The following is a 57671-nucleotide window of genomic DNA, read 5'->3' as shown; positions in this document are numbered from 1 at the left end:
TAGTGAAAGCTGAACATTATTATTGTCAATTCGTGATGCCAACTTATCCATATCGTCGATAAGCTGTCCGAGCTCGATGTTAGTGCCTAGTTCGCTCAAACCACCCACACCAACCTCGGATGAAAAATCAAAATCTTCATCCAACTTATTCTGCTGGGCGACCTGTTGACCTAAAGCTTCGAGACGGGTGATCTTGGCTTGCATACGTGCAACATGAGTCACAAGCATAGCCAGTTGAGACTCAGTAGCACTTTTAAGCTCTAAGACTTGTTTCTTTTGTTGTTCGCGCACGAGACGATCGTTATCGACACTGGCTTGCTGATCTTGAAATCGAGCGGAGTTGTGTTGATAAATACCGGACCCAGTGGCCAACAATAGTATTGGAAGTAGCAACCAGCGTTTACTGGGCTGCCAGCGTGTGACGCCATTCCGACCTTGAATAAATACTGTTACACTCATAGCCTAATTCAGCCATCTTATTATCATATGAAAAAGCCCCCTCAAGATCTCAGCCAATTACTGCATCAATCGGGAAAATTACCCGACCTTGCTGAGAAAGCGGAACTACTTATGTATCTGGATCAGCATGTGAAGCAGATTATTGCAGGTCCTGTTGCGGAGCAACTAAAAGTCGCTAATTTCCGCCAGGGTGTTCTTGTGGTTGAAACCACTTCGGCAGCCTGGGCTGCGCGAATTAATTTCCAAAAGCCGAAGCTATTAATCCAGCTTCAAGCAGAAACGCTCCCAATCCTTACCGCAATTGAAGTTAAAGTCAACCCGAGATTAGCAATGTATGACGCAAAGCCTAAACAGGGACATAAAGAATTAAGCCCAGCAGCAGCGGAGCACATTGCAGCATTAGCGGAAAATATTGGCGGTTCACTGGGTGAAAAACTAAAACGGCTGGCCTCATTGGCCAGCCGTAATAAATAATCTTACCGCTTTTTAAGCAAATACAGCGCCACCTGGTACGGTAAAGCTGACGGGGACATCGGCTTCTTTTTCGAAGCTGACCAACTCCCACGCATCTTGTTGCGCCAGTAAAGCACGCACCAATTGGTTGTTCAACGCATGACCGGTTTTATACGCAGTGAACTCACCTAAAATAGCGTGCCCAGCCACATATAAATCACCAAACGCATCTAGAATTTTGTGCTTAACAAATTCGTCCTCATAACGCAGGCCGTCGGGATTAAGGACGCGATATTCATCAAGTACAACAGCGTTTTCCATGCTGCCGCCCAACGCTAGGTTGTTGGCTCGCAAATATTCGATATCACGCATAAACCCAAAAGTACGGGCGCGGCTGATATCTTTCACGAAAGCAGAAGTTGAAAAGTCCATCACCACATGCTGTTGGCTACGAGCGATTTCTGGATGCGCAAAATCAATTTTAAAATTGACTCTAAAACCTTTAAACGGTTTTAACTCGGCCCATTTATCGCCATCTTCAACGCGCACAGGGCGCTTAATCTTTAAGTACTTCTTAGGCGCGGCCTGCTCTTTAATACCAGCAGACTGCAACAAGAAGACGAATGGGCTTGCACTGCCATCCATAATAGGAATTTCAGGCGCGTCCACTTCGATTACAGCGTTATCTATGCCTAAACCCGCAAGTGCTGCAAATAAATGCTCAATGGTCGAGATACGAATACCTTCGTCATTGACAAGTGCCGTACACATAGTGGTTTCACGAACTTGCTCCGCCTTCGCTGGGATGGCGACGGCAGGACTCAAATCGGTGCGCACGAGTACGATCCCTGAATTAACGGGCGCGGGCATAATGCTCAAAGTGACCTTGTTGCCAGAATGCAATCCGACACCAGTTGTTTTCACCATTTTCTGAACAGTTCGTTGAAATATCATTCAGTTACCCGTTTATATGCCAATTATAAAGCCTAATATTTGTACACTCAGCGTCGGCAAATCGAGCCGCACTGGTTCAACATAATAACATAACTTTATTATGTCACACAAATGCAGCTATGTTGTGGTATTGCCCAAAACGAACAACACCTCACATATTACGCTGGACTCAAACGCTCTCGCTAGTCGGCTTGCTTACGCAAAAATGCTGGAATATCAAGATAATCCAATTCATGCTTTGTCGATGGTGCAGGCGTAGGAGCTGGCTGCGGTGCCGCTGGCAACACGTTGCCTTTTGGCGCTGCATAGTTCACATGTGCAGCTTCTTCGACATAGGCTTCGACTTTTGGTTCAACAACTACAGGCTCTGGACGAGGTGCAGGTTTAGAAACCAATTGGATATCAGGACGCTTTTCAGCACCAATACCGGTCGCAACAACCGTTACACGCAGCTCATCACTCATTTCAGGGTCGATGACAGCACCAACAACCACAGTCGCGTTGTCAGAGGCGTAAGCCTTAACGTGGTTACCAACAGTTTCGAACTCTTCGATACTCATGTCCATACCCGCAGTAATGTTAACTAACACACCACGCGCACCGGCTAAGTCGATGTCTTCTAATAATGGGCTGGCAACAGCAGCTTCGGCCGCTTCTTCAGCGCGGTCTTCACCGCGAGCGACGCCTGTACCCATCATGGCATTACCCATTTCAGACATCACAGTCTTCACGTCGGCGAAGTCGACGTTAATCAGACCAGGACGAGTGATAAGCTCGGCAATACCTTGTACCGCGCCAAGTAACACATTATTCGCTGCGGCGAACGCATCGAGTAAAGAAGTACCACGGCCCAATACTTTTAATAATTTTTCGTTCGGGATCGTGATTAACGAATCCACGTGCTTAGCCAGCTCAGCAATACCTTGCTCAGCGTAAGCCATACGTTTTTTCCCTTCGAATGGGAAAGGCTTAGTCACAACCGCAACGGTCAGAATACCTTCTTCACGTGCGATTTGAGCCACAACAGGTGCAGCACCTGTACCTGTACCACCGCCCATACCGGCAGCGATAAAGATCATGTCAGAACCTTTGATTGCCGCGCGAATGTTTTCGCGGTCTTCTTCAGCTGCAGCACGACCCACATCTGGGTTTGCCCCTGCTCCAAGACCTTTAGTGACATCGCGTCCTAATTGAATTGTTGAGCCAGCGCCTGATTTTCTCAGGGCCTGAGCGTCTGTATTGGTAACGATAAACTCAACACCTTCAATGTTGTGTTTGACCATATGTTCGACAGCGTTACCGCCGCCGCCGCCAACGCCGATGACTTTAATCACCGCGTCGTCTGAGTGAGTATCCATGATCTCAAACATTGTCTGATCTCCGTGTTGCCTGCGTTATGAAAATTAAAATTCGCCCTTAAACCAGCTTTGGACCCGATTCCAAGCGCTAGTTACCCCTTGGCGCTCAGGACGTTCGAACTGACGTTCGATCACCCGTCGTGCGCCGTAATGAAGCAGTCCGACTCCTGTGGAGTAAATAGACTGGTCCACGTATTCATATAAACCTTTGATCGGTAGCGGTGACGCTACGCGAACTGGCATGCCAAAAGTCGCTTCCGCAATATCAACCACACCTTGAATCGACGCTGTGCCACCTGTGAGCACAATACCTGCGGCGATTTGATCTTCTAATCCACTGTCTTTCAACTCTTTAAGCACAAGCTCAAACAGCTCTTGGTATCTTGGTTCTACCACTTCGGCGAGCGTATGACGTGACATGCTCCTCGATGGACGACCACCTACCGATGGCACTTCAATACTGTCTTCGCGGCTCACCATAGAACTGCGAGCACAGGCGAACTGCACTTTAATTTGTTCAGCATGTGACGACGGCGTGCGGAAAATCTTTGCAATGTCGTTCGTCACTTGGTTACCTGCAACCGGTACAACCGCACAATGACGCAAGGCGCCATTGGTATATACCGCGATATCCGTGGTGCCACCGCCGATATCGACGATACACACACCTAAATCTTTCTCATCGAAGGTCAACACAGCATCGGCTGAAGCAATCCCAGAGAACACTAAGTCGTCGACCTTAAGGCCACAACGCTCAACGCTCTTAGTAATATTCTTCGCCATATCATTGGCGCAGGTCACTATGTGTACCTTGGCCTCCATACGCATACCGGACATACCAATTGGGCTGCGAATACCGTCTTGAACGTCGATTGCATATTCCTGCGGCAGCACGTGTAAAATGCGACGTTCGGTCGGGATCTTCACCGAGCGAGCCGTATGGATCACGTTATCAACATCTTCCTGTGTCACTTCTTCATCGTTGATCGATACCATGCCGTTTTCATTTTGGCAGGCGATGTGTTTACCCGAAATACTCAAGTAAACCGATGACACTTGGCAATCCGCCATTAATTCCGCTTGATCGAGCGCACGTTGCACACTGCGAACTATCGAATCTAAATCGTTCACGCCACCTTTATCCATGCCCCTTGAGGGATGGTTACCAAGGCCGACTATGCTAATTTCGCCATCGGGCAGAACTTCGCCTATGATCACTGCGACCTTAGAGGTTCCTATGTCCAATCCGACGATAAGGTTTCTATCTTGGTTTTTGATCATTAATTATCGGCTCTCTTGTTTGTGCATCGCCCCAGCCTACGGCCAACCCTGTGTCGTAGCGCAAATCTACTCTGGCAACGGATTTCTCTTGTTTCGCCAAAACCGGATAAACAGTAATAAATCGTTGTATCCGTGCAATTTTATCTTCTCGACCCAAATCTAAAACGATACCGTTTCCAAGGGTCGCGTGCCACGCATGTCGTGGCGTTAAATTCAAACTGGCTAAGGTAAAGCCGTTAATCTTTAGTAGGGAGTTGATCTGTGCATAGACAGTCAACACCTCAAGGCCCATATCATTTGGTCCAGATAACTGCGGTAAATGCTCAAGCTCTGGGTGCGATGGCGCTTCAAATACTTCTCCATGCACGTTCAACCACAAGTCACCATTCCAATGGGCTGCGGGTTGTTGCTCTTGCAAATACACCCTGAGTTTCGCTGGCCACTCACGCCTTACCGATGCGCGATACACCCAAGGTAAAGCTTCTAATGCCTGCTGCACTAAGGTAATGTCAGCACTAAAAAAACTGCGCTGCATTAAATGCTGTAGTGCTACTTGTATATCTTTATCTGTGGTGTAAACCCGCTCACCTTTGATGGCAACGGCCTCAATCGGCAAGTTGCTGGCATCATTCAAAAATTTATGTAACTGATAGCCACCAAATACAAAACTGGCTACGATGAAGAATAAAAAGCCAGCCCCGCTCCATTGATACCAATTAAACCGTGACATTCTTGCCCGCCAGTGCCGCCTCTTATCACTCCAAGACACGCTTCATCCCACCTTTAACGACACCCATTAAAAACCACAGAAAACCGGCCATTATATAGACCAAAATCCTTTGGTCAAAATTTCCTTTTTCTCGCAGATCAAGCGCTAAAGATCAGCTTGCTTGCGCAGGTAACTCCACCACAGCAAACCCTAATCCAGACGACGCTAACTGTCGCGACAGGGCGCCAATATTACCCGCACCTTGGGTGAGTAATAAATCCCCGTCCTGCAATACATCGGGCAACACTTCTGCAAGCAGATCTGGGCTTGCGATAAAGATCGGATCTAGCTGACCACGCAAGCGAATTGAACGACATAATGCGCGACCATCCGCACCTGTGATCGGCGCTTCACCCGCACTATAAATATCGAGTAACAATAAGCAATCCACTTGTGATAACACTTCCACAAAATCCTCATACAAATCACGGGTACGAGTGTATCTGTGCGGCTGATACGCCATGACCAAACGTCTATCAGGCCATCCTGCGCGCGCAGCTTTAATGGTCGCCGCAACTTCGCTGGGATGATGACCATAATCATCCACTAACATGACTTCGCCCTTCGGCGTGGCAAATTTGCCTAAATGCTGGAAACGACGCCCTATACCTTGGAACTCCACTAAAGCCTGAGTAATAGCGTTATCGTCGATTTCATCTTCAGTCGCCACCGCAATGGCAGCTAACGCATTGAGCACATTATGTTGGCCCGGTAAATTCAACACCAGATCGAGATCTTCTTTAGCTTTACGTCTAACAGTAAAACGGCACTGATGACCTTGCTGGCTAAAATTAAGTGCTTGCACGTCCGCATCGTCACTGAAACCATAGGTCACGTGTTTACGGCCAATACGCGGCAGAATCTCACGCACGACGGCATCATCAATGCACACCACAGCCACACCGTAGAACGGCAAGTTGTGCAGAAAATCCACAAAAGTCGATTTCAGTTTTTCAAAATCACCGCCATAAGTATCCATATGATCAGCTTCGATGTTGGTCACCACACTGACCATAGGCTGCAAATGCAAGAAGCTCGCATCACTCTCATCGGCTTCGGCAATCAAATAACGGCTGGTGCCTAATCTGGCATTGGTACCGGCACTGTTGAGCAAGCCACCAATCACAAAGGTTGGGTCCCGCCCAGCTTGACCATAAACGCTGGCGATAAGGCTCGTTGTCGTGGTTTTACCATGGGTGCCCGCAATCGCCACACCATGTCGATAACGCATCAACTCGGCTAACATCTCAGCACGACGCACAATAGGAATACGTAATTCTTTAGCGGCAAGGATTTCTGGATTTTCCAGATTAATCGCGGTTGATATGACGACCACATCCACTTGCTGCACGTTTTCAGCGGCATGACCAATTTGGATCTTGGCTCCGAGTAAACACAATCTGTCAGTCACGGCATTTTGCGCAATATCCGAACCACTCACCTGATAGCCTTCGTTCACTAACACTTCGGCGATCCCGCCCATGCCCGCGCCGCCAATGCCGACGAAGTGAATACGCTTAATACGGCGCATTTCTGGGATCATGCTTCTCAGTTGTGCGTATCTTTCTGTCTTAGTCATGCTTATCCTTTCTCAGCAAGGCTGATGCACACTGCGGCAACTTGTTCAGTCGCATCCAGTACCGCAACGTCTCTCGCTCTTTGGCCCATACGGGCTAATTCTGTTCTGTCATTGGCGAGCAACTGTAATTTGTTCGCCAGTTTATTCACATCCAAGATGGCCTGTGGCAATAGGAAAGCTGCGCCAGCCTCAACCAATACTTGAGCGTTACGGGTTTGATGATCATCCACTGCATGGGGATAAGGTACCAGAATACTCGGTAGCCCCACCGCCGCTAACTCAGACACAGTCAAGGCGCCAGCTCGGCACAATACCACATCAGCCCAGCGATAGGCGGCTTCCATATCGTCGATAAACTCAGCGATATTCACGCCACCATCTTGTCCTTGTTGCTGATATGCCGCCTTCACGCCCGTAAGATTATCTTTACCCACTTGATGCCAAACCGTCACTGACTGCTGCTGACTCAGTATCGCGACAGCTTCTGGCATAAGATCGTTAAATACTTTGGCGCCAAGGCTGCCACCGACCACGAGCACTTTTAAGGCTTCATCAGCCTCATGCTTAGGTTCTGCACCTAAGGCAATCAGTTCTTGGCGAATCGGATTACCAACGACCTTGGCCTTCACTGTGGTAAAGGTATTTTTAAAGGCGCATAACACTTGCGTCGCAATCCGCGACAACAACTTGTTTGTCATCCCTGGGATGGCATTTTGTTCATGCAGCACCAGTGGAATACCGGCTAATCTTGCCGCAACACCACCTGGGCCACTGGCGAATCCGCCCATGCCAAGGACCACATCGGGTTTAAACTCCGCAATCACGGCCTTAGCCTGCAATATTGAACGCACCACTTTAAAGGGCGCCGCAAGTTTTCGGATCAAACCATTACCGCGCACACCTTTGATATCGATGAAATCAATATCAAATCCATACTGGGGCACTAAACGCGCCTCCATACGATCGGCCGTGCCTAACCAACGCACTTGCCAACCCTGTTGAGCTAAATACTTAGCCACCGCCAGTGCCGGGAACACATGTCCTCCCGTACCACCCGCCATGACTAAAATACGTTTTCCTGTTGGAGTCATCACTTCAATCTCCCTTGCACGGCCTGAACTAATGTCATGCGCCGCTCGTAATCAATGCGCAGCAACATCATCGCTGCCGCAGTCATGACCCATAAACTACTACCACCGTAACTGATAAAAGGTAATGTCAGCCCTTTGGTTGGCAACATGCCGATACTCGCGCCGACATTCACCACAGTCTGGAAACAAATCCAAATACCGATGGCATAACCTAAATAACCTTCAAATGGCTTATCCATGGCTAAACACAAATTACCTAAACGAATCGATCTCAGCGCCACAAATAGCAGTACAGATAACACGGCAATAATGCCGATAAAGCCCAATTCTTCCCCGATCACGGCAAAGATAAAGTCTGTGTGCGCTTCGGGTAAATATTCTAATTTTTGAATACTATTTCCGAGCCCTTGGCCAAACCAATCACCTCGACCATAGGCCATCAAAGATTGAGTCAACTGGTAACCGCTACCGAAGGGATCTTGCCAAGGATCCATAAAGGAGGTCACTCGGCGGATACGATACGGTTCCAATAGCACTAGGGCCACAAACGCCAATACGCCCGCAAAAATCAAGGCAAAGAAATCGAGTAAACGCGCACCGGCTAAAAACAATAGACCAACCGTTCCAACAAATAGCACCACCACAGTACCTAAGTCGGGCTGCATCAAAATCAGCACAGCATAAATCGCAAATACTGCAATCGGCTTATAGAAGCCTTTAGCATTCTCGCGCACTTCCTGATGACGCCTCACTAAGTAACCCGCCATATAGATGGCGAAGGCAAATTTAGCGACTTCCGCCACCTGGATGCGAATAGGGCCTATGGATAACCAACGCGTCGCACCGTTTACCGTAGTGCCAACCACCAATACAGCCAACAACATCAAACCCACAATCAACAACAACATGGGGCTCCAGCGCTGCCAAGTCTGCATCTCTACTCTTAGCACAAATGCCGCAATGAATAAGCAACCCACTAAATAACCCACATGGCGAGTCATAAAATAAAATGGGTTCCCCGTGAGCGTTTGCGCTTCAGGCATAGAGGCTGACATCACCATTACAAAGCCGAAGCTAATCAAAGACAACACAGCCGCGAGCAAAGCACGGTCGTACAATTGCACGCCCGGGACTTCGGTATCACGTTGCCAATTGGGTATTGCTAAACGCAAACGCCCAAATAGGCTAAGTTGTCTTGCATCACTCGCCATTAAGTTGTCCCACGAGGTTTCTAAAATCATCACCTCGAGCCATGAAGTTACTGTACATATCTAAACTGGCGCAGGCTGGTGATAATAAAACGATATCACCAGAGGTTGCCAATTCAGCGGCTTTCGCTACCGCAGCAGCCATAGTGTCGACTCTTATCGAGCCGTCTTTCAATGCAGCAATCTTTTTACCATCGCGGCCTAAGGTGATGAGGTGTGTGACTTTAGCTAAAGCCACAGCTAAAGGCTTAAAATCAGCCCCTTTACCGTCACCGCCAGCAATCAAAATAATATCGCCTAAGTGGTCACTCAAGCCATCGAGCGCGGCGACTGTAGCACCGACGTTTGTCGCTTTAGAGTCATTGACATAGGTCACGCCATTCTTAACACCAACCACTTCACAGCGATGGGATAAGCCAGTAAAAGTACGCGCCACTTTTGCCATAACGTGCTTATCGACACCCACGACATCCACAAGCGCCATCGCCGCAAGTAGGTTGGCATGGTTATGACTGCCAATCAGCGACACTTCAGTGATCGGCATTATTTCGCTGCTGCCGTGATAAATCTTGCTGTCGCTGATGCCCCATTCGTCCGCTTCTGGCGCCGCTAAACCAAAACTGTTTTGGTTCATTGGTTCTGGCGGTACGGTCAGTTTATCGTCACGATTAAAAAGTACGGCACGGGTTTGTTTGTATAAGCGTAATTTAGCCTCGCGGTAGGCATCAATGTCACTGTATCTGTCCATGTGGTCTTCGCTGATATTCAAACAGGTCGCCACCACACACTTAAGACTGTGGGTGGTTTCCAATTGAAAGCTCGACAACTCAAGCACAAATAAGTCGGCATTTTCATGCAGTAGATCCAGCGCAGGCACACCAATATTCCCACCAACGGCAACGGCGATACCCGCTTCCCTTGCCATTTCGCCCACAAGCGTAGTGACAGTCGATTTTCCGTTAGAGCCAGTAATACCAATCACACAAGGTTTACGGTCAGCAATCTCACGGGCAAATAGCTCCACATCGCCAATCACCTCAATGCCCATATCCACAGCGGCACGCACCTCTGGGGTATAAGTAGCAATGCCGGGACTAATAATGATCTGCGTCGCTTGCACAAGATAACGGCAATCGAATCCGCCAGAAATCAGCTTCACATCAGGAAAAGACGTTGCTAACGTTTCAGCACCCGGAGGCTGCCGACGACTGTCCATCACCAATGGCGTAATGCCCTTTCCACACAAATAGCGCACCACGGACAAGCCCGTTGCCCCTAAACCTAACACTATGTGTGAATACTGATTTTGCATAACCAATTACCTTAACTTCAACGTGGCTAAGCCAAGTAAGACGAGGAATATCGAGATAATCCAAAAACGCACTATCACTCGAGGTTCAGGCCAACCTTTTAACTCATAGTGATGGTGGATCGGCGCCATGCGGAAAATACGCTGGCCGCGTAACTTGTACGAACCCACCTGCAGAATCACTGACAGGGTTTCCATCACGAACACGCCGCCCATAATCACTAACAAAATCTCTTGGCGAACGAGCACTGCAATCGTGCCAAGTGCAGCACCTAATGACAGTGAACCCACATCGCCCATGAAGACTTGCGCGGGATAAGTGTTAAACCATAAAAAGCCCAGACCCGCACCGACAATGGCGGTACAGACAATCACAAGCTCACCCGAACCGGGTAAATGCGGAATATGTAAGTAGTTTGCAAACTGCGCGTGACCCGACAAATAAGCAATCAACGCAAACGCCGCCGCGACCATTACCGTCGGCATAATCGCCAAACCATCGAGACCATCGGTTAAGTTCACCGCATTACTCGAACCCACTATCGTGAAGTATGCCAATACGATAAATACGGCGCCGAGTTGCGGCATCACGTCTTTAAAGAAAGGCACCACTAATTGGGTTTCGCCTGGATTGGCCGCCGTGGCATACAGGAAAAAAGCAATAAGCAGCGCAGCCAAAGATTGCAGAATGTACTTCCAGCGCGCGATCAAGCCTTTAGTGTCTTTACGCACCACTTTGCGGTAATCGTCGATAAAGCCGATCAAACCGAAACTGCCGAGCACAAACAGCATGACCCACACATAGCGGCTACCGAGATCGCCCCACAGCAACACGCTGATGAAAATAGCAGCCAATATCAGCAAGCCACCCATAGTCGGCGTGCCACGCTTACTAAAATGTGATTCTGGACCATCGTTACGCACAACCTGACCAATTTGCAGTAATTGCAAACGTTCAATCAGTTTAGGGCCAAACCATAAGCTAAAAACCAATGCGGTCAATAAGCCTAAAATGGCTCGAAATGTCACATAGGAAAACACGTTAAACCCGGTATGAAAACGGGTTAAATACTCGGCCAGATATACCAGCATTTACACTAACTCCCCACGCCCGAAGGCTACTGTTAGGCCATCCACGACCCGCTCCATGGCGGCGCTACGTGAACCTTTAACGAGAACCGTTACCTGTCCCGGCAACTGGTTTATATGCTTTATAAGTTTTTCTACTAACGTCGCCACACTGTCATAGTGCTCCGCACCGAAAGCTTGGCTCGTGTGCTGACTTAAAGTTCCGGTACAAAACAAGGCATCAATCCCCTGTTGCTTGGCCAGTTGCCCTAGTTCAGCGTGTAAAAGGGGCGCATTGTCGCCTAATTCTCCTAAATCTCCCAGTACCAGACAGCGATTTTCAGAAATTTCCTTTAACCAAGCGATCGCCGCGCCAACGGAGACAGGATTTGCGTTATAGCTATCGTCGATTAGACGCACGCGTCCCAATTGACTCGGCTGCATACGTCCTTTCACTGGCGTTAATTGGCTCAAGCCTTCAGATATTTCAGTCAAACTCAATCCCAAAGCAATACAAACACTTGCAGCGGCGAGAGCATTACTCACCTGATGACGACCCGCCAACGGCAATACCACTTGGCAAGATTCACCTAAATAATTGAGCATAAAACGATAGCAACCATCCGCATTAGTCTTATGGCCTGTCGCTATCACGTCGATATGACGTTTAGCGGCGCCATCTTGCTGGGAGAAGCTCAGTTGCTTATAAGGTCTTGCCTTAACGCTCATAAAATCAGCGAAGGCATCATCGGCGTTAATGATGGCAGTGCCATCGGCCTGCAGATGATTAAAAATCTCTGACTTCGCCTGTGCGACACCTGCTTGTGATCCAAATCCTTCTAAATGGGCGCTGCCGACGTTATTCACCAGCGCGACGTTTGGACGCACAAGTCCCGAGGTGTAATCGATTTCACCTTTATGGTTAGCGCCGAGCTCGAATATCCCAAACTCATCCTCTGGCGTTAAACGCAGCAAAGTGAGCGGCACACCAATCTCATTATTAAAATTGCCAGCGGTATAGAGGATTTGATGCTTTGCCGACAGAATGGTCGCGATCATTTCCTTCACGCTGGTTTTGCCGTTTGAGCCAGTCAAAGCAACACAAATCGGATTGATCTGGTCACGAACATAAGCACCAATCGCACCCATGGCCTTTTGACAATCAGCCACAATGAGCTGCGGGACATCAAAAGCTAATTCACGCTCAACCATTAACGCCGCGGCGCCGTTCGCAATAGCTGTTGCGGCAAAATCATGGCCGTCAAAGCGCTCACCCTTTAAGGCAACAAACAGGGTTGCAGCGCCGATTTTACGGCTATCACTGCTTAAATCTTGGATGGTGACGTCGTCACCGACTCGAAACGTACCTAAGTGTTGACTTAGGGTCTCGAGAGAAAGAGGGATCATCTTAATTGCTCCGATAACTGGCGTGCCAGAGCGCGTTCATCATAGTCATGACGCACACCTGCCGCCTCTTGGTAAGTTTCGTGGCCCTTGCCCGCCAGCAAGATCACATCGCCAGGTTTAGCCAATGCCACAACCTCTTTAATCGCTGCGATACGGTCAACCTGAGTCAATGCCTGCTCTGGTGTTGCAAGCCCTTGGATAATATCGGTAATAATTTGCGCGGGGTCTTCACTGCGCGCATTGTCGCTGGTCACCATAATGCGGTCGGCAAACTGTTCAGCAGCTTGGCCCATCAAAGGACGCTTGCCCTTATCACGGTCGCCGCCACAACCAAACACGCACCATAAATCACCAGCACAATGGCGACGTAGCGCGTTTAACGCTTGTTCTATCGCATCGGGTGTATGGGCATAATCGACCACTAAGGTGATGTTATCCGCTGTAGTGAAACGCTCCATACGACCTGCAACGGGCGTTAAATATTGCACCTGCTCGGCTAACGCTTTCATATCAAAACCTTGCAGATACAAGGCCGATAACGCCGCGAGTAAATTAGAGAGATTAAAGGCACCAAGAAGTGGCGAGTGGATTTGAGTCTCGCCCTCGGGCCACACTAAGGTTGCACTGACACCTTGATCGTCAAACTTGGCATTTTTAGTATAAAAAGCCGCACCTTGATGACCTTCAATGCTAAAACCCCAAATCTGCGCAGGCACAGGCTTAAGCTCAGTCAACCAAGAGGCGCCAACTGCATCGTCGAGATTCAATAAACCGTGACCTAAAGTGCTGAAACGAAATAGGCTTTGTTTAGCGGCGGCATAGCTTTCCATATCGCCGTGGTAATCGAGGTGATCGCGCGTCAGATTAGTGAACACGGCAACATCAAATGGTACTGCGTCGACGCGGCCTTGCACTAAGCCGTGGCTCGACACTTCCATGGCGCAGACGTTCGCGCCTTGGGCTTCAAACTCATGCAACTGACGCATTAAGGTAATCGCATCGGCTGTGGTGTTACCACTATCAACAAGCTCGCCCCAGAGACCATTGCCAAGGGTGCCCATGACGGCAGCTTTGCGCCCCAATGAAGTCACCAGTTGTGCAATGAGTTGACTCGTAGAGGTTTTACCGTTAGTTCCAGTAATGCCGATAACCCCAAGGGATGGCATAACGGCAGACTTGTGCGCTAAGGGATAACGCTGGGCGGCAATTGCCGATACCTGACGACTTAACTGAAAGAAATAAATCTGCACACAGTGCTCGGCATTATCGCCCAGCAACACTTTGCCATGTTGGTCAGCATCATCCGTGTGAACTAATACGCCTGCGGCACCTAAATCTAAGGCTTTTTCAATAAACTGTCTGCCATCGACCTTATGTCCTGGCAGCGCCAAAAACACATCGCCGCGACGTATTGCGCGGCTATCTAAGGTCAGATCATTGAAGGACTGCGCGCCAGCATAATGTAGCCAAGGCGCTAGCAAATCCCGTAATAACATCATTCTGCTCTCCCAGCGGCGATTCCCGCCAATTGCACTTGTTCTTTATCGGTAATGGGTTCAACGTTTAACATTTGCAGTGCGCCAGACATGACTTTGGCAAATGCAGGCCCCGCCACTGAACCACCATAATAGAGATCACCCTTAGGCTCATTCACTACCACCACTATCGCTAATCTAGGATTATTCGCAGGAGCAACACCCGCAAATAAAGCAACATAATCATCACCATAACCACCAGCAACTGCCTTACGACTTGTGCCAGACTTACCTGCAACTGGATAACCGTCGATGTGTGCTAAGGTGCCAGTGCCACCTTTTTCCGTTACACCGACCAGCATTTGCATCACATCGTGGGCCACATTTTCAGAAATGACTCGCTCACCGACAGGTGGCTTTTTCAGTTTCATTATCGAGACTGGGAACAAAGTACCGCCATTGCCTAAGGTGGCGTACATGCGCGCGAGTTGAAGTGTTGTTGCCGTTAAGCCGTAACCGAAGGACAAGGTGGCACGTTCAAAGTCTGACCAACGGTGGCGATCTTGAATCAAGCCAGCGCTTTCACCCGTGAGGTTAATTCCCGAAAAACTACCAAGTCCCATGGATTGATAAGTGCCGAGCAGTTGCTGCACCGGAATAGACAAAGCCAATTTACTGATGCCGACGTTACTGGATTTAGCCAAAATACGCGCCAAACTCATATCGCCGTAGTTCGCGGGGTCACGTACTTGGCGACCACCTAAACGCATCCAACCCGGTGAAGTGGCAATAATATCGGTCGATTTAACTGTGCCAGCTTCAAGCGCTGCGGCTACCACAAATGGCTTAATGGTCGAACCCGGCTCAAAGGTATCTGTCATAGCACGGTTACGCATTCTGAAGGTTTGCAGATTGTCGCGCGCATTGGGGTTATACGAAGGCGTATTCACCATTGCCAAGACTTCACCCGTATGAATGTCGAGGACGACAATCGAACCCGAAGTCGCTTGGTTCATCTCAGTGGTGCGTTTTAGTTCGCGATAGGCTAATTGTTGGATCCTATGATCGATACTCAGCACGAGATCGTTAGGACTCTCACCTTCCTGCACTATATCGAGACGCTCGACGACATGACCATCGCGTGACTTACGCACTTTTTGTTTGGAAGGCGTACCTGTTAACCAACTATTGTAAGCATTTTCAACACCTTCAATCCCAACATCATCTATGTTAGTGATGCCGATTAACTGAGCTGTGATTTCACCACCTGGATAATAACGGCGAGATTCAGACTTTAGAAATACACCGGGTAATTTAAGCTGAGTAATATAGTCCGCAACCGCAGGGGTAATTTGGCGTTTCAAGTAGGTGAAGCGTTTGGTGGGGTTACTGCGTACTCGCTCTAACAAATCTTCGAGGGGCTCATGCAACACATCGGCTAAGGCTTGCCAGCGGCGCATATCGGCAAAACCATTACTATCATTGACTTGTTTTGGATCGGCCCAGACGGCTCGTACAGGTACGCTCACGGCCAACATGTCGCCATTTCGGTCAGTGATCAAGCCACGCTGCACTTCACGACTTGTGGTCCGCAATGTTCGCATGTCACTTTCGTGACGTAATTTGTCAGGCTCGATAATTTGAATGTAAGCTGCGCGTCCCACTAGGCTGCAAAACAACGCACACACAAACCCGACCACTACGTATAAACGCCAGTGGATCAATTGAGGTTTTTGCGGTTTGCTTACCCGTTTGATTTTCGCTTGCCTAGTCATATCTTCCCTATACTCACGGCACCTTTACCACAACTTCTTCGCTGGGTAACGGACGACTCATGTTGAGTTCCTTAGAGGCAATACGCGTAATACGACTGTGCTCAGTCTGCGATTGCTCTTCTAATAATAAATTGCGCCACTCAATATCTAATCTATCTCGCTCCTGCAGTAACTGGTCCCACTGGGTTGTCAGTTGACGGCTAACATGGCTGCCATAAACCACGGCAACCGCATTACTCAGCACAAGCAAGGCTAATAACAAGATCCATTTGTGCAGCCATAAATCATGTAAAACGATCCGTGGCAGATTAATCGAGGGCTTACTCACAGTGCGCCCCTTAGTAATCTAAACGCTCGGCAATGCGTAACACTGAGCTGCGAGCTCTGGCATTGCGTTCGATTTCTTCGTCGGATGGCATAATCGCCTTGCCCACGGCACGTAACTTACGCGACTTGTTAATTTGATCTTCAGTAACCGGAAAACCGTGCGGTACACTTTCGCCTTGGCTATGACGACGAATAAAACGCTTCACGATACGATCTTCTAAAGAATGAAAACTGATGACCGACAAGCGTCCTTGGGGAGCAAGCACATTGACGGCTCCTTCAAGAGCCTGATCAATTTGATCTAATTCACTATTGATATAAATGCGGATCGCTTGAAACACCCGAGTCGCAGGGTGCTTATTGCGTTCTTTATTTTTAGTGATACGCGCAATTAAATCGGCTAAATCTTTAGTACGTAAAAACGGCGTTTTCTCACGATCGGCAGCAATACAACGGGCAATATGGCGAGCATTTTTCTCTTCACCGTAGGTTTTAAATACCCAAGCCATATCTTCAATTTCGGCACGAGCCAACCATTGCGCAGCCGTTTGGCCTTGACTGTTATCCATACGCATATCGAGTGGACCATCGCGCAAAAAACTAAAACCGCGTTCAGCATCGTCGAGCTGGGGTGAAGACACACCTAAATCGAGTAATACGCCATCAATTTTGCCCACAAGCCCAAGCTCTTCGACGTAATCGGCTAATTGACCAAAGCCACCATGCACGATTTGAAAGCGTGGATCGTCAGCAAATTGTTTGGCCGCTTCAATCGCTTGAGGATCGCGGTCGATAGCGATCAATCGACCATGTTCACCGAGTTGTTGTAATACTTGTCTTGAATGACCACCGCGGCCGAACGTGCCATCGATATAGATGCCATCGTCTTTGATGTTTAAACCGCCAACCGTTTCTGCTAGCAGTACGGATAAATGGGCAAATTCTTGACTCATTACTCTCTTCTTATTTAGTTATCGCGACTCGTTAAAGTGAAAAATCCGCGAGGCGCTCGTTATTAACGAGATCCTCACTTCGAATCGTTTCCTGACATTCATCAATTTGCTGCAGCCAAGATTGCTCATCCCACAGCTCAAATTTATTCAATTGCCCCACCAGCATGATGCGCTTATCTAAATTGGCATATTGCCTTAACGGTGGCGGCAGTAATATGCGCCCATTACTGTCGAGCTCCACTTCGTGGGCGTAGCCGAGTAACAGGCGTTTTAAAGATCTCTGGGTTTTATCGGTATCTGAAAGCTTCAACAACTTAGCTTCGATCAATTCCCATTCGTGAATGGGATACAAGAGTAAACAGGCGGATTGGATATCGACGGTAATCACGATGCGGCCTTGGTGCTCAAGCTGCAAAGGTTCGCGGTATCGCACTGGAATAGCGATCCGTCCCTTTGTATCTAAGTTGATAGCACTGGCTCCACGAAACACGCTAATTCATCCTATCCTTTGATTTTTGATCCACAAATATCCACTATTTCCCACAACTGCTAAGTTTAGGGACAGTCGACAAGCATTGTCAAGGGATGGGATCCTTTTATAAATCCAGTCGGCAAGCGGGTTAGCCGCATGTTGGGCACTTAACCTCGCGACAAACTTTTGACAAGAAAAACCATTAGAGATTGACTAAACAGAGGAAACAACAGGAATAAATAGCGCCGATATATTCAGCAACCTTTTGCTTTCAGGTGCTTGCGATGAAAAAAATGGGGAATTATTTCTGTATTTGTGGGATTTTACGGGTCGAGAAATAACGTCAAACTCAAAAACGCAACAAAACAAACTTACGTCCATCCTTATTCGACAGTCAAAAAAGAGTTTAAATCAGCATAAAAATCTAAATTTTTATTCCAAATAAAGACGTTCATCTTTTTACTAATGGCAGAATATTAATGTCGCGATTGCGAGAAAGATCAAAAATCCCACGTAAAATCCACCAAAAGAACCACTTTATCCCTACACATTCACCTTATACCCGCACTAGCTACCTAATGACTCGCCCTATTCGCCTTAACAAGTTAAACGGCGTATAGTCTAAATATTGACCGACTTCAGCCGATATCATATTAAGAGGTGTAATAACAAGGAGGCGTTATGAGTGGATTGGATAGCATTTATGCCATGCTGGCACAGCCAGTAAAAGCCGTGTTTCACCCTAAACGGGTTGTTGACCAAGTCAGCAGTGCAAGCGCAAATGCCCCCGATAGCCATGAAACACCGCAGTCGCAGTTACCTCCAGCGTTAGAAAGCCGCAATACTAAAGTCAGGGAAAGACGCAAAGAATCAGATAACAATAAAAATAAGAAACGCCGTGCATCGGATGAAACCGAAACGCTAAAACTAAAAGAAGGTGTCGTACTTGAAGTGACCGATGATTCCGCAGAAATCAAGAAGCCACCGAGCCAACATATCATTGATGTAGAAGTATAAATCCGTACTGATATAAAACGGAAAAGGCGCAATCCCATTGGATTAGCGCCTTTTTATTAGCCTCTTTTTAGCAGCACTATCGAGCATGCCTGAAATCAGGCCAGATTTCGAATCGTGCGATACCTCAAATTAAGTTTTATCTCAAACCAATGCCGCCTCAAGGCGTATTGTTTAAGTTCGAGTTCTGGCCACCGCGTCCTGCCAACCTGCGTATAACTGTACTCGAGTCTGGGCATCGATATTAGGGATAAAATGCTTATCGATACAGGCTTTGTGCTCAAGCTCTATCACACTCTCCCAAAAGCCCACTGCCAACCCAGCTAAAAATGCCGCACCTAAAGCGGTTGTCTCACAAACGCTTGGCCTTAACACTTCGACATCGGTAATGTCGGCTTGAAATTGCATCAAAAAATCATTAGCGACCGCGCCGCCATCCACCTTTAAACGCTTAAGACTAACGCCACTGTCTTTAGTCATGGCATCAAGTAAATCTTTACTCTGGTAAGCGATAGATTCCAACGCTGCCCGAATAATATGATTACGATTCGCCCCGCGCGTCAGCCCAAATAGCGCACCACGGGCATTGGGATCCCAATAGGGCGCACCGAGTCCCACAAAAGCGGGCACCAGATACACGCCATTAGTATCGGCGACCTTAGAGGCAAAATACTCGGTATCACTGGCATCACGAATAAGCCCCAGTTCATCTCGCAGCCATTGAATGGTCGCGCCGCCCATAAAGACTGAACCTTCGAGGGCATAGTTCACTTCACCCTTTGGCCCCACGGCAACTGTAGTCAATAAGCCATGGTTTGAGCGCACCGCTTTTGTCCCTGTATTCATCAACAAAAAACAACCAGTACCGTAAGTATTCTTCGCCATGCCGGGCTCGACACATAGCTGACCAAAAAGCGCAGCCTGTTGATCGCCCGCCATTCCTGCAACTTGGATTTCACTGCCTTCGCCAGCAATCCGTGTCGTACCATACACGCTGCAAGAAGGTTTAACTTCTGGCAACATAGACAAGGGAATATCTAAGGCTTCGAGTAACTTATTATCCCAAGTCAGGCTATGGATATTGAATAGCAAAGTGCGGGCAGCATTGGTGGGATCGGTGACATGCACCTTGCCCTCGGTTAACTTCCACACGAGCCAAGTATCAATAGTGCCGAACAACAACTCACCACGCTCGGCTTGCTCACGGGCATTGGGCACATTATCTAGAATCCATTTGATCTTAGTGCCTGAAAAATAAGGGTCGAGTAATAAACCGGTATTCTCACGCACATATTCTTCTAACCCTTGAGCTTTGAGTTGCTCACAAATCTCAGCGCTGCGACGGCACTGCCACACTATCGCGTTATAAATAGGTTTACCTGTGGCCTTCTCCCATATAACAGTGGTTTCCCGCTGATTGGTAATGCCAATGGCGGCCACTTCATCGCTGTGAATACCCGCACGCGCCAATACTTCAATTAACACTGAACTTTGGCTTGCCCAAATCTCCATGGGATCATGCTCGACCCAACCCGGATTAGGGTACAACTGGGTAAATTCCCGCTGGGACACGCTGACAATGTTTGCGTCGTGATCGAACACTATCGCCCTTGAGCTGGTCGTGCCTTGATCTAAGGCCACCACGTATTTTTTCTGCACGCTACTATCCTATCTGAACTCTCCGCCGCCTTTTTATGCTGGCGAGAATTAACATGATCCACCGACTTATGCAGTGAATATATTCGGAATTTACTGCCGTGACCAGCAAGCAAGCCGTAAAACAAGATAACGCCACCATGCTATAGCTATAAAAAAGCCCTGAAGATTCAGGGCTTTTTTTAACATACTGAACTTACATCTTGTAGCTCATTTGGATACCCGCAAGCCATACATCGCCGCTTGCTTCGCCGTTAAAGTTAACAGTCGCTAGGTTCAATAGGTTTTGCTGTTCGTTGATTGGCGCATCGCCAGTCGCTTTAATATAAGTCACAGCAAAATCAACGTTCAGGTTCTTAGTTGCCTGATAACATGCGCCCACAGAGAACCACAGACGGTCAGAGTCTGGAATTGTGGTTGTGCGCCACTCGTCATTTGCCGCCGTTTTATCTAAAGCAACACCGGCACGCACTAACCAATCGTTATTCACTTGATAAGTCGTCCCTAGCGCGAAGCGCCAGTTATCTTCGAAGTGCTCTTCTTTAACTAAATCAGACTCTAAACCGCCCTTAGGTTTAACTTCACCAGGGAAATAAGCCACTAGTTGATCGAATACGCTCCAATCTGTCCAGTTCACACTCGCATGCATGGCCCAGTTATCGGTCAATTGGTGATGGGAAGCTATCTCTGCAAAAGCGGGCAATTCAAGCGGTAAATAACCTTCAATGGACACATCTTGGCCGCCAGTGTACAGCACACCTGAAGCATGACCATCCAAGTCCAGCTTCACGCCGCTGTGATAAGCAAAACCCAAACGGTGAGCCGGATTAATTTGCCAACTCGCACCTAACTGCCAGCCGTAACCCACATCATCACCCTTCATGCTTTTCAGCTCAGTGCCACCTGGAGGTAACATAGCCTGCACAGGAGCCGGCAGAGCAGGTTTGATACCATCGACCCAACCTGGTAATGAGGCACCGATTTCGCCCTCACCATAAACAATCCGTACACCAGCACCAACGCTGACAGCATCATTGATGCGATAAGCAATGTTTGGATTAAATTCAACGGTCGTAACCGAAGTCTTGTTACCAAAAATAGCCGCTGCGTGGGTCGCGGGTAATTCAGTGGCTAGACCATAATTAGAGTTTACCGCTAGCCCCCAAGTCCATTGATCATTTAGCTGATTTGAGTAGTAAAAGTTTGGCACGAGTGCGTCATCGGCCACATCCAGTGCATCGCCACCTTTCATAACAACAGGATTAGGACCAATTAACGGTGAGCTAAGGCTCACATCACCAGTCACATCGACGTTTGGCATAACGTAAATGCCACCCGCGGACAACTGACGTCCTTCTAAATAAGTGAGCATGGCAGGATTTCGACCTTGAGCCGAAGCGTTATCCGCCATAGCGGCTTCACCCGCAAAGGCGCGACCTAAACCTGTAGCAGAGTATTCCGCAAGTTGAAAACCCGCGGCATGGAGTTGAGTCGTTGAACTTAACAAGGCTGCAGTGACAGCCAAAGTCAGAAGACGTTTTTGCATTGTTATTCTCTAATCATATTATTGTTATCTGTACTACTTAGATGAGTACTGCGGCGTTCAGGCAAAATAGAGCAAACACTCCATATTGAATGCGCAGCAGTTTACTTATGCAGAAGATGTTTGCAACCAAAGGAGATAAAACAGATAAAAACTCTAAAGAAATACAAATTTAAAACAGATTTAGTGACGCACATCACCATTCAAACAAAGACTAACCTTTAAGCACTCAAAAATCATTCACAACAGTCGTGAGATTTAAATTAACAAACCAAAAAATATCAATATTAAACAACAAGATAAAAAATTAAAACTTTGGAACACGTGTAAATTATTTAAACTCGACACATTCAGCATAAATCACTGCAGAGAATAAAATTTTCTAGTATCAAAACGACAATAAAAATTTATGCTTTTAAATACAATTAATTAAATTAAGAGAGTTTTGAGATTCAAAACAAAAACGCCTAGGTATTAACCTAGGCGCTTAAATATAGACTCAACACGAGTACAAATGTGCGCTGAAAGTTTAGCAGCGCCAACCTTGGATTTGAGTTTCGTACTGACTGATTTGCGCAGCATGGGACAAGGTCAGCCCAATAGCATCTAACCCATTGAGTAACTTATGTCTCGCCGACTCTGCCAGCGTAAAACTAAACTCAGCACCTGACGGTGCAATCACTTTACAGCTTGTGAGATCAACCGTGATTTGCGCGCCTTCTTCTGCGGCCACTTCATCCATCAACTGACGCACCTGCTCGTGGGTTAACGCCACAGGTAACAAGCCATTATTGATTGAGTTACCGTAAAAAATGTCGGCAAAACTCGGTGCAATAATGGCGCGCAAACCGAAGTCCGCCAGCGCCCAAGGCGCATGTTCGCGGCTTGAACCACAACCAAAGTTTTCCTGCGACAAAAGAATTGAAGCGCCTTTATAACGAGGCTGGTTCAATGAAAACTCAGGATTAGGCACATCGCCCGCATCATCTAAATAACGCCAGTCATGAAATAAGTGCACGCCAAAACCATCGCGCGTCACCTTAGACAAAAACTGTTTCGGAATGATCTGATCCGTATCGATATTGGTGCTGTCGATCATGACCGCAAGCCCGGTATGGGTCGTAAAAGGTTGCATTAACTTCTCCTCTTGGATTTACGGTAATTAGTAAGGTTTACGGATATCGACAAAATGCCCAGCCACCGCAGCGGCGGCGGCCATCGCTGGGCTCACCAAATGGGTACGACTACCACGGCCTTGGCGACCTTCGAAATTACGATTACTGGTCGAAGCACAGCGATCGCCCGCCTCTAATCTGTCATCGTTCATCGCTAAACACATGGAACAACCCGGTAAACGCCACTCAAACCCGGCTTCGATAAAGATTTTATCTAAGCCTTCGGCTTCGGCTTGGGCTTTCACTTGACCTGAACCAGGTACAACAATCGCAGTGACGCCACTCGCGACTTTACGGCCTTTGGCATGCACGGCGGCGCTGCGTAAATCTTCAATCCGTGAGTTAGTACATGAACCGATAAATACTTTGTTGATAATGATGTCTGTCATAGGCGTACCCGCACTCAGGCCAATGTATTCTAGGGCCTTTTCCATACTAGCTCGGGTACTTGGATTTACTTCATCAATAGGATTTGGCACTTTTCCATCGATCGCTACGACTTGGCCAGGGTTAGTGCCCCAAGTCAATTGCGGCGCGATATCGGCGGCATCGAGTATCACAGTCGCATCAAACACGGCGCCATCATCGGTTTTTATGGCTTGCCAGTAAGCGACAGCCTCTGCCCAATCTTCGCCCTTAGGTGCAAACTCGCGGCCTGCTAAATAGTCGAAAGTGGTTTGATCCGGCGCGACCATGCCCGCCTTAGCGCCCATCTCAATCGCCATGTTGCACACTGTCATGCGGCCTTCCATCGACAGGGCTTCAATCGCCTCACCGCAGAACTCCACCACATAACCCGTGCCACCATCCATGCCGATTTTGCCAATAATAGCGAGTACGATATCTTTGGCGGTCACGCCATCGGTGACATGACCACGCACTTCAATCTTCATGGTTTTAGCTTTTAACTGACGCAGGGTTTGCGTTGCTAAAACGTGCTCAACTTCAGATGTGCCAATGCCAAACGCCAGCGCACCAAAGGCGCCATGGGTCGCGGTATGGGAATCACCACAGACAATCACAGTGCCGGGTAAGGTAATCCCTAACTCTGGCCCCATTACATGCACAATCCCTTGATTAGGATGGTGAATGTCATATAAACGCACGCCAAAGTCTTTACAGTTTTGCGCTAGGGTTTCAACCTGTGCGCGCGCCATATGGCTTAGCGCATCTAAACTGGCGCTACGGGTCGAAGTGTTGTGATCCATAGTGGCAAAGGTTTTTTCCGGTGCACGTAGTTTGCGGCCTGCCACTTTTAAGCCACTGAATGCTTGGGGAGAAGTCACTTCATGGACTAAATGTCTGTCGACATAAATGATCGGCGCTTCACCTTCAGGAGTCGCTACAACGTGGGCATCCCATACTTTTTGATACAGCGTTTTTGCCACCGAGTTTTTTGGCACAGTCGTCATTACACACCTTCCTTTATAGCATTGGCGATAAAGTCACCCATCTCGCGAGTGGATTTAGCTTGGCTACGCTTGTCTGCGCTCAATAGTTCACCGGTTAAGTAGCCAGAATTTAACGCTTTGCTTACGGCACGCTCAATCGCACAGGCGGCTTCTTCTTGCTTTAAGCTGTGGCGCAACATTAATGCCGCCGACAGAATTTGGGCGATAGGGTTTGCAATGCCTTTGCCCGCGATATCCGGCGCACTGCCACCCGCTGGTTCGAATAAACCAAAGCCAGTGCTGTTCATGCTCGCCGATGACAACAAGCCCATAGAGCCCGTTAACATGGCGATTTCGTCGGATAAAATGTCGCCGAACAGGTTAGAACATAGCATCACATCAAACTCATCGGGGCGGCGCAGCAACTGCATGGTCGCATTATCGATATAGATATGTTCCAGTTCGACATCGGGAAAATCTACCGCCACTTCTTCGACCACTTGGCGCCATAACACTGAACAGGCGAGCACGTTGGCTTTATCCACTGAGGTGACTTTTTTACGGCGACCACGGGCGGCTTCAAAGGCGATGCGAGCGATACGGCTAATTTCGCGGCGGCTATAACGCATGGTATCGAAGGCTTCTTCATTTTCGCCTTCGCCTTGACGGCCCTTCGGCTTACCAAAGTAAATACCGCCGGTTAACTCGCGTACACATAAGACATCAAATCCACGGGCGGAAATATCGCTACGCAGCGGCGACATATGCTCTAAGCCATCATGCAATTTAGCTGGACGCAGATTACAAAACAGTTCGAAGTGACCACGCAGAGGCAATAGCGCACCGCGCTCAGGTTGCTCATTTGGCGGTAACTTTTCCCACTTAGGGCCACCGACTGAACCAAATAGGATCGCATCGGCCGCTTCACAGCCCTTTAGCGTGGCATCGGGTAAGGGACAACCGTGGTTATCAATGGCAATACCGCCAACATCGAATTCAGTGTATTCGATATTCAAATCGAAACGCGCTTCAACCTCACGCAACACTTTACGCGCCTCTGCCATCACTTCTGGGCCGATCCCATCCCCTGCTAATACTGCTATTTGATAACTCATACGCCAGCCAACTCCTTTAAATGTAAATGCTTTATGCTCGACCTTGCTATTCTCTGGATGCTTTTAGCGACTAGACGCCGCCTAGCTCTCGATTTTTTTGCATGCTTTGTTTGTAATCGGCAACCTTGTCTGCGCGGCACGTTAAGTTCATCACATGCACTAAAGCGCGTGCCGAGGCTTCAACCACATCGGTTGCCAAACCTACGCCGTGAAAGTTTTGCTCGTGGTAAACCGCGGTAATATCCACTTGGCCTAAGGCATTTTGACCTACGCCTTTAGCGCCTAGCTTGTAGCTGATGATATCGATTCGACGATCGGTTGCGCGAGCAATCGCGTTATAGGCAGCATCAACAGGACCATTACCCGTTGCGGCTTCGGTTTTAATTTCGCCGCCCACTTCGATACGCACAGTCGCCGTAGCAACGCCTTCAGTTGAGTCAGACTGCACCACTAATTGCTGCAATTGATAGTGATTGTCTTCTTCGGCCTGCGCTTCCATAAAGGCTAAGGCTTCTAAATCATAATCAAATACTTGGCCTTTTTTATCTGCCAATTTTAGAAACTCTTCATACAGAGTATCCATATTGTAATCGTGCTCGCTATAGCCCATTTCTTCCATGCGATGCTTGATCACATGGCGACCCGAGCGAGAGGTCATATTCAAGTTATTGCGATTCAAACCTATACTTTCTGGCGTCATGATTTCATAGGTATTTTGTGCTTTTAACATGCCATCCTGATGGATGCCCGACGAATGGGTAAAGGCATTCGCACCGACAATCGCCTTGTTCGCCTGCACTGGCATATTGCATAACTGGCTGACTAAATTAGAAGTACGGTGAATTTCTTTGGCATTAATGCCCGTTTCTAACCCTAACATCCCCTTACGCGTCGCTAAAATCATCGCGATCTCTTCCAGCGAACAGTTACCCGCACGCTCACCTATGCCATTGATCGTACATTCAATTTGACGCGCACCGTGTTGCACTGCGGTTATCGAGTTAGCCACAGACAAACCTAAGTCATCGTGGCAATGCACTGAGATCACCGCTTGGTCGATATTCGGCACCCGATTAAACAAAGTTTGAATGATATTGCCAAACTCGCTTGGCACTGTGTAACCGACCGTATCGGGAATATTAATGGTGCGTGCGCCCGCACGAATGGCGGCTTCTACCATACGACATAGATTATCGATGGGCGTACGCCCCGCATCCTCACAGGAAAACTCCACGTCATCAGTAAAACGGCGAGCATACTTCACTGCGCCCACCGCCATCTCTAACACTTGATCGAAAGAACGCTTCAACTTGCTCTCAACGTGAATCGTTGAGGTCGAGATAAACGTATGGATACGGAATTGATCTGCAACTGACAAGGCCTGCGCCGCAGCATCTATGTCCTTTTCAAGTGCACGGGATAAAGCACAAACACGGCTATTTTTGATGGTACGCGCTATGGTCTGCACTGACTCAAAATCACCGGGTGAAGAAACCGGAAAACCCACTTCCATCACATCCACACCGAGACGTTCCAGCGCCATAGCGATCTGTAGTTTTTCTTTGACCGACAAACTTGCGGCTAACGCCTGCTCACCATCACGCAAGGTAGTATCAAATATTATGACTCTGTTAGACATCTCGCTTCTCCATGGAACGTCACCGTTCGTTAGTTAATTTTTGCCGTATTCAGATACAAAAAACCCCGCAACATCGGTGCGGGGTTTGTGAATGCTTTGCCTCTTTATCGAGCGTGCAACACTAAGACCTCCGCGTATAAACCGCGAGAGAGAGAAGGAGGAGGTCGAGTTTGCGGCTAATAATATTCATTTAATCTGTATATTTATTCTGTTTGAATTATTGAGGACGGTTAATATTTAACTTGCCTAGCCGATAGTGTCAACCCTAATTTTTTCATGTTCCACTCATTCAACCTGTCTTAAGGCTAATAACGGTGAGTTTCATCCCCAAATTAGTGATCGATTCCACAGAATTAACCAGCTGTTTGGATTCAGAAATCACTGGGATGTGTTAACTTATTCCCCTTAGAAAAAAATAGTTTTTTATGCAAAAAACGATTAAGAAAAGTTATAATCCCGCCTTAGTGATTAGGGATATTAGAACTTACGCATTTTATATGGAGCACAAAATGGATTTTCGCGTCTTGGTACTGAGCCTGTTGTTATGGCTGTTTCCCTTTGGGGCCAGTGCTATAGACCAATTAGATGAACTCACTGAACTCGTCTACCAATATCCCAGTAAAGCACTCACTCAAATAACAGCGTTAGAAAAACAATTTGCGACCAGTGCAAGCTCAGATATCAATCGACTCCGATTAAGTGTGTTGAAATGCCAAAACCTACTACAAATAGGGGAAAATGAAGCCGCTATCAACGTCGCTCAATTAGGCGAAGCAAACGCTAAACAACTTAAGCTAGATCAAGTACGCCCTTACTTTTTGATTTGCCAAGCCGACGCCAACCTTAGCTATAACAATGTTCAAAATGCCCTACCTTTGCTTGATTCAGCCATTAACCTCGCGCGACGTTACCAGCAACCACAAGCCTTAGTCGATGCTTTACGCTTACGTGGCCAACTCGATACTGACACTGATAACTTCTCCTCTGCTATCGAAGATTTACGCCTCGCGATTGATATTTATCCGGATATTCATACTCAAACCCAAAATTGGATTTGGCCACCACAAGCCTATGTGTATGCCGCGATGGGAAATTTACTTTATGCCACCCATGATTTCCCCCAAGCCATGTATTACACCAACTTAGGTATACAAAGTGCCGATGCAAAAGGGAAAGTTTTACACTTTATTTTACGCAATGCAGCTCGGATAGCGCTTGATAATCAAGAGTTTGATTACAGTGATAAACTCGAACAACAAGCTAAAGCGCTTTTACCTGAGCTCGGTTCGCCACTTGAACTCGCCTACAGTTATGCCATTTTGGCCTCAATCGCGCTCGATAAAGGCCGCATCGATAATGCCGAAGAATATCTTTCTATCGCGATTAATACGTTTAAAAAACAAAATCAACAATTAGCAACAATGCGTTCAACTCGCCTACTCGCCCAAATTCGTTTTGCTCAGCATCAAGAAGATGCCGCTTTAATCCTCATGAATCACGCTATTGAGCAAGCTGAAAACCTAAAACAATACTCAGATCTCAAAGGGTTTTACGGGATCATGAGCGATCACTACTTAGAAAAAGGGGATTTTAAACAAGCCTATTCTTTCTTGCTCAAACGTTATCGAGCGGCCGAGCTCACCAATCAAGCGATGAATAATGCTCGGATATTGCAGTTTAAGGCCCGTCTAAATCAACAAGATCTACAGCAGGAGCCAAATAGCACTGCACCAGAAAAAGATTCAATCTTACAAGAGCTAAATGTCGATTGGGCCTATAGCACACTGTTCTTAATCGCGATGGCATTATTGGGCGGAGCTATTTGGTATTTGATTGATAAACAGAATAATCGTGCCCCACATATTGAAGGTAATGAACCTGCGGAAACGCTGCTCCAACAAGTCACATCAGCATTAAACAGTGCCAAACAAGGTAATTACCCACTGTCTTTATTATTGTTTAATGCGAGTCAGATCCGTCAAGTTGACCTACCTCTCTTACAGGATGAGCTACAACACAGACTACGGGAGCAAGATAAGTTAATCCGATATTCGATGGATGAAATTGTCATTATCCTGCCGCATACCTCGGCAACTGGTGCTAAAAGAGTCGTTAGTCAGTTAGTTGCTTGCATTCAGCCTTGGCAGGGTTCAAGTAAGGTCAATATTGGTATAGCGGCGATGCAACAGTTTGATACCTTAGAGTCTTTAATTAAGCGAGCCAGCATAAATCAACTCGGCAAAGTGAAAGTCAGCGATCATTTAGGCGATTATTCCCCCGCTAAGTAAGCCGCAATTTCATCGAGAAAAGCGTCGCCAAAACGGCTCAACTTACGCTCGCCTACACCATTAACGGCGAGCATTTCACCCGCACTCGTTGGCATCATGGCCGCCATTTCAGCAAGGGTCGCATCGTTAAAGACTAAATACGGTGGCACGTCCTGCTGCTCAGCAATGGTTCTACGCAATAACTTCAACCGTGCGAACAACTTACGGTCGTAACTCAGCGGCGCCTTAGACTGGCTCACCTTACGTTTTGTGGTTGTTAACTGAATACGCGGTTCGGCGAGCATTAACGCCACTTCCCCTTTGAGCACAGGTCGTGCCGATGGGTTTAAGGTAATAGAGGAGCCGCGGGTCACATCTTGACTCGCCAGTCCCAGATGAATGAGTTGACGGATCACGCTCAACCAATATTCATGGCTCTTGTCTTTACCAATCCCCCAAGTCGTGAGTTTGTCATGCCCACGATCGACTATCGGTGCGCCTTTCGAGCCGCGCAACACTTCAATTAAGTGATTGATACCAAAACGTTGCCCTAAACGGAAAATACATGACAACACCTTCTGCGCATCTTCGGTGCCGTTGTAACGCTTAGGTGGATCGAGGCAAATGTCGCAGTTACCACAGGGCTCTAATGCACTCTCATCGAAGTAATGCAGCAACACTTGGCGGCGACAGGTCTGCGCCTCGGCAAAGGCGGCCATGGTATTGAGTTTATGGAATTCGACCTGTTGCTGCGGCCCAGGCTCAGACTGTTCAATCAAATGCCGCACCCGGCCAATATCGGCGGGATCGAATAGCATAAAAGCTTCAGCATCGAGCCCATCGCGGCCGGCTCGGCCCGTTTCCTGATAATAGGCTTCGATACTTTTCGGGATATCGTAATGCACCACAAAGCGCACGTTCGACTTGTTGATCCCCATACCGAAAGCGACTGTGGCGACCACGATATCGATTTGATCTTTAAGGAAACTATCCTGTACTGCACCGCGGTCTTCCTGCGTCATTCCCGCATGATAGGCCTTGGCATTAAAACCTTGCAGACATAAACGGTCGGCCACTTCATCGACACGACGACGACTGCTGCAATAAATAATGCCGTTAGTGCCATTCTGCTGCGTTAAAAAATGCCGTAACTGATTAGCCGCATTAAGCTTTTCGGCCACTGTATAACGAATATTGGGCCGGTCGAAACTTGAAAGTAAACGGAATGGCTCAATGCCGAGTCGCTCACAAATACTCTGCCGCGTCGCCTGATCCGCAGTAGCGGTTAAAGCCATCATGGGCACATAGGGGAAGAGTTGTTTTAACTGGCCGAGCGCCGCATATTCAGGGCGAAAATCATGACCCCATTGACTGATACAGTGCGCCTCATCGATGGCAAACATCGCTAGCTGGAGCGACTGCATTCGTTCAATAAAATCTGCGCTTAATAAGCGTTCAGGTGACACATAAAGCAGTTTTAACTCACCGTGGCGCAACTGCCTTAATACTTCGGCACTCTGCTCGCGCGGCAAAGAAGAATTGAGATAAGCCGCGGCAACACCGGTTTGCAATAAGCTATCGACTTGATCTTTCATCAAAGAAATCAATGGGGAGACGACAATAGTGATGCCATTCATCATCAGGGCGGGTAACTGATAACACAGACTCTTACCGCCGCCCGTCGGCATGATCACTAGGCAATCTTGCCCGCCGCAGACACGTTCTATCACCTCCCGCTGACCGTCCCTAAAGTCACGGTAACCAAACACCTGTGCGAGGCGTTGCGAGAGCGGATCATCATGCGTGTCGAGTACGAGCTTTTCCATGGATCTTCTATGTCAAAAGTGAGGGGGCCTATTCTATACCCAAACGACCTCAAAATGCAGGATTCAGCGGGAATTTAAAGTACGTTAAAATCCGCCATGACCTCATCAGAGTCACGTCGCCTGAGTCACTTAGCCTGAGCACTTCGCATTAGTGGCACAGTTGCATTCGTAGTGAGGTTCACTGTAGATTAATTGCTCTAAGCCGCACTTTCCTAATCTAAGTGTTGATAACAAATCCAATTACGCCTAATACCGTCACTCAGTGACAAGGACCAGAAACCATGACAAGCCCAATCCAAGCCGAAATATTAAGCAGAGTGGCAGAAGTATTTGATCAACATGTGCCTTTTCATAATCTGCTCGGGCTCGATATAAAACGCTACGATATCGACGGTGTCGAAGTTGTGATCAATATGAAGCCTGAACTGATTGGCAATATCCATCAACAGATCCTTCACGGTGGTGTCACGGCCACGGTACTGGATGTGGTCGGCGGACTCACCGCATTTGCAGGGCTGGTCGCCAGCCGTGAAGATTGGACAATCGAAGAACTACAACAACGCCTCCAAACTTTAGGGACGATTGATATGCGCGTCGATTATCTGCGGCCGGGACGCGGTCTCACCTTCACGGGTACGGGCAGTGTCATTCGAGCAGGTAATCGAGTCTCTGTATGCCGCATGGAGTTGCATAATGAGCAAGGTACGCATATCGCTTTTGGAACAGGGACTTATATGGTGGGTTAGTGTTTAATTTTAGATAAGCATTTATCGTCTTAACGCTCAAAACTGACCAAGGTAAACATCTTGATTAGCAAGATGTTTACCCATATTCCCCCCGCCATTGACTCTCCTATCGAGATATCCTGTAACGAAAAGAACGTGACCCATCCCTTGAGTCAGCGGTCAGACAGACCTACAATCGCCACCTTGTTGTTCTTCGAAGATGTCTCATGCCAGATCTTGAATACCGCAAAGGAATCCTACTCGCCGTCAGTGCTTACTGTATGTGGGGTTTTGCGCCTTTATATTTCAAATTACTCAATCAAGTGTCCGCCACCGAAATCCTACTCCATAGGGTAATTTGGTCGTTCGTGTTTATGCTGATCATCATGCAGTTTATCGGCGGATTTTCTCGCCTACGCTTACTGTTTAAACAGCCTAAGCAGCTTATAGTTCTCGTCATCACCTCCATACTGATCGCCGCAAACTGGCTGTTATTTATCTGGGCGGTGAATAACGACCACATGCTCGATGCCAGTTTAGGCTACTTTATCAATCCTTTACTCAACGTCTTGCTCGGTATGTTATTTCTAGGTGAAAGATTGCGTAAGCTACAATGGTTCGCGGTCGCACTCGCGAGTACCGGCGTACTGCTCCAATTAATCTCCTTCGGCTCGATTCCCATCGTCTCACTGGCACTCGCGGGCACCTTTGGTTTCTATGCGCTACTGCGAAAAAAGGTCAATGTGGATGCTAAGGCCGGATTATTGGTCGAAACCGCAGTGTTATTACCGGTAGCGCTGATTTATCTCCTCGCAACCTTAGACACAGCCACAGCGAGCATGCTGACTAATGATTGGCAACTGAATCTGATGTTAATGGCGGCTGGGATAGTGACTACCATTCCTTTACTGTGTTTTGCAGGGGCAGCGGTACGTATTCCATTGTCTATGCTCGGCTTTTTCCAATATATTGGCCCGAGTATTATGTTTATCCTCGCGGTGAGTCTATTCAATGAGCCCTTCGATGCCGAAAAAGGCGTGACCTTCGGATTTATCTGGAGCGCGCTGCTCGTCTTTACCTTAGATATGGCCTATAAACGCAAAACGGCGTAAGCATTATCACACCGATAAACACAGTGGCAGAAGTGATGACATATGATGGTTACTTCTGTAATTGTGCTAAAAACTCACTCCCTTGCGGCACTGTTAGTAATAAACTGTAGCCTTTAGTCGTTGGCACTAACACTAACTGCGATTTATCTGTTATCGCCAAAAATGCCCTGCCTTTCCCCTGCAACTTAAACCAGCCTAATTGAAACCCTGGCATGCCTATGCCGTTCGTTTTAAAGCTCGGCGTTAAATCTGCCTCTTGTTGCAAATCGACTATGCGTGCCTCGGCGGGCAATAAATCCACGCGGGATAACTGCACTTTATAGAAGGGAACATCCAATGTGAGCTCTGTATCGGTTAACACTAATTCGGCGCTATTCGATTGATAGAAGACCCAAGAAAATCCGCCCATCATCACCAGCAATATACCTAAACTCGCTGACTTCGCTATCTTAGGCATATTTTTTAGCCATAACATCAGTAAGATACCCGCTAAACCGAGCAATAAGACGATAAAACTGAAGATAGAGGTTTGGGTTAAAGGGGCGAGTTCAAAAAATTGAGGACTCATTGGCAGTATCTCCCGTGCAGTGAAGCCTTAATCTGCCAATAAAGACATATTATGTCAATAAAAATGCCAGCGCTAATATGAGTACTAGGCTGGCATTGATTGGATTGATTTAGAACGGCTTAAAGATCGATCGCGAGAATTTTTGAGCGGCGTTGATAGTTATACAACTGCTTCTTCTTCTGTGGCAGTGCTTCAACATCTTCAATCACAAAACCATGCTCTAAGAACCAGTGAATGCTCCGAGTTGTCAATGCAAACAAGCGTGAATAACCACGGTTTCTGGCCTGATTGATAATGTTCTTCAGCAGTAAGCTCCCTCTGTCGGCATCGCGATAATCGGGATGCACCACTAAACAAGCAAACTCACCCGCATTGTCCTCTTCAAAAGGATAGAGCGCAGCGCAACCAATCACTAAACCATCACGTTCAATCAACATGAACTGTTCGATTTCAATCTCAAGCTGCTCACGACTACGACGCACCAGAATGCCTTGTTCCTCCAATGGACGGATAAGGTTCAACACACCGCCAATATCGGCGATCGACGCACAGCGTAAACGCTCAGCACTCTCAGTGACGATTTGTGTACCAATCCCTTCACGGGAAAACAGCTCTTGTAGCAAAGCACCATCTTCAAGGTAGCTAACTAAATGACAACGTGGCACACCATTGCGGCAAGCATCGATACTGGCTTTGAGAAACGCCATAGTACCAACACAAGCAGAACCTTGCTCGGCCAGCTTGTTCATGATGTTTTGCGCATCATTTGGCATCAACTCGGCAATCACATCGCCATTTCGATCGAGAATACCGTTCTGTGAGCTAAAGCCGATCATCTTGTCTGCTTTGAGCTTAATCGCCACTTGAGTCGCGATTTCCTCGGCGGTGAGATTAAAACTTTCACCAGTAACCGAAGCAGCAATCGGCCCCATCAATACGATGCAGTGATTATCTAACTGACGTTTTAAGCCTTGCACATCAATACGACGCACTTTGCCACTCAGGCAAAAATCCACACCATTATCCACACCCAGTGGTTGAGCAATCACAAAGTTGCCGCTCACTAAGTTAATTTGCGCACCTTGCATCGGCGTATTACTTAAACTCATGGATAAACGCGCTGTGATATCAAATTGCAGTGCACCCGCAACTTGCTTAATCACTTTGAGCGAATCTTCATCCGTGATACGCACACCGTCGTGGTAGGCAGGCGCAATACCGTTGGCGGCTAATGCTGCATCAATCTGCGGCCTAGCGCCATATACCAACACCACTTTGATCCCTAAACTGTGCAGCAGGGCGACATCATTTAAGATGGCGCGGAATTGATTTTGAGCCAAAGCTTCACCACCCAGCATGACCACAAAAGTTTTACCTCTGTGAGCATTAACATAGGGGGCAGAATGACGAAATCCATCAACCAGTTCAGTGGTACGCACGCGTTATTTACACCTCATTTTTGAGCTGGCAGCGTCACTATGACACACCAGGAATGAATCGCTAACTTTCGCGTATGGTATTGCATTTTAATTCAGATATAAAGAATTTATTCTCACCAAAGTGCAGATTTGATGATTTAAAGTGCTTAGAACCGCACTATTTTATATTTTCAGTAAGTGTTCACACTTTTTTAACTTCACAGGGGATGATTCAGCGGCTTAAGTTTGCGAGGCAATTATCTCAACTTGATGACTAGCCACTAAAAAAATGCAAAAAAAAGCCCCTTAAATAAGGGGCTTTTCTCGAAACACTAACCAAGGATTACTTGATTTTTGCTTCTTTGTAGATAACGTGCTGACGAATAACTGGATCAAATTTTTTGATTTCCATTTTTTCAGGCATGTTACGCTTGTTTTTTTCAGTTGTGTAGAAGTGACCAGTTTTAGCTGTAGAAACTAATTTGATCTTCTCACGATTACCTTTAGCTTTAGCCATGATCTATTATACCTTCTCGCCACGAGCACGAAGTTCAGCAACAACAACTTCGATACCTTTTTTGTCGATCAGACGAATACCTTTAGTAGATACACGTAACTGTACGAAACGCTTTTCTTCTTCTAACCAAAAACGGTGGTTTTGTAGGTTAGGTAAAAAACGACGACGGGTCGCGTTTTTTGCGTGCGAACGGTTGTTACCAACCATCGGCTTCTTGCCAGTAACTTGGCATACTCTTGACATGTCAATCTTCTCCAAAAACAATTTTAACGCTCGAGCATTAATGTGCCTCGTATGGCCGTCGCCCGAGGCACAAAGAGGGCGCATTTTATACACGATCACAGAGTGAAGATCAAGTGTTAGATTAATTAATCCAGCCTCGTTCTGCAAAAGAAACTATCTCTCGATCACCTACAACCATATGGTCCAATAAGGATACGTCTATGGTTGCTAACGCATTTTTTAATCGCTCAGTTATTCGTCGGTCAGCCTGACTGGGCTCGGCAATACCAGACGGATGATTATGACAAACTATAACTGCTGCGGCCTTTTTCTCCAGCACTAAGCTCACCACTTCACGTGGGTACACTGAGGCTGAGTCTATTGTACCGCGGAATAATTCGACAAATTGAATCACTCTATGCTGGCTATCCAGCAGTAAAACTGCGAACACTTCATAGGAGCGATCGGCCAATTGTCGCATTAAATAGTCCCGAGTTAAATCGGGATTTGTCAAAACCTGACCTCTTTGCAGATTTTCCTGCGCTACACGCCGCGCTAATTCGGCCGCAGCTTGAAGCTGGGCGTATTTTACAGGTCCTACGCCCGGAAGTCGACACACCTGATTTCTTGGGGCACAGAGCAGGTTTCTGAGGCCGCCAAACTCGCAAATAAGCGACCTAGCAAGGTCAACCGCGTTTAATCCAGCTAAACCGTTACGCAGCAATACTGCCAGTAATTCAGCATCCGAGAGATGCGCAGCTCCTTTTTGTAACAGTTTATCTCTGGGACCTTCGCCCTCAGGCCAATCTTTAATCCCCATGTGACCTCCCTGTCATCTCACATATTTTCACTTTACTGAGTATGGACGAGATTTTTTGAACTGGGATAGTCACTAAAATTCACCACTTTGTGATATTGTTGCCGGCATTATTTCTATCTCGGATGATGTCTGTGAGTCTGACAAATAAAAACGTCCTGCTGGGCATTGGCGGCGGTATTGCGGCCTATAAAAGTGCTGATTTAGTACGTCGCTTGAAAGAGCGTGGTTTTGATGTGCGCGTGGTGATGAGCCAAAGTGCGATGGAGTTTATTACGCCTCTGACGCTGCAAGCGTTGTCTGGACATCCAGTGGCATCTAGCTTGCTCGACCCCGCAGCAGAAGCAGCCATGGGCCATATAGAACTTGCTCGTTGGGCAGATCTCGTCATCATAGCCCCTGCAACCGCAAACCTATTGGCGCGGATTAATGCAGGCATGGCCGATGAGCTAATCACCACCACATGTCTTGCCACTGAGGCGCCAATTGCCCTGTGTCCAGCAATGAATCAGCAGATGTACCGCAATCTGGCTACGCAGGCGAATTTAGCTAGCCTAGCATCACGTGGTTTGACACTTTGGGGACCCGCCAGTGGCAGTCAGGCCTGTGGTGAAGAGGGTCCAGGACGCATGCTCGAACCGCTAGAAATTGCCGAGCTAGCCAGTGATTTTTTTGCAACAAAAGAAGTCTCTGCGCAGCCTCTTGCAGGCCAGTCGGTGCTGATTACCGCCGGACCAACCCGTGAAGCAATTGATCCCGTCAGATACATTTCAAATCACAGTTCTGGAAAAATGGGCTTTGCACTCGCCAAAGCCGCGGCAGATATGGGTGCAACAGTCACCTTAGTCTCAGGCCCCGTAAATCTCAGCACCCCAGAAGGCGTGACACGGATTGATGTTGAATCGGCGCAAAATATGCTCGATGCTGTTATGGATAACGTTGATAAAAAAGATATTTTTATTGGCTGCGCCGCCGTTGCAGACTACCGCATTAGTGATATTGCTACCTGTAAGATCAAAAAATCGACCGAAGAAATGCAACTTGCGCTGGTGAGGAATCCTGATATCTTAGCCACGGTTGCGAGCTTACCTAACCGTCCTTTTGTGGTGGGATTTGCCGCCGAAACCCATGATGTAGAAGCCTATGCGCGCGATAAGCTCAAACGTAAAAACTTGAACATGATCGCCGCAAACGACGTTTCCATTGCTGGCCTAGGCTTTAATGCCGATGCTAATGCCCTGCGTGTTTTCTGGCCGCACGGCAGTCAAGATTTGCCTGCTACTGACAAACTCACGTTGGCACGGCAATTACTTTCGTTGATAGTGAAAGAAAAAACAAATACATGAAAACACCGATTGAATTAAAAATTCTCGACTCCCGTATCGGCTCAGAATTTCCCTTGCCCGCTTACGCCACCGCAGGCAGTGCAGGCATGGATCTTCGCGCCATGATAGACACGGCTTTAACCATAGCACCGGGTGAAACTGTGCTCATTCCCACGGGGATTGCTATTCATGTGGCCGACCCAGGACTTGCTGCGGTGATTTTACCGCGCTCAGGCCTTGGCCATAAACACGGTATCGTACTGGGGAATCTAGTCGGACTCATAGATTCAGATTACCAAGGCCCCTTAATGGTATCTTGTTGGAATCGTGGTGACAGTCCATTCACCTTAGAAATGGGCGATCGTCTCGCGCAACTGGTGTTTGTTCCTGTGGTACAAGCACAATTCAAACTCGTTGATGAGTTCGACAGCTCAGACCGTGGTGAAGGCGGATTTGGCCATTCAGGCACTAAATAATCCCCTAAGTCGTTATTGAGCCAAGGATACTGCAATGGCTGTAAGCCCAAAAATTAATCGTCGTGAACACATTCTGCAATGTCTAGCGCAGATGCTAGAAACCAACCCAGGACAAAGGATCACCACAGCGAAACTGGCCTCAGAAGTCGGTGTATCGGAAGCCGCACTGTATCGCCACTTCCCGAGTAAAGCGCGGATGTTCGAAGGCCTAATCGAATTTATCGAAGAGTCGTTATTGTCGCGCATCAATTTAATCATGGATGACGAAAAAGACACCATGAAGCGCTGCCAGTTGGTACTGCAACTGCTGCTGATCTTTGCCGAGCGTAACCCAGGAATTTCCCGCGTTCTCAACGGTGATGCTCTACTCGGTGAAAATGAACGCCTCCGTAGCCGCATTAGTACGTTATTTGCCAAAATAGAAACTCAACTTAAGCAAATTTTGCGGGAAAAGACCCTGCGAGAAGGCAAAGGCTTTAATTTAGATGAGGCGATTTTAGCCAATTTACTGTTAGCCTTCGCAGAGGGGCGAATCGCTCAATTTGTACGAAGTGAATTTAAACTCAAACCGACGACACACTTCGATGAACAGTGGCGTTTTATCCAGCACCAACTTTTACAAAGCTAATGATTTTTCAACATAAAGGACGGTAACTATCGTCCTTTATGTTTGATATTCCTTCCTTGTTTCGCTCCATCTTTTGTTTTATCCTCGAAAAACATTTTAAGAACAAAAAACACAATGATTTTACAAGGATGTCAGATGAAACTCTTCCGATTAGCCATGTTGGCGACACTTTGCTTACCAATACTTCCAATATCTACCTTTGCAGCCAATAGCTCCAACGCGAATGCGTTATCGCAAGCACAGTTATTCAACAAAGGTGATGAGTACTCGGATGTAAAAATATCGCCTACTGGTAAATACTTAAGCGCTATCACAAGTGTCGAAGGTAAAAACGTTCTCTTAGTCTTAGATACCCAAACCAAAAAACTCCTCAATGCGATACGTTTTCCCGATAATGCTCAAGTCGGCGACTATGAATGGGCCAACAGTGAGCGACTGGTACTGGCAAAAGAATACCTAAAAGGCTGGCAAGACACACCTATCTACTACGGTGAATTGATGGCGGTAAATGCCGATGGTTCACGAAAAGCGTATTTATTCGGCTTCGAGAGTGGCGAGCAACAAACAGGTTCAAATATCAAGAAAAATACCCCTATGCGGGCGAGCGCGTTTATCCTCGATCCTCTGCCAGATGATGAACGCTACATGTTAGTCAATGCTATTCCATGGAATGATAGGATCAATCTTGACTTTGAACTATCACAAGATGTCTATCGCGTAGACTTGTTCAATGGCACACGTAAACGCATCACAGGCTCACCTATCGGCAGAGCCCGTTTTATGACAGACCATCAAGGTGAAGTCCGCTTCGTTGCAGGTGAGGACAATAAAAACATTACTAAAGTGTTCTACCGCAAAGACGGTAACTGGGTAAATACCGATAAACTAAATCTAGGTCTTGCTGATTTTAAACCACTCTCCTTTGCCGATGATAAAAATACGATTTATGCAGCAGGACGCTCCCAAGGTGAAACCTTAGGGGTTTATAAAATTAATCTCGAAACAGGCGATAAAACTGAAATCATTCAGGATGAAAACGTTGACCCTAGCAACTTTTGGATTAACGGCACCAATAAACAACTTTACGCCGTCGAGTTTGAAAATGGTTACCCAAGTTATGCCTTTGTCGATAATGAGGATTCGCACGCTAAATTGCTAAAAGATCTGCTTGGTGCTCTCCCAGGTCACCAAGTACGAATTGTTAGCGAAACCCGAGATGCAGCAAAACTCGTCGTACTTGCGTTTAATGATCGAAACCCTGGCGATTACTACATATTTGATACGAAAACACTAAAACTTGAATATCTAGCCGCCGCTAAAAAATGGCTCGACCCAGAGCAAATGGCTGATGTTAAACCCATCAGTTTCACCAGCCGTGATGGTAAACAACTCCATGGATATCTAACGCTTCCCTTTGGTAAAGAAACTAAAAACCTACCCTTAGTCGTCAATCCACACGGTGGTCCACACGGTATCCGTGACTGGTGGGGCTTTGACCCACAAAACCAATATCTAGCAAGCCAAGGCATAGCTGTTCTACAGGTCAACTTCCGTGGTTCAGGCGGATATGGCGATCAATTTGAACGCGCTGGCTATCAAAAATGGGGCTCAGATATTCAGCATGACATTATCGACGCAACCCAGTACGTTATTGACCAAGGTTTTGCCGATAAGGAACGCATCTGTATTGTTGGCGGCAGTTTTGGTGGGTACAGCGCCTTGCAGAGCGCTGTGCTTGCGCCAGATATGTTTAAATGCGCCATAGGTGTAGCTGGCGTATATGATCTTGAATTGATGTTTAATGAAGGCGATGTCGCCAACAGCCGTTCTGGTACTAGCTATCTCAAGGATGTGCTTGGCCAAGATAAAGCGGTACTCAAAGCAATGTCTCCTTCTGAAAACGTCGATAAACTCAAAGCAAACATACTATTGGTGCATGGTGGTGAAGATGAGCGAGCGCCAATTGAACAACTCGAATCCCTCGAAAAAGGCCTAAAAGCTCACAATTATCCTTACCAAAAACTGGTGATGGACAATGAAGGCCACGGTTTTTATAACGATGAGCATAGAGCGAAATACTATGAACAAATGCTCAGTTTCCTAAAAACCAATCTGAAACTTTAGAATTGACTCAAACTTGCCGACACTACTAGGCTAAACTCGATTGGCAGTGGTAGATTTAAAGCCGATATCCGATAAGGACTATCGGCTTTTTCATGTGGTCTATGCGCGTTTTTCGGTATGAATTGTCTGCAATTCGCGCTATCCTCCTCCCCCTATTCTTGCCCTAGCGAGAATAACAATAATTTGTATCTGATGCTGAACAGCCCAAGTACCACGTGATGATCAGCATAGGTTTTCTGTTATAGCCGCTACGACGTAGTGGAGGATAAGATGGCATTAAGTGAAGCAGCAGTAAAAGTACAAGCCGCGTTATTAGAACGTGGACTTGAAACCCCAATGCTCCCAAGCGTTTACAGCAGTGAAGAACGTAAAGACAAGATTGAACATCATATGAAAGAAATCCTGACATTAATGTCATTGGATCTGTCAGATGACAGCCTTGCCGATACGCCGCGCCGCATTGCTAAAATGTACGTCGATGAAATCTTCTCCGGCTTAGATTATGCGAACTTCCCTAAGATCACGGTTATCGACAATAAGATGGGCTTCGATGAAATGGTGCGAGTGCAAGACATTAGCCTCACCAGCACCTGCGAACACCATTTAGTGACGATCGATGGCACTGCCACCATAGCTTATCTACCACGCAAAAAAATCATTGGTTTATCAAAGATTAACCGTATTGTGCGTTTCTTTGCTCAACGCCCTCAGGTACAAGAGCGTTTGACTCAGCAAGTGTTAGTCGCGCTACAAACCTTACTCGAAACCAAAGACGTTGCCGTTAAAATGGATGCCGTGCATTACTGCGTCAAATCCCGTGGCGTGATGGACTCCACCAGTTCGACCACTACCACAGCGCTGGGCGGTATTTTCAAATCTAACCCCGCGACCCGCGCCGAGTTTTTGCACCAGTCTAAATAAATGTATTGAAACTTAACGCTATTTAAAACGTGTCGAAATCAATAGCAATCAATACAGCTCAATAAAAAACGCTGTGATTCCCTCTATAGAATCGCAGCGTTTTTGTTTTCTTACCAATCTAATCAAACCCTTCTCGGCCTAGATAAGGTCATTACTGGCTGGGCTGATTAACTGATTTCACCAAGCCAGCGATAGCCACCTGATCAATACAAGCTGCCAAACACTAGACTTAAATCCCGTATTGCTCGCGATACTGGCTCACGGCGGCAAGTTGCACTTCCATCCCTGGTTTTTCAGACAGATAACTGATTAGGTCGGCGAGTTTAATAATTGCCACTATTCCGCAGCCAAAATCACGCTCAACTTCTTGGATGGCCGATAACTCGCCCTTGCCTTTCTCTTGCCTGTCTAAAGCAATCAACACGCCCGCTAATTGTGCTTTATGGGCTTCGATGATTTCCATCGACTCACGAATCGCAGTACCCGCAGTGATCACGTCATCCACCAGCATCACGCGGCCTTTAAGCTCGCTACCGACTAAGCTGCCACCTTCACCGTGATCTTTTTTCTCTTTGCGATTAAAGCAGTAAGGAATGTCGATATCGTGGTGTTCACACAGAGCAACCGCCGTAGTGGTCGCAATCGGAATACCTTTGTAAGCAGGGCCAAACAGCAAGTCGTAATCAATACCAGAATCCACTAACGCAGCGGCATAAAAACGGCCCAGACGCGCTAAATCACGGCCAGTATTGAACAAACCCGCATTGAAGAAATAAGGACTGATACGGCCCGATTTAAGGGTAAATTCGCCAAATCGCAACACCTGACGTTCTAGGGCAAATTCAATAAACTCACGTTGATAGGCTTTCACAATATCTCCTTACGACTTTGTATTTTATTGGCTTTTTATTATGGGGGATTTTTATTCGGTACAGGGCTTGCACTACACTAGCATCTTGCTGCAGATAAAAAGCTGCAGTTAATAAAAAGCCCCGCACTCTATAACATGACGGGGCTTTTTCATCACCACACTATTAGTTCAGTGCGGCTTTCTGCACATCGACGATTTCACGAATACTGTTCTTCGCCAATGCCAACAGTTCGAGTAATTCTTCGTGGCTGAATGGCTCGCCTTCGGCGGTGCCTTGAATTTCGATGATCTTGCCCGTTTCTGTCATCACGACGTTCATGTCAGTTTCTGCGGCGCTGTCTTCGATATATTCTAGATCGCTTATCGCTTCACCCTTGTAAATACCGACGCTGACAGCAGCGATAAGGAATTTCAGCGGGTTAGATTTAATGATGCCTTTACCACGCGCCCAGTTCAACGCATCCACTAAGGCCACACAGGCGCCAGTGATAGAGGCAGTGCGCGTGCCACCGTCAGCTTGGATCACATCACAGTCGATCACGATAGTGTTTTCGCCTAGGGCTTTCATATCCACACAGGCGCGTAGAGCACGACCGATAAGACGTTGAATTTCTTGCGTACGGCCAGATTGCTTACCGCGAGCGGCTTCACGATCCATACGGCTATGGGTCGAACGTGGCAACATGCCGTATTCCGCAGTCACCCAGCCTTGACCCTGACCTTTAAGGAAACGTGGCACACCTTCAGTAAAACTGGCGGTACAAAGCACTTTGGTTTCGCCAAATTCCACTAACACAGAACCTTCGGCATGGGCCGTAAACTGGCGAGTGATAGTGATGGGACGAGTTTGTGCTGGCGTTCTGTTACTTGGACGCATGCGAGATTCCTGTATTCTGAGTCATTGACCGATTTTGGCTGCATATTATAAGGGCTTGAGCCTTAGGATGCCATGCTTAGGGTGATTCTCTGGCAAACTCATCACACTCAAACACCTAATCCCGGTCGCTATTGGCGGTATGCCTTTAATCCTAAAGCCATTGACTCTATAATCGCCTCTCATTATGACGATTACACCATTAGGACAACCCATGATCCAAAGCATGACAGCCTACGCTCGCATCGAGCACAAAGCACAATGGGGCACTGCCTCCTGGGAAATTCGCTCAGTCAATCAACGTTATCTCGAAACTTACCTACGTTTACCCGAGCAATTCCGCAGCTTCGAACCCGTACTGCGCGACCGCCTGCGTAAACGCTTAAGCCGCGGCAAAGTGGAAGTCAATTTGCGCTACGAGCTGGCAGATAACAGCAATAACGAGCTGCAATTGAATCAAGCGCTAGCAAAACAGCTATTAGGCGCCGCCACTTGGCTCAAGCAAGAAGCGGGACAAGGCGATGTCAATCTGACCGACATCCTGCGCTGGCCGGGCGTGCTAGCGAGCGGTGAACAAGATATGGATGCGATCGGCGCCGATCTGATGACAGCCTTCGACTCAGCCATAGATCAATTCATCGAAGCCCGTGGCCGTGAAGGCGAAGCCATCAAAGACATGCTGTTAAGCCGCTTAGACGGAGTCAGCGAGCAAATCGCGGTCGTACGCGAGCACATGCCAACGGTGATGCTGTATCAACGCGAAAAGCTCACCAACCGCCTTGCAGAAATCAAAGGTGAACTCGACCCAGCCCGCATCGAGCAAGAAATGGTGCTTCTGGCTCAGAAACAAGATGTCGCCGAAGAAATGGACAGACTCGAAGCCCACGTGGCCGAAGCTCGCCGCATCCTCAAAAAAGGCGGCAGCGAAGGTCGCCGTTTAGATTTTATGATGCAAGAATTCAACCGCGAATCGAACACACTCGCCTCTAAATCCATCAGCACTGAAATCACCTCAGCCGCAGTTGAACTTAAAGTGCTCATCGAGCAAATGCGCGAGCAGATCCAGAACGTAGAATAACCTTCATCGACAGTCATTACATACAAAATAATATTAACAATCATGTAATTATATAAATTTGACGGTCAACACGTTCATTGCCAACCCATTAAGTTTGGGTAGTAATGGGTAGTGGATTGGGGAGTATTTTCTCGCTATAGTTTATTCAGCGAGACTGTACTCCCCAATTTTTTTGAGGCCAATAAATGGGAAATTTACATGACAAAACAGTTAAAAAACTGATTAAGGAAAAATCATCCGTCCGGCACTCAGATGGTGATGGTTTGTATTTGATGACCCCCAAGCGCGGTGATGCCTACTGGATGCTGCGCTACACCACTCCAACAACCAAGCTCCGGCGCGAATACACTATCGGTAACGTTGATGACTGGTCACTGGCCGATGCACGTGATGAAGCGGCCAAGTTGAGACTGGCAATCAAACGCGAAGGAGCTGATCCCGTCCAAGAACGTAAGAAGGTTAATCAGAATCCTTTTAAAACACTGAATGATTTATATGCTGACTATTATCAGCTTCGCCAGCGAGAAATTGCTACCCACGAAAAAGAAAAGAGTCTTTACGAACGAGAGGTAGCTTGGCGTATCGGTAAAGTCGAGCTGGATAAGATAAGACCGCTCGACGTCAGTGAAATCCTACGGGATATCGCCAATGGTTATGGCGACAAACAGCCAAGACCTACGATCTCTAACGACGTGATGCGTATGCTCAAGCGCATTTTTGATCACGGCATAAAGCTCGATGTCACCCAGTTCAACCCAGCCAGCCCTTTTCGGCCCAGGGATGCCGGTGGGGAGGAACAAGCCGCTAACTACCCAATGACCGAATCCGAAGTCGTTGAGTTTTTTAGCAAGCTCAGAATAATCCCTGCACAATTCAGCCGGGAGAACTATTTGGCTTGTGCTTTGTTGATTGCAACTTGTACGCGGAAAATGGAGTTACTAGCCGCGCCATGGCATGAGTTTGATTTGCAAAACCGAGTGTGGCATCTGCCGAAACACCGCACCAAAAAACGTCGAGCAATCGACATTCCACTCAGTGATGCTGCCCTGTTGTGGTTAGAAGAGCTAAAGATCCGCAGTTGTGGCAGCGAATGGGTATTCCCAGCCAGACGAATAAGCAAAAAGGCACGTACCCCACATGTCTGCGAGAACACCTTAAACCATGCGCTGAAGAAGTTGTTCGAACAGAACTTTTTCTCGTTTGAAAAGCGCCGGGTGCATGACCTAAGGGGCACCGCCAGAACCCGAATGGGTAAGATGGATATCCCTGACAATATAGCTCAACGATGCCTTAACCAAATTCCAGGTAACCGTACTGATGGTATCTATAACAAGGATGCTTATTTTGAAGAGCGCAAAGTGGCTCACGCTATGCTCGGTGAGTGGCTGGCTCCAATTGTTAATGACGGTGAGACAAATAAGATTGTCGATTTTGACATGGTTTGTAAATTACAGTTTTCACGGCAATAATTGACGTGAAATTACGAATTAACAAACTACAAAAAACGAATTGGTTTGAAAAGAATCTAAACTACGTCAATAATCAACGTATATTTTATTTTTTCTAAACTAAAATGAGGCCAGTCATGCTGAATACTGAAGCAAGACAGCAGCTACAGAAGGTGCTGCCCTTGGATATGATCGCTACCAAATCATGGCTGGAGGCGCAAGGACTCAATCTGCATTTTCTGGACAATGCAGTGCGCAACCAAACGCTGCTCCCTCTCGTACCTGGTGTTTACGCCAGGCAAGAAGCAAGGCTGTCCTGGAAAGGAATCGTTGCCTCATTGCAATGCATGTCCGACGATCCAGTCCATGTCGGAGGTTTGACCGCGTTAGAGCTCGAAGGGCTTAGCCATTACCTGTCCAAAGGAAGCAAACCAAAGGTTCACCTCTATTCCACTGCCACGCTCCCGCGATGGCTGCGTAGAATTGATGCTCCAGCACAATTTGAGTGGCATGGCACTCGTCGCCTGTGGCCCGAGGCAATAATGCAAGACAACCAGTACCTCCGGCAAGATACCTGGCAGGCATCACTCCCCCCACTGCATTATTCCTGTCCAGAGAAAGCCATTTTGGAGCTCTTGGCAGCAGTACCCAATGCCATCAGCTTTGAACATTCCGACCAGCTTATGCAAGGGCTACACAACCTATCGCCTCGCAAGCTGAATACCTTGCTAAAAGCCTGTAGCAGTATCAAAACAAAGCGACTCTTTCTCTGGCTGGCAGGAAGACATCAACACAGTTGGCTCAAACACCTGGCACCAGATCAGTATGCACTGGGTACAGGTAAACGACTGATCGCTAAAGGCGGCAAACTAGATCCAACCTGGCAAATAACAGTGCCTAAGGAGATGTAAAGAACATGAACAGACAAAGCCACTACTACCGACAAGTGCAACTACTACTGCGGATTATTCCTTTTGTTGCTCAGCACGGCTGTTTCGCCCTCAAAGGTGGAACAGCTATCAATTTGTTCGTTCGTGACTTTCCCCGGCTTTCAGTCGATATCGACTTGGTTTTTCTGCCCATGATGGAGCGGCATGAAGCCCTACAGACCATCAAGAGCAACCTCGATATCCTTGCCTCCACTATCACGGCTAACATCGACAATACTCGTGTTGTCCGCACCTTCCAGGATAAATCAGATGCTCTGCGTTTATTGGTGGAGCGAGATAACGTTCAAATCAAAATTGAACTCTCCCCCGTACTACGCGGCACGGTTTACGAACCCAAAGTCATGCAGGTAAGTGAAGCAGTTGAAGATGAGTTTGGCTTTGCCGAAATGGCTGTGGTGAGTTTTGCCGATTTATACGCGGGGAAAATCTGTGCAGCACTGGATCGTCAACACCCACGGGATCTTTTCGACGTCAAGCAACTGCTTGATAACGAGGGACTCACCGATGAGCTTCGCAAAGCCTTGTTGGTTTATATTATTAGTCACCCACGTCCTATTGCCGAGCTGCTCAGACCCAACTTCAAGGACATTTCAGATATTTACGAAGGGGAGTTTCTGAATATGGCCGATCAGGACATTCCCCAAGCAGAACTCGAAGCAACTAGGGAACAGTTAGTGAGGCTCATCAACGCTTCTTTGACGCCCCAAGAGCGAACATTTTTACTGTCTTTCAAAAATCGCACTCCCGATTGGATTCTTCTGGAGCTTTCCGGTATAGACCAATTACCGGCTGTTCGTTGGAAACTGCAAAACCTAGCCAAAATGAACCCAGAGAAACATGTAGAAGCTTACCATCGGCTTCAACAAATATTGACGATATAAAAGCCCCACCCTACACGGAACAGGGCTCTAACTTTACTCAAGCGGCTTTTCTCTGCTCAATCCACCACAGCAGATCTGAAAGCCGCCAGGCCACGCAATGAACACTCAGCTTGACTCGTTTGGGGACTAAGCCTTGCCGTTCCATCATCCACCACTGAGTGCGACTGACGCCAGTGATCATCTTGCGATCATGCTCTCTGACCAGTCGTTCACATTGACCTGATTGACTGAGCACTTGAGTACGAGCTTCTTCACTAGGCAATACGAAGGTTTGTTCACTCATTACATTTTCCTCCAAATATTAACTGGGAAAGGCGGGAAAAGTGGGAAACTGAGACATAAGTTGTGTTAATCATCAATTTCTAACTCCTGTATTCCCGCAAAAATGCGGTCTGGCAAGAGTGCAAAAAAACGTCTCGATCTACCGTTTACCATAAGCTTTAACGTTGCACGTTCGGGCTCATTGGTAGTGAGCCATCCTCGCTGGAGTAAAGGCATTACCTCGCGCATATACTGCCCAGGCATTTCCAACTGCCGCAGAAACTGGCTTTTATCAATAAGCCATTGCCGCTCGCCGTTAACATCTCTGGAATATCCTAGCAACGCAGCAGTATTCTGCTGACCTAAAGGAGATAGAGCCTTTTCCCATTTCGGCAGTAAGACTTTTAAGCGGGTAAGAACCTGATGTTCCTCTGTGTTCATGACATGACCACGAGCCGCTAACCACTGCCCCAAAACTTGCTTCACAGAGTCGATAGACTCATCCTCATCCCAAGGAACCAAATAATTCCGCGAAGCCAAAGCAAGCGCAGTAGCGACCAGAGCAAAACGCTGCAGCACTCGAATCACCTGGGAAGACATACTCTTGGTACGCCACAGATCAACCAGCCGCTGGATCTCAGACTTGGTGTAATGAGCAAGCTCATAGGTCGATGTCAGCAGATTCATCCATTCGGGAAACAAGCTCCCGTGGTACTGGCCGGTCTGAAACTTCACATGATCGACAAACAGTTGCGGACGCTGAAAGCGATGCAGCACATCAAAAGCGCCGAACTGACCAAATACTGGCACTTCCACTAAACGGATCTGTTGACCGGCTTTAGGCCGCTTCCCAAGCGACTCAAATACCTCTGACAACCATATTTCACCAGTACTCAATGCCAACGTTCGCCAGTGGGATGGTTTTGCTAATCCCCCACTTTCAGTAGCACGTAACTTACTGGTACCGGCGACAATATGATAAGTTGCAATATCAACATCTTCAGGACGCGCTAAGCCAATTTCATCAAGCCCCAGCATCATGTCGTGTTGTTCGGCGGCAACAGCAGCCAGGCCATTGGCCGTCGAAATCCAACTGCGGACGAAAGATCTGTCACTGTAGACAGATGCAGCCAACTCAAGTAATGACGTCTTGCCGGTGGATGAAGGGCCGACCAGATGGAAGATGCCATTTTCCACAGAGGCGGGGGACAACAGCGGTGCAGACAGTGCCACGCCCACCACAAAAATCATCAGTGGATTTCCAACACACAAAGCCCCAACCTGAGACTGCCACTGTGCTAAAGTACCGGCGCGTTTAAGCATCGACTCATTCAACTGACCCGCGTAATAGTATGGTTCTGAGTTTGTACCAACGGACCAATCCTGAGTGACATAAACCCTGTCATGCCACCCCGTTGAGTCCACACAAATTCCTGAAGGGGCTTTCACAATCTCTTGCAGCAAATAACGCTGCAAACGCGACCAGCTTTGTGGATGGGGCTCCAACCAATAACCAGAATCAATAAAGGCGTCCCTAATCAGACGAGACTGGTCACCATACAACACACGATTGAACACTATGTCCTGTAGCAAAACACTATCCATGTTGCGCCACTGGATTAACGCACCAAAACCATGTTTACGGGTATTTCTCCGAGTTCTGGCTACAACCCTTATCCACCCGCCAACAATCTGCCAATCGCCCTTTTCAAGGCATTCCAGATGTGTATCAGTTAGACGAAACTCCATTATCGCCTCCTATTACAACTCTGCCATCCAGCGACGAACATCCACCGCTCTGAAACGTACAGCCTTGCCCGTTGGATTGGGCTTGATGGGCTGCGGAAATTTGCCTGCTTTGACATAACGGCGCAAAGTTGGCTGAGAAAGTTTGGTCAACGAGCACACTTCTTCATAGGTGAGAAAGTTGTCGCCAGAAAAAGAAAAGTTCATATTTATCTCCCATAACATCTTGATTTGTCATGAGGGATCATACTGTTCAACTAACACTATTCTCGTCGCTGGAGTTGTCCATTTTGAGCACTTTGAGCGATATTTATCGGTACTACAAATACAGGCATTAGAACGAGAAATTAAGATGTGGACTCACAACAAACAATGTAATCAATTGATTTTTTAATAACGAAAACTAATCCGTTACATGTCACGCTGTTCATTCGTGACATGTAACGCCAGAATTTTTATTCTAAACACTCACAAAACTGTTCAGAATATTCATGGAGAGCGCTATGGCTAAAACACTGAAACAAATGCTGGAAGAACAGCCTGAGCATATTGTTGCGGCGGCGGGAGAAAAGGCATCATTGATGCTGGCCGAGCTGGATAAGGGAAAGCAGCCGGAAGAGGCAGGAGAAATCGATGGCAGTGATGAAAACTAATCGTCGGTAAAAGTCCGAAAGTCATAATCATAGCTTCCCAAAAGCCATTTCCTCTGCTGCCGACACTTCTTGGATCTTTCCTGAACCATGCTATGCCACTGCTTGAACAACCACACGATAATAACCGAAATCCCCAAGGCTAAAGCTGCCGGCCATTTAAAGCACAATAGAGAGAGCCACAAGAGCATCATGAGCCGAGGAAGCCGCATACACCAACTAAGCACACTCCAGAACCACATGACCAAGGGCAAGCAAAGCAGAAACCAAGCAAAACCGGTATTGCCATAAGCCGCGAATCCGATAATAAAAACCAGCATAGAGAAAACATTACTCAGGTGTTTCATCATCAGGCCCACTCCAAAACTTTCACATGTGAAAGTCAGCACGTTTTAATGTGTGTTACTAAAAACAGACTAACACCACATTGAAAAATGCAAGCCCAACGACTAATCGCTACGCTTGTGACCTTTGCATTTCATATTGTTGGCTCTGTAACTGTATAAGCTCCATGAAAATACCAGCGTGAAAAACAACCAGAGCCCAAACATTCCCCACTCGAAAGCAGTCATGATTTCCCCTTCTGTGACCAGTTCTAAATTTAATCATGGTCCCAGCATAAATAAAATACAATAAATAATTGAAAAATAATAACTTTGTTCTGAATGAACATTTTTAGTAAAAGACACATAGGCAAACATTCCATACTGGACAATGGCTGGCTATTCCTGACCAATGCCCACCCAATCACTTTCCACATAACTATCTATCTGGAATCTTGATGCGCAAATTCCACATAAGTGGAATCACAGCGCGAAATCTGATGTTGGAATCCATACCCAGCAATTCCCATCTATCTGGAATGTTAGTGGTAGAATTCCAAACTAGAGTATTGCCATTGAGATTCCAGAGCTAAGGGGATTTATCAGTGCAAGGAATGATGGTGAATAGCTTCCTATCTATCTGGAATCTTGCCAGGGTTAGAAAAGGGCTACCTCCTCCTGTACGTTACAATGGCTATAATCAAGTCTGAGCTAATACAAATCAAGACCACCAGTTCATCAAAACGCGACTGTAAAATAATTTATTAGAGATCTCATTCGAGGCACTAACACCCGAAAATCCAAAAACAGCACACCTATGCAGGAGGCAAATTTTTTAATCGCTCCTCAAGATTATTTGCCAGAGAGTCAGCAGCGCTAATAAACCCCCGTAACCGTTGAATTCTCTCACTCAGTTGCGACCGTGCTTTCTCATTAGGATCGTGAGCTTTATTCACTTCATCAATATCAAGAAGGAATTGAATGGCTATTTCAGAGGCACTGTTGTCACCAAGAACTTCCGCAATCCCCACCCATTTTTTTGACTTATCCAGCGCGGCGTTAGCCGCCTCAGAAAGGCAGTAACCGATGAGAAGCTTTGCCGAGTAATCCAATCCCTCCGCCAGATCCAACCATTTTTGTTGTTCTGGAGTGTCAACTTCTTCATTTGCTTGCGGGCGCGCTGAACGATGATATCTATATATCTCTCTTTCTGGTTCCAGACTCTCTATTGTTCGTAAGACAGGTTCTAGCTCTTCAAAAGGTCGCGTACCATTGGGCAGTTCCGCTCGATGTTGCCATAATGACAATACTGCAGCAAAACATGCATTTTCGGCGACTACTTTTGCTTCACCAGATGATTCTTCAGCCTTCGAAATGAGTTCAGCAATATAGTGTGCCATCCAACGTCCGAGCGTATCGACTGAGTTGTCAAGTCCAAGTTCTGCAACAAGCTTTCGGCCAAGTTCCAATATGTAATCAACACGTATGGAATTTTCCATCTTTCCTAAGCAGGAAGAGTCTTGATCTTTTAATTCGTTCATCATCTTTTTTACCGTAATTATAGGAATTATGCCGAGTGCGCCGGTCAATCTGAATTTCAATAATAAGATCTCGCTCTAGCTCACTCAAAATTGACGTTATAAATGATAGGGATACTTGCAGTCGACTACCCCTGTTAGGGTTAATATTCTCATTGCGATTAGCTTGGTCGTAATGGCCCCAAACTTGACTCTCCATGACGCACGTATTGTCTTTATTCCTCCAGAAGCGAAAGTCTGAGTCGGTTTCAATCTTCATCTGTTCAACAATGAATGCTGCTGGGCGTGGTGATGGGAAAGAAATGCTTCCAGCCCAAGGATCATATTCATCCAGCCGATTACCACCTGTAAAATCGAGCACCCAACCTTTTAATTCAAAGCCAGATTTATTGATTTCCATGTTATTGTTAGCAGTTGGTATCGCGTAGTCATATTCATTTTTAGCAGTTGCAAGAGCCCGCAGAAGTGATTCTGATTTTTCCGGTGCAACAAGTGCACTACAGATATGCGTTAATTGCTCGCGGTCCTTATTTCTCTCAGTCCAATGGCCCCATAAGTTAAGCTGGTCACCCACTCGAAGTACTGCTTCAAAATCAACATCAGTTATTAGTCCATAATCTGGATGGCCCTTTATACGATCTCGCCAAGCCCCCCTCTCCAGCGGTTCAGGATCGCGACGGTCAGAAAGCCAACGACCGTCTAGGCGCGTCAGATCATGTCGTGCAAGCCAATCTGTAAACTCATCTTCTACGTCGTAATCTGGATCGCGATACACCGGCCTAGTTAGCAATAACTGTCCAGCAACAATCATCATCGCATGATAAGCATGATAAAAATGAAGGCTGTCTGCCCTCGGATTGGAACCGTGGGAATGGTGTGTATGTTGCTCATCATAAAGCTTGCGGCGGGCTCGCTCATCTTCGTCCCATCTTCCTGTTGCTACACAGTTAAAATCATTTCTTACAACCTTCAGCGATCTAATTTCAATCTCTCGTTGGGACAAGGCAAAAACATCCCCTAGTGGATTGTACCAGTAGGGACCTATATCAATACCAAAGAAATAACGATCTTCATCGGCTTCATAGTCTATTTCGTGCTTACTCGAAGTATGGCGGTTATAATTTTTTAACTCGATGATAGGTAGTTGCGACTTATTGACGTTCTTGAGGCGTGCATAAAGGCAATCCTCATCGGTTAGATATCCGTTTTCTATAAGATGTATCGCGGTACGCGCTGCAAACTGCCGGATCAACACATGAGGTTGTTCACTCAACGCCCAATCTACTAATTGCTTACCAAAAGGTGCCACGACACTTGGCGTTTCCAGCGCAGCTCTCGACAGACCAATTAACAGCCATTGCAACGCGTGAAGCCCATAAAATGGTAACCTCGCGTCGACATAGGGACCACCTTTCTGACTAGTAGCAATCCTCATCAAATGATCAATTACGCTCTGTCTGCCGAAGCGACAAATTTCTAAAACACTATGTGCAGCCTCCCAACGTACTGCAGCTTCTGGCGCAGCTAATGACGACCATATATAGCCTGCAATAGCTTCGCCAATATCACTCGGAGGTGAAAGAGCTTCTTCCCAAGGACCATCACCATCCTTGTCTTCCAAGACGGAATTGAAAAGGTCCAATCCATATGCCACAGCCTCCAACGCTTCGTCGTGCGACAGCTTCGTAGTAAGAAGCCCCACAAGAGAAAATAGTCGGCTGGTCTCGAGCTGCTCGGACAATTCGCCGGTTGCTTCCAAGACAATATCGAACATTTCGAATTGGGTTATGCGCGCTAATGAACATGCTAGTTCAAATGGAAATACCTCATAATAGCGGTTTCTTCTCACGTCCATACAATAACGACAGCAGACTACCTTCAGCGCCTTAGCAAACGCATGAGAAACTGCAGGTCGCCTCTTCCAGCTTTCAGGTATCTGCTCCAATAAGTTTCTAAAACTATATAGGCTGAACTCTGGCGAACCAGTGAAGGCTTCGATAAAGCTTGGCTCAGCCCCCACTGAAACACGCCGTATTACTTCACTGAAAAAATTATCATGCCTCCAAGTTGGTTCAGTTTGCTTAAACGCTAGATAGGCTTGAGAAAGACCATTTGCAGTCGCGATATCTTTGTTTTCAAAGATATCGCCCCATTGTGAAGCCTCACTCTCTTTGTTTTCAGAAAGGGGCAATTCATAGTGTGTTGGATCCTTTTCTTGGACCTGTTCCTCTTGCTCAGAAGATGCAATCTCATCCGCCAAGCGCTCCAAGGATATACCGTGCTGCACTACAATTTGTTGAAACTTGCTTAATGTCGATGAGCTGTGATGAGATAACTGAACATAACGATGCAAAGTGCGGCTCACCAACTCCTTCTCTTTTGCATTTTTCGATTTCCCTAATGCCATTTCAAGCAGTTTGGCATAGTCCCATTGCGAACGAAAGCCAATCAACGACAGTGCATCTAGAGGTTCTAAAATGTTCCTTTCAATTAGATTGTCGATAGCAACAGGCAATAGCCGCTCGTTCCATCCAAATCCTCTATCCCTCCATCGACTTAAAATGGCGATAGCAGAAGAAGGACACAAACCACACAAGGAGGCAACTGTACTATCCCACTCAAAATGTTTATCCCTCACTACATAGTCATAAGTGAGTTCCGCACAGCGTGCAAACTGGTATGCGACTTTGGGAGCCGGTCGACCAACTTGCGATGCTCGATCTGCTAAGTCAAGAATAGCATTCCATCGTTCGAGATTCTCATCACCGATTTTACCCACAACATCCATCGCTTCATTGAAGTAGGCTTTAGCGTCAGCTTTACTTGTCGTAAGAATTGAACGAGCAACCTTCAAATATCCATCTGCTTTACTTTCCGCGTCTGAACGCTCACCTTTAGTCAACTCATAGGATTCTGTAGCAAAATCCAAAGCTGTAGGTTTCGTACTTTCTTGTTGTGAACACAACCGGCAAAGCGCATTGAGTGTTGGAGTAAATAACGGCCGCTTGAGCATTTTCCTCCAAATAGAAAATGCTTCCAACGCAGCGTCATCAGTTGTTTCGGACAGATACAGAATCTCCATCCAAAGAAGTGCCACACCATTCGAAGTATGAAACTCTTCACGGTATCGAATCCTCCCCGCTGTAGTGGATGCCTCTGCCATCTTTTTTATTTCATTTGAAACGTTTTCTTTCTTTACCTTTCCGAGTACGGCCAACGCCCAAAGCTTGTGCCATGGAAGTAGCTCACCAATATCCTCCTGAAACTCCCTAAGATCGCGTGACGTTGTATGACTGTTCTTCTGATCAATTTCCTTTTTCAGATCGGCATGAGCAAGATCAACCAACTCGATTGGCTTTCCTTCTATGGCAGCCTGCAAGCAGTAAGCACGTAGAAGGGGAAAACGTGACTTAGAAAATCTAGATGTCAGCCCTCTGGGCGGCTCTGCGGGCAAATAGCGTTTGAGTACCACAGCCACATCACTTTCATCAAATAGAGTCTGCTTCAATACTGCTTCAACCACAGCCAACACTGCTTCAAACCCTATCTCATCGTCATCCCATCCCCCACGTTTGCCAAGCTTGACACCACCTTCCAACAGTTGACTAAATGCATTTTTATTCAATTCATTGGGAAGTGTTTTATGCACTTCTCGCAATTCGGTTATGATAGCAAGAGTTAAGTAAAGATTATTTTTTGCAGCATGTGCGACAGCATCTACATCAGCCCAACGACTATGATCAACTAGGCGCCGAATTATAAGCCGTCCAACCCTATATGAGACTTCTTTTGGCTTCCATCTGCTTATGCTCTTAACTGCATCCTCTGGTCCATGAATGTTTAAATCTGCAAGGGTCAACTCAACAATATCCTGATCCGAAATACTCTCTTCTTTTCGTTCTTGCTCCGTCATTTGCGCCCAGTTTTGCAGCCATTCATAGGCCATGCGTAAACGGCTTCGAGCATCCCCGACTAACTCTTCATTACCGGAGAGAAGCGATGCCTCGTATACGTGATGAGAACCAATCCATCCAGAGCCAAAGGTACGACGGGACACTATTTCCTGAATCAGATCAATCTCAATAAATTCTGAGGCAAGATCCGTATTTTCCTGAAGTAATTTTCGCTGTCGTTGGTCACCAGCCGTCTCACCCCCAGCTTTAAAGGCAAGTTTTGTGGCCTCTAGATATCGCTGTGTTCGAAGACTTGCTTTCAATGCAAATTGCAGACGTTGTAATTCGACATCGCGCCTTTCCAGTGGACTTCCATCAGGAAGAGCGGCCGATGACAACGCCAACTCGACCAGCTCATCGAATTGTCCGGCTTCCAACATTAGTTGGGGCAGTATTGAAGCTACATATGCGCTCTTGTTTGCCAGCGGCTTCAAACTGGTAATAAAGCTCGCCATGGCATGAGCTGTGGGTTTGAATTTATGACGGAACCAAGTCTCGGCAGGTTCATCCAAAAATTGGATGGTCTCCCCAGCCACCAAAAGAGGTCGGCCAATATCATAAGCAAAGCTTTTTATTGCCTCCTGCTCGACACCAGAGATTTCTGATAGAATATGAAGTGGAATTAATGGCCTAAGAGCCGCCATCCCAGAGCAGATCTTCTCAAGACGTTCCTTTTCGATT

Annotated in this window: 51 protein-coding genes (2 of these 51 cut by a window edge); 15 read left to right on the top strand and 36 right to left on the bottom strand. The window is 47.1% G+C overall.

What is annotated here, in order from left to right; translation table 11 throughout:
* On the bottom strand, positions 1-459 hold the 5' portion of the coding sequence (locus tag L5M37_RS19515; protein WP_105251201.1) for a M23 family metallopeptidase. 441 nt of this gene lie to the left of the window's left edge; the window shows 459 of its 900 coding nt (coding positions 1-459); the start codon lies at positions 457-459; its stop codon lies off the left edge, out of view.
* A 27-nt stretch (positions 460-486) separates the two neighbouring features.
* On the opposite strand from L5M37_RS19515, the gene L5M37_RS19510 reads away from it, so the two are divergent.
* A complete protein-coding gene (locus L5M37_RS19510; protein ID WP_105251200.1) occupies positions 487-933 on the top strand; it encodes a DUF721 domain-containing protein in 447 nt (148 codons plus the stop codon).
* 12 nt (positions 934-945) lie between these two features.
* Here L5M37_RS19510 and lpxC read toward each other — a convergent pair whose 3' ends face one another.
* The 15 genes from lpxC to mraZ all read right to left on the bottom strand — a co-directional run bounded on the left by lpxC (position 946) and on the right by mraZ (position 17956).
* Positions 946-1866, bottom strand: a complete 921-nt coding sequence (gene lpxC / locus L5M37_RS19505; protein WP_011845621.1) for a UDP-3-O-acyl-N-acetylglucosamine deacetylase — start codon at positions 1864-1866, stop codon at positions 946-948.
* Positions 1867-2048: 182 nt separating this feature from the next.
* Positions 2049-3236 carry a cell division protein FtsZ gene (gene ftsZ / locus L5M37_RS19500; protein WP_106648312.1) on the bottom strand — a complete coding sequence of 396 codons (1188 nt, stop codon included), beginning with the start codon at positions 3234-3236 and terminating at the stop codon, positions 2049-2051.
* A gap of 33 nt (positions 3237-3269) precedes the next feature.
* Complete coding sequence (gene ftsA, locus L5M37_RS19495) at positions 3270-4505, bottom strand: cell division protein FtsA (RefSeq protein WP_006079897.1); 1236 nt, start codon at positions 4503-4505, stop codon at positions 3270-3272.
* A complete protein-coding gene (locus tag L5M37_RS19490; protein WP_168826587.1) occupies positions 4486-5235 on the bottom strand; it encodes a cell division protein FtsQ/DivIB in 750 nt (249 codons plus the stop codon). Before L5M37_RS19490 ends, ftsA begins: the two co-directional genes overlap by 20 nt.
* Positions 5236-5386: 151 nt before the next feature.
* Entirely contained in the window at positions 5387-6853 is a 1467-nt protein-coding gene (gene murC / locus L5M37_RS19485; RefSeq protein ID WP_105251197.1) for a UDP-N-acetylmuramate--L-alanine ligase, read from the bottom strand.
* A 2-nt stretch (positions 6854-6855) separates the two neighbouring features.
* Positions 6856-7944 carry an undecaprenyldiphospho-muramoylpentapeptide beta-N-acetylglucosaminyltransferase gene (gene murG / locus L5M37_RS19480; protein ID WP_168826594.1) on the bottom strand — a complete coding sequence of 363 codons (1089 nt, stop codon included), beginning with the start codon at positions 7942-7944 and terminating at the stop codon, positions 6856-6858.
* Complete coding sequence (gene ftsW, locus L5M37_RS19475; protein ID WP_113941076.1) at positions 7944-9155, bottom strand: cell division protein FtsW; 1212 nt, start codon at positions 9153-9155, stop codon at positions 7944-7946. The genes murG and ftsW overlap by 1 nt, the downstream gene beginning before the upstream one ends.
* Positions 9145-10464, bottom strand: a complete 1320-nt coding sequence (gene murD, locus L5M37_RS19470; protein WP_131525724.1) for a UDP-N-acetylmuramoyl-L-alanine--D-glutamate ligase — start codon at positions 10462-10464, stop codon at positions 9145-9147. The genes ftsW and murD overlap by 11 nt, the downstream gene beginning before the upstream one ends.
* A 6-nt stretch (positions 10465-10470) precedes the next feature.
* Positions 10471-11553, bottom strand: coding sequence for a phospho-N-acetylmuramoyl-pentapeptide-transferase (gene mraY, locus L5M37_RS19465; RefSeq protein ID WP_006079891.1), 1083 nt, complete (start codon positions 11551-11553; stop codon positions 10471-10473).
* Positions 11554-12936 (bottom strand): UDP-N-acetylmuramoyl-tripeptide--D-alanyl-D-alanine ligase, encoded by a 1383-nt coding sequence (locus L5M37_RS19460; RefSeq protein WP_263201672.1) that lies wholly within the window; start codon positions 12934-12936, stop codon positions 11554-11556.
* A complete protein-coding gene (gene murE, locus L5M37_RS19455; protein ID WP_263201671.1) occupies positions 12933-14435 on the bottom strand; it encodes a UDP-N-acetylmuramoyl-L-alanyl-D-glutamate--2,6-diaminopimelate ligase in 1503 nt (500 codons plus the stop codon). The genes L5M37_RS19460 and murE overlap by 4 nt, the downstream gene beginning before the upstream one ends.
* Complete coding sequence (locus L5M37_RS19450; protein WP_105251191.1) at positions 14432-16186, bottom strand: penicillin-binding transpeptidase domain-containing protein; 1755 nt, start codon at positions 16184-16186, stop codon at positions 14432-14434. Before L5M37_RS19450 ends, murE begins: the two co-directional genes overlap by 4 nt.
* A gap of 13 nt (positions 16187-16199) precedes the next feature.
* Positions 16200-16514, bottom strand: coding sequence for a cell division protein FtsL (ftsL, locus tag L5M37_RS19445; RefSeq protein ID WP_105251190.1), 315 nt, complete (start codon positions 16512-16514; stop codon positions 16200-16202).
* 10 nt (positions 16515-16524) lie between these two features.
* Entirely contained in the window at positions 16525-17466 is a 942-nt protein-coding gene (rsmH, locus tag L5M37_RS19440) for a 16S rRNA (cytosine(1402)-N(4))-methyltransferase RsmH (RefSeq protein ID WP_105251189.1), read from the bottom strand.
* A gap of 31 nt (positions 17467-17497) precedes the next feature.
* Complete coding sequence (mraZ, locus tag L5M37_RS19435) at positions 17498-17956, bottom strand: division/cell wall cluster transcriptional repressor MraZ (protein WP_105251188.1); 459 nt, start codon at positions 17954-17956, stop codon at positions 17498-17500.
* A 663-nt stretch (positions 17957-18619) separates the two neighbouring features.
* Here mraZ and L5M37_RS19430 point away from each other — a divergent pair.
* On the top strand, positions 18620-18955 hold the full coding sequence (locus L5M37_RS19430) for a hypothetical protein (protein WP_168826581.1): 336 nt from the start codon (positions 18620-18622) through the stop codon (positions 18953-18955).
* A gap of 171 nt (positions 18956-19126) precedes the next feature.
* Here the strand turns inward: L5M37_RS19430 and glpK are convergent, their stop codons facing one another.
* The 6 genes from glpK to leuA all read right to left on the bottom strand — a co-directional run bounded on the left by glpK (position 19127) and on the right by leuA (position 27471).
* Entirely contained in the window at positions 19127-20611 is a 1485-nt protein-coding gene (gene glpK / locus L5M37_RS19425) for a glycerol kinase GlpK (protein WP_263201670.1), read from the bottom strand.
* A 193-nt stretch (positions 20612-20804) separates the two neighbouring features.
* Positions 20805-22154, bottom strand: coding sequence for an outer membrane protein transport protein (locus L5M37_RS19420; RefSeq protein ID WP_263201669.1), 1350 nt, complete (start codon positions 22152-22154; stop codon positions 20805-20807).
* 526 nt (positions 22155-22680) lie between these two features.
* The gene (gene leuD / locus L5M37_RS19415; protein ID WP_263201668.1) at positions 22681-23286 is read right to left on the bottom strand and encodes a 3-isopropylmalate dehydratase small subunit; all 606 of its coding nucleotides are present in this window, start codon (positions 23284-23286) and stop codon (positions 22681-22683) included.
* 27 nt (positions 23287-23313) lie between these two features.
* Positions 23314-24714, bottom strand: coding sequence for a 3-isopropylmalate dehydratase large subunit (leuC, locus tag L5M37_RS19410; RefSeq protein ID WP_263201674.1), 1401 nt, complete (start codon positions 24712-24714; stop codon positions 23314-23316).
* A 23-nt stretch (positions 24715-24737) separates the two neighbouring features.
* Positions 24738-25832 (bottom strand): 3-isopropylmalate dehydrogenase, encoded by a 1095-nt coding sequence (gene leuB, locus L5M37_RS19405; RefSeq protein WP_263201667.1) that lies wholly within the window; start codon positions 25830-25832, stop codon positions 24738-24740.
* 70 nt (positions 25833-25902) lie between these two features.
* Positions 25903-27471, bottom strand: a complete 1569-nt coding sequence (gene leuA, locus L5M37_RS19400) for a 2-isopropylmalate synthase (protein ID WP_113941087.1) — start codon at positions 27469-27471, stop codon at positions 25903-25905.
* 509 nt (positions 27472-27980) lie between these two features.
* On the opposite strand from leuA, the gene L5M37_RS19395 reads away from it, so the two are divergent.
* Entirely contained in the window at positions 27981-29759 is a 1779-nt protein-coding gene (locus L5M37_RS19395; protein WP_263201666.1) for a diguanylate cyclase domain-containing protein, read from the top strand.
* On the opposite strand, the gene recQ is transcribed toward L5M37_RS19395, so the two are convergent.
* Complete coding sequence (gene recQ / locus L5M37_RS19390; protein ID WP_263201665.1) at positions 29741-31564, bottom strand: DNA helicase RecQ; 1824 nt, start codon at positions 31562-31564, stop codon at positions 29741-29743. The two genes, L5M37_RS19395 and recQ, sit on opposite strands and share 19 nt — an antisense overlap.
* 281 nt (positions 31565-31845) lie before the next feature.
* Here recQ and L5M37_RS19385 point away from each other — a divergent pair, with 281 nt between their 5' ends.
* Positions 31846-32310: a thioesterase family protein gene (locus tag L5M37_RS19385; protein WP_014609675.1), complete on the top strand. Its 465-nt coding sequence runs from the start codon at positions 31846-31848 to the stop codon at positions 32308-32310.
* 206 nt (positions 32311-32516) lie between these two features.
* On the top strand, positions 32517-33401 hold the full coding sequence (gene rarD / locus L5M37_RS19380; RefSeq protein ID WP_263201664.1) for an EamA family transporter RarD: 885 nt from the start codon (positions 32517-32519) through the stop codon (positions 33399-33401).
* A 49-nt stretch (positions 33402-33450) separates the two neighbouring features.
* On the opposite strand, the gene L5M37_RS19375 is transcribed toward rarD, so the two are convergent.
* The 5 genes from L5M37_RS19375 to radC all read right to left on the bottom strand — a co-directional run bounded on the left by L5M37_RS19375 (position 33451) and on the right by radC (position 36946).
* The gene (locus tag L5M37_RS19375; RefSeq protein ID WP_263201663.1) at positions 33451-33969 is read right to left on the bottom strand and encodes a PH domain-containing protein; all 519 of its coding nucleotides are present in this window, start codon (positions 33967-33969) and stop codon (positions 33451-33453) included.
* A 119-nt stretch (positions 33970-34088) separates the two neighbouring features.
* Positions 34089-35408: an amino-acid N-acetyltransferase gene (gene argA / locus L5M37_RS19370; RefSeq protein WP_263201662.1), complete on the bottom strand. Its 1320-nt coding sequence runs from the start codon at positions 35406-35408 to the stop codon at positions 34089-34091.
* Positions 35409-35730: 322 nt separating this feature from the next.
* Positions 35731-35904: a 50S ribosomal protein L33 gene (gene rpmG, locus L5M37_RS19365; protein WP_006079871.1), complete on the bottom strand. Its 174-nt coding sequence runs from the start codon at positions 35902-35904 to the stop codon at positions 35731-35733.
* 6 nt (positions 35905-35910) lie between these two features.
* Positions 35911-36147 (bottom strand): 50S ribosomal protein L28, encoded by a 237-nt coding sequence (gene rpmB / locus L5M37_RS19360; protein ID WP_006079870.1) that lies wholly within the window; start codon positions 36145-36147, stop codon positions 35911-35913.
* 121 nt (positions 36148-36268) lie between these two features.
* A complete protein-coding gene (gene radC, locus L5M37_RS19355) occupies positions 36269-36946 on the bottom strand; it encodes a RadC family protein (protein ID WP_113941095.1) in 678 nt (225 codons plus the stop codon).
* A 122-nt stretch (positions 36947-37068) separates the two neighbouring features.
* On the opposite strand from radC, the gene coaBC reads away from it, so the two are divergent.
* The 5 genes from coaBC to folE all read left to right on the top strand — a co-directional run bounded on the left by coaBC (position 37069) and on the right by folE (position 42417).
* Positions 37069-38289 carry a bifunctional phosphopantothenoylcysteine decarboxylase/phosphopantothenate--cysteine ligase CoaBC gene (coaBC, locus tag L5M37_RS19350; RefSeq protein ID WP_263201673.1) on the top strand — a complete coding sequence of 407 codons (1221 nt, stop codon included), beginning with the start codon at positions 37069-37071 and terminating at the stop codon, positions 38287-38289.
* Positions 38286-38744 (top strand): dUTP diphosphatase, encoded by a 459-nt coding sequence (gene dut, locus L5M37_RS19345; RefSeq protein WP_105251173.1) that lies wholly within the window; start codon positions 38286-38288, stop codon positions 38742-38744. Before coaBC ends, dut begins: the two co-directional genes overlap by 4 nt.
* 34 nt (positions 38745-38778) lie before the next feature.
* Positions 38779-39372: a nucleoid occlusion factor SlmA gene (slmA, locus tag L5M37_RS19340; protein WP_106648338.1), complete on the top strand. Its 594-nt coding sequence runs from the start codon at positions 38779-38781 to the stop codon at positions 39370-39372.
* Positions 39373-39507: 135 nt separating this feature from the next.
* On the top strand, positions 39508-41496 hold the full coding sequence (locus L5M37_RS19335; RefSeq protein ID WP_263201660.1) for an alpha/beta hydrolase family protein: 1989 nt from the start codon (positions 39508-39510) through the stop codon (positions 41494-41496).
* A 270-nt stretch (positions 41497-41766) separates the two neighbouring features.
* The gene (folE, locus tag L5M37_RS19330; RefSeq protein WP_006079864.1) at positions 41767-42417 is read left to right on the top strand and encodes a GTP cyclohydrolase I FolE; all 651 of its coding nucleotides are present in this window, start codon (positions 41767-41769) and stop codon (positions 42415-42417) included.
* Positions 42418-42646: 229 nt separating this feature from the next.
* Here the strand turns inward: folE and pyrE are convergent, their stop codons facing one another.
* Together pyrE and rph are read right to left on the bottom strand one after the other, a co-directional pair.
* Complete coding sequence (pyrE, locus tag L5M37_RS19325) at positions 42647-43288, bottom strand: orotate phosphoribosyltransferase (protein WP_006079863.1); 642 nt, start codon at positions 43286-43288, stop codon at positions 42647-42649.
* A gap of 163 nt (positions 43289-43451) precedes the next feature.
* Positions 43452-44165, bottom strand: a complete 714-nt coding sequence (gene rph, locus L5M37_RS19320; RefSeq protein WP_006079862.1) for a ribonuclease PH — start codon at positions 44163-44165, stop codon at positions 43452-43454.
* A gap of 211 nt (positions 44166-44376) precedes the next feature.
* Here rph and L5M37_RS19315 point away from each other — a divergent pair, with 211 nt between their 5' ends.
* From L5M37_RS19315 to L5M37_RS19300, 4 genes are all read left to right on the top strand, one after another.
* A complete protein-coding gene (locus L5M37_RS19315; protein ID WP_006086670.1) occupies positions 44377-45240 on the top strand; it encodes a YicC/YloC family endoribonuclease in 864 nt (287 codons plus the stop codon).
* A 185-nt stretch (positions 45241-45425) separates the two neighbouring features.
* Positions 45426-46709, top strand: coding sequence for a tyrosine-type recombinase/integrase (locus tag L5M37_RS19310; RefSeq protein WP_263201658.1), 1284 nt, complete (start codon positions 45426-45428; stop codon positions 46707-46709).
* A gap of 116 nt (positions 46710-46825) precedes the next feature.
* On the top strand, positions 46826-47599 hold the full coding sequence (locus tag L5M37_RS19305) for a type IV toxin-antitoxin system AbiEi family antitoxin (protein ID WP_263201656.1): 774 nt from the start codon (positions 46826-46828) through the stop codon (positions 47597-47599).
* A gap of 5 nt (positions 47600-47604) precedes the next feature.
* Positions 47605-48519: a nucleotidyl transferase AbiEii/AbiGii toxin family protein gene (locus L5M37_RS19300; RefSeq protein WP_263201654.1), complete on the top strand. Its 915-nt coding sequence runs from the start codon at positions 47605-47607 to the stop codon at positions 48517-48519.
* 37 nt (positions 48520-48556) lie between these two features.
* Here L5M37_RS19300 and L5M37_RS19295 read toward each other — a convergent pair whose 3' ends face one another.
* The 3 genes from L5M37_RS19295 to L5M37_RS19285 all read right to left on the bottom strand — a co-directional run bounded on the left by L5M37_RS19295 (position 48557) and on the right by L5M37_RS19285 (position 50733).
* Positions 48557-48802 carry a helix-turn-helix transcriptional regulator gene (locus L5M37_RS19295; protein ID WP_263201653.1) on the bottom strand — a complete coding sequence of 82 codons (246 nt, stop codon included), beginning with the start codon at positions 48800-48802 and terminating at the stop codon, positions 48557-48559.
* Positions 48803-48867: 65 nt separating this feature from the next.
* Positions 48868-50529 carry a DUF927 domain-containing protein gene (locus L5M37_RS19290; protein ID WP_263201651.1) on the bottom strand — a complete coding sequence of 554 codons (1662 nt, stop codon included), beginning with the start codon at positions 50527-50529 and terminating at the stop codon, positions 48868-48870.
* A gap of 12 nt (positions 50530-50541) precedes the next feature.
* Complete coding sequence (locus L5M37_RS19285; RefSeq protein WP_259521557.1) at positions 50542-50733, bottom strand: helix-turn-helix transcriptional regulator; 192 nt, start codon at positions 50731-50733, stop codon at positions 50542-50544.
* Between the two features lie 296 nt (positions 50734-51029).
* Here L5M37_RS19285 and L5M37_RS19280 point away from each other — a divergent pair, with 296 nt between their 5' ends.
* Positions 51030-51179, top strand: coding sequence for a hypothetical protein (locus L5M37_RS19280; protein WP_261761661.1), 150 nt, complete (start codon positions 51030-51032; stop codon positions 51177-51179).
* Here L5M37_RS19280 and L5M37_RS19275 read toward each other — a convergent pair.
* The 3 genes from L5M37_RS19275 to avs3a form a co-directional block, all read right to left on the bottom strand.
* Complete coding sequence (locus L5M37_RS19275; RefSeq protein WP_263201649.1) at positions 51176-51526, bottom strand: hypothetical protein; 351 nt, start codon at positions 51524-51526, stop codon at positions 51176-51178. The two genes, L5M37_RS19280 and L5M37_RS19275, sit on opposite strands and share 4 nt — an antisense overlap.
* A 788-nt stretch (positions 51527-52314) precedes the next feature.
* Complete coding sequence (avs3b, locus tag L5M37_RS19270; protein ID WP_263201648.1) at positions 52315-53043, bottom strand: AVAST type 3 anti-phage proein Avs3b; 729 nt, start codon at positions 53041-53043, stop codon at positions 52315-52317.
* On the bottom strand, positions 52976-57671 hold the 3' portion of the coding sequence (avs3a, locus tag L5M37_RS19265) for an AVAST type 3 anti-phage nuclease/ATPase Avs3a (RefSeq protein ID WP_263201646.1). It continues 1586 nt past the right edge of the window; only the last 4696 of its 6282 coding nucleotides appear in the window; its start codon lies off the right edge, out of view — the gene reads right to left on this strand; its stop codon occupies positions 52976-52978. The genes avs3b and avs3a overlap by 68 nt, the downstream gene beginning before the upstream one ends.

Origin of the sequence: Shewanella sp. SM69, from assembly GCF_025653985.1 — a bacterium.
GTDB classification, from domain to species: Bacteria; Pseudomonadota; Gammaproteobacteria; order Enterobacterales; family Shewanellaceae; genus Shewanella; species Shewanella oncorhynchi.
Note: the sequence above shows the minus strand (reverse complement) of the source record. Positions and strands in the feature narration are given on the sequence as shown.

Excerpts from the sequence above, each read along its gene's own strand:
- leuA (WP_113941087.1), bottom strand. The coding sequence starts at position 27,471 with ATGTCTAACAGAGTCATAATATTTGATACTACCTTGCGTGATGGTGAG.
- mraY (WP_006079891.1), bottom strand. The coding sequence starts at position 11,553 with ATGCTGGTATATCTGGCCGAGTATTTAACCCGTTTTCATACCGGGTTT.
- L5M37_RS19290 (WP_263201651.1), bottom strand. The coding sequence starts at position 50,529 with ATGGAGTTTCGTCTAACTGATACACATCTGGAATGCCTTGAAAAGGGC.
- rarD (WP_263201664.1), top strand. The coding sequence starts at position 32,517 with ATGCCAGATCTTGAATACCGCAAAGGAATCCTACTCGCCGTCAGTGCT.
- leuD (WP_263201668.1), bottom strand. The coding sequence starts at position 23,286 with ATGCAACCTTTTACGACCCATACCGGGCTTGCGGTCATGATCGACAGC.
- L5M37_RS19275 (WP_263201649.1), bottom strand. The coding sequence starts at position 51,526 with ATGATGAAACACCTGAGTAATGTTTTCTCTATGCTGGTTTTTATTATC.
- murC (WP_105251197.1), bottom strand. The coding sequence starts at position 6,853 with ATGACTAAGACAGAAAGATACGCACAACTGAGAAGCATGATCCCAGAA.
- murD (WP_131525724.1), bottom strand. The coding sequence starts at position 10,464 with ATGCAAAATCAGTATTCACACATAGTGTTAGGTTTAGGGGCAACGGGC.
- L5M37_RS19285 (WP_259521557.1), bottom strand. The coding sequence starts at position 50,733 with ATGAACTTTTCTTTTTCTGGCGACAACTTTCTCACCTATGAAGAAGTG.
- L5M37_RS19295 (WP_263201653.1), bottom strand. The coding sequence starts at position 48,802 with ATGAGTGAACAAACCTTCGTATTGCCTAGTGAAGAAGCTCGTACTCAA.
- folE (WP_006079864.1), top strand. The coding sequence starts at position 41,767 with ATGGCATTAAGTGAAGCAGCAGTAAAAGTACAAGCCGCGTTATTAGAA.
- dut (WP_105251173.1), top strand. The coding sequence starts at position 38,286 with ATGAAAACACCGATTGAATTAAAAATTCTCGACTCCCGTATCGGCTCA.
- murG (WP_168826594.1), bottom strand. The coding sequence starts at position 7,944 with ATGACTCCAACAGGAAAACGTATTTTAGTCATGGCGGGTGGTACGGGA.
- L5M37_RS19335 (WP_263201660.1), top strand. The coding sequence starts at position 39,508 with ATGAAACTCTTCCGATTAGCCATGTTGGCGACACTTTGCTTACCAATA.
- L5M37_RS19280 (WP_261761661.1), top strand. The coding sequence starts at position 51,030 with ATGGCTAAAACACTGAAACAAATGCTGGAAGAACAGCCTGAGCATATT.
- L5M37_RS19460 (WP_263201672.1), bottom strand. The coding sequence starts at position 12,936 with ATGATCCCTCTTTCTCTCGAGACCCTAAGTCAACACTTAGGTACGTTT.
- ftsZ (WP_106648312.1), bottom strand. The coding sequence starts at position 3,236 with ATGTTTGAGATCATGGATACTCACTCAGACGACGCGGTGATTAAAGTC.
- coaBC (WP_263201673.1), top strand. The coding sequence starts at position 37,069 with ATGATGTCTGTGAGTCTGACAAATAAAAACGTCCTGCTGGGCATTGGC.
- slmA (WP_106648338.1), top strand. The coding sequence starts at position 38,779 with ATGGCTGTAAGCCCAAAAATTAATCGTCGTGAACACATTCTGCAATGT.
- leuB (WP_263201667.1), bottom strand. The coding sequence starts at position 25,832 with ATGAGTTATCAAATAGCAGTATTAGCAGGGGATGGGATCGGCCCAGAA.
- L5M37_RS19430 (WP_168826581.1), top strand. The coding sequence starts at position 18,620 with ATGAGTGGATTGGATAGCATTTATGCCATGCTGGCACAGCCAGTAAAA.
- rpmG (WP_006079871.1), bottom strand. The coding sequence starts at position 35,904 with ATGGCTAAAGCTAAAGGTAATCGTGAGAAGATCAAATTAGTTTCTACA.
- radC (WP_113941095.1), bottom strand. The coding sequence starts at position 36,946 with ATGGGGATTAAAGATTGGCCTGAGGGCGAAGGTCCCAGAGATAAACTG.
- murE (WP_263201671.1), bottom strand. The coding sequence starts at position 14,435 with ATGATGTTATTACGGGATTTGCTAGCGCCTTGGCTACATTATGCTGGC.
- recQ (WP_263201665.1), bottom strand. The coding sequence starts at position 31,564 with ATGGAAAAGCTCGTACTCGACACGCATGATGATCCGCTCTCGCAACGC.
- L5M37_RS19385 (WP_014609675.1), top strand. The coding sequence starts at position 31,846 with ATGACAAGCCCAATCCAAGCCGAAATATTAAGCAGAGTGGCAGAAGTA.
- rph (WP_006079862.1), bottom strand. The coding sequence starts at position 44,165 with ATGCGTCCAAGTAACAGAACGCCAGCACAAACTCGTCCCATCACTATC.
- L5M37_RS19510 (WP_105251200.1), top strand. The coding sequence starts at position 487 with ATGAAAAAGCCCCCTCAAGATCTCAGCCAATTACTGCATCAATCGGGA.
- L5M37_RS19315 (WP_006086670.1), top strand. The coding sequence starts at position 44,377 with ATGATCCAAAGCATGACAGCCTACGCTCGCATCGAGCACAAAGCACAA.
- rsmH (WP_105251189.1), bottom strand. The coding sequence starts at position 17,466 with ATGAGTCAAGAATTTGCCCATTTATCCGTACTGCTAGCAGAAACGGTT.
- L5M37_RS19420 (WP_263201669.1), bottom strand. The coding sequence starts at position 22,154 with ATGCAAAAACGTCTTCTGACTTTGGCTGTCACTGCAGCCTTGTTAAGT.
- L5M37_RS19490 (WP_168826587.1), bottom strand. The coding sequence starts at position 5,235 with ATGTCACGGTTTAATTGGTATCAATGGAGCGGGGCTGGCTTTTTATTC.
- ftsW (WP_113941076.1), bottom strand. The coding sequence starts at position 9,155 with ATGGCGAGTGATGCAAGACAACTTAGCCTATTTGGGCGTTTGCGTTTA.
- lpxC (WP_011845621.1), bottom strand. The coding sequence starts at position 1,866 with ATGATATTTCAACGAACTGTTCAGAAAATGGTGAAAACAACTGGTGTC.
- L5M37_RS19300 (WP_263201654.1), top strand. The coding sequence starts at position 47,605 with ATGAACAGACAAAGCCACTACTACCGACAAGTGCAACTACTACTGCGG.
- ftsA (WP_006079897.1), bottom strand. The coding sequence starts at position 4,505 with ATGATCAAAAACCAAGATAGAAACCTTATCGTCGGATTGGACATAGGA.
- L5M37_RS19310 (WP_263201658.1), top strand. The coding sequence starts at position 45,426 with ATGGGAAATTTACATGACAAAACAGTTAAAAAACTGATTAAGGAAAAA.
- L5M37_RS19305 (WP_263201656.1), top strand. The coding sequence starts at position 46,826 with ATGCTGAATACTGAAGCAAGACAGCAGCTACAGAAGGTGCTGCCCTTG.
- avs3b (WP_263201648.1), bottom strand. The coding sequence starts at position 53,043 with ATGATGAACGAATTAAAAGATCAAGACTCTTCCTGCTTAGGAAAGATG.
- rpmB (WP_006079870.1), bottom strand. The coding sequence starts at position 36,147 with ATGTCAAGAGTATGCCAAGTTACTGGCAAGAAGCCGATGGTTGGTAAC.
- L5M37_RS19395 (WP_263201666.1), top strand. The coding sequence starts at position 27,981 with ATGGATTTTCGCGTCTTGGTACTGAGCCTGTTGTTATGGCTGTTTCCC.
- L5M37_RS19450 (WP_105251191.1), bottom strand. The coding sequence starts at position 16,186 with ATGACTAGGCAAGCGAAAATCAAACGGGTAAGCAAACCGCAAAAACCT.
- L5M37_RS19375 (WP_263201663.1), bottom strand. The coding sequence starts at position 33,969 with ATGAGTCCTCAATTTTTTGAACTCGCCCCTTTAACCCAAACCTCTATC.